34 protein-coding genes are annotated in these 41,903 nt (G+C 31.6%); 12 read left to right on the forward strand and 22 right to left on the reverse strand.

Annotated elements, in window-relative coordinates; all coding sequences use genetic code 11:
* Nucleotides 1-51 precede the first annotated feature (51 nt).
* Together EG240_RS11025 and EG240_RS11030 are read right to left on the reverse strand one after the other, a co-directional pair.
* Nucleotides 52-648, reverse strand: a complete 597-nt coding sequence (locus EG240_RS11025) for a hypothetical protein (RefSeq protein ID WP_125019446.1) — start codon at nucleotides 646-648, stop codon at nucleotides 52-54.
* 13 nt (nucleotides 649-661) lie between these two features.
* Nucleotides 662-2,206, reverse strand: coding sequence for a C10 family peptidase (locus EG240_RS11030; protein WP_125019447.1), 1,545 nt, complete (start codon nucleotides 2,204-2,206; stop codon nucleotides 662-664).
* Between the two features lie 171 nt (nucleotides 2,207-2,377).
* Here EG240_RS11030 and EG240_RS11035 point away from each other — a divergent pair, with 171 nt between their 5' ends.
* The gene (locus EG240_RS11035) at nucleotides 2,378-2,935 is read left to right on the forward strand and encodes an autotransporter outer membrane beta-barrel domain-containing protein (RefSeq protein WP_125019448.1); all 558 of its coding nucleotides are present in this window, start codon (nucleotides 2,378-2,380) and stop codon (nucleotides 2,933-2,935) included.
* A 75-nt stretch (nucleotides 2,936-3,010) separates the two neighbouring features.
* On the opposite strand, the gene EG240_RS11040 is transcribed toward EG240_RS11035, so the two are convergent.
* On the reverse strand, nucleotides 3,011-3,448 hold the full coding sequence (locus tag EG240_RS11040; RefSeq protein WP_125019449.1) for an META domain-containing protein: 438 nt from the start codon (nucleotides 3,446-3,448) through the stop codon (nucleotides 3,011-3,013).
* Between the two features lie 167 nt (nucleotides 3,449-3,615).
* On the opposite strand from EG240_RS11040, the gene EG240_RS11045 reads away from it, so the two are divergent.
* From EG240_RS11045 to EG240_RS11055, 3 genes are read left to right on the forward strand one after another with little or no spacing between them, the layout of a single operon-like run.
* Nucleotides 3,616-4,200: a hypothetical protein gene (locus EG240_RS11045; RefSeq protein ID WP_125019450.1), complete on the forward strand. Its 585-nt coding sequence runs from the start codon at nucleotides 3,616-3,618 to the stop codon at nucleotides 4,198-4,200.
* Between the two features lie 7 nt (nucleotides 4,201-4,207).
* Complete coding sequence (gene mfd / locus EG240_RS11050) at nucleotides 4,208-7,561, forward strand: transcription-repair coupling factor (protein ID WP_125019451.1); 3,354 nt, start codon at nucleotides 4,208-4,210, stop codon at nucleotides 7,559-7,561.
* Nucleotides 7,558-8,004 (forward strand): energy transducer TonB, encoded by a 447-nt coding sequence (locus EG240_RS11055; RefSeq protein WP_125019452.1) that lies wholly within the window; start codon nucleotides 7,558-7,560, stop codon nucleotides 8,002-8,004. The genes mfd and EG240_RS11055 overlap by 4 nt, the downstream gene beginning before the upstream one ends.
* A 46-nt stretch (nucleotides 8,005-8,050) precedes the next feature.
* On the opposite strand, the gene EG240_RS11060 is transcribed toward EG240_RS11055, so the two are convergent.
* The 10 genes from EG240_RS11060 to EG240_RS11105 form a co-directional block, all read right to left on the reverse strand.
* Nucleotides 8,051-8,869, reverse strand: a complete 819-nt coding sequence (locus EG240_RS11060; protein ID WP_125019453.1) for a glycerophosphodiester phosphodiesterase — start codon at nucleotides 8,867-8,869, stop codon at nucleotides 8,051-8,053.
* A gap of 116 nt (nucleotides 8,870-8,985) precedes the next feature.
* Complete coding sequence (yiaA, locus tag EG240_RS11065; RefSeq protein WP_125019454.1) at nucleotides 8,986-9,375, reverse strand: inner membrane protein YiaA; 390 nt, start codon at nucleotides 9,373-9,375, stop codon at nucleotides 8,986-8,988.
* Between the two features lie 125 nt (nucleotides 9,376-9,500).
* The gene (locus EG240_RS11070; RefSeq protein WP_125019455.1) at nucleotides 9,501-10,745 is read right to left on the reverse strand and encodes an AI-2E family transporter; all 1,245 of its coding nucleotides are present in this window, start codon (nucleotides 10,743-10,745) and stop codon (nucleotides 9,501-9,503) included.
* A 29-nt stretch (nucleotides 10,746-10,774) separates the two neighbouring features.
* A complete protein-coding gene (locus EG240_RS11075) occupies nucleotides 10,775-11,431 on the reverse strand; it encodes a CoA transferase subunit B (RefSeq protein ID WP_125019456.1) in 657 nt (218 codons plus the stop codon).
* A gap of 72 nt (nucleotides 11,432-11,503) precedes the next feature.
* Nucleotides 11,504-12,175: a fibronectin type III domain-containing protein gene (locus tag EG240_RS11080; protein WP_125019457.1), complete on the reverse strand. Its 672-nt coding sequence runs from the start codon at nucleotides 12,173-12,175 to the stop codon at nucleotides 11,504-11,506.
* 5 nt (nucleotides 12,176-12,180) lie between these two features.
* A complete protein-coding gene (locus EG240_RS11085) occupies nucleotides 12,181-12,885 on the reverse strand; it encodes a CoA transferase subunit A (RefSeq protein ID WP_125019458.1) in 705 nt (234 codons plus the stop codon).
* Between the two features lie 142 nt (nucleotides 12,886-13,027).
* Nucleotides 13,028-15,379: a penicillin-binding protein 1A gene (locus EG240_RS11090; protein ID WP_125019459.1), complete on the reverse strand. Its 2,352-nt coding sequence runs from the start codon at nucleotides 15,377-15,379 to the stop codon at nucleotides 13,028-13,030.
* Between the two features lie 5 nt (nucleotides 15,380-15,384).
* Entirely contained in the window at nucleotides 15,385-15,885 is a 501-nt protein-coding gene (locus EG240_RS11095; RefSeq protein WP_125019460.1) for a gliding motility lipoprotein GldH, read from the reverse strand.
* Complete coding sequence (gene ricT, locus EG240_RS11100; protein WP_125019461.1) at nucleotides 15,863-17,386, reverse strand: regulatory iron-sulfur-containing complex subunit RicT; 1,524 nt, start codon at nucleotides 17,384-17,386, stop codon at nucleotides 15,863-15,865. The genes EG240_RS11095 and ricT overlap by 23 nt, the downstream gene beginning before the upstream one ends.
* A gap of 208 nt (nucleotides 17,387-17,594) precedes the next feature.
* Nucleotides 17,595-18,662, reverse strand: a complete 1,068-nt coding sequence (locus EG240_RS11105; RefSeq protein ID WP_203229312.1) for an endonuclease/exonuclease/phosphatase family protein — start codon at nucleotides 18,660-18,662, stop codon at nucleotides 17,595-17,597.
* Nucleotides 18,663-18,796: 134 nt separating this feature from the next.
* Here EG240_RS11105 and EG240_RS11110 point away from each other — a divergent pair, with 134 nt between their 5' ends.
* The 4 genes from EG240_RS11110 to metG all read left to right on the forward strand — a co-directional run bounded on the left by EG240_RS11110 (nucleotide 18,797) and on the right by metG (nucleotide 27,458).
* Nucleotides 18,797-21,592 (forward strand): TonB-dependent receptor, encoded by a 2,796-nt coding sequence (locus tag EG240_RS11110; protein WP_125019463.1) that lies wholly within the window; start codon nucleotides 18,797-18,799, stop codon nucleotides 21,590-21,592.
* A 21-nt stretch (nucleotides 21,593-21,613) separates the two neighbouring features.
* A complete protein-coding gene (locus EG240_RS11115) occupies nucleotides 21,614-23,044 on the forward strand; it encodes a DUF5689 domain-containing protein (protein ID WP_125019464.1) in 1,431 nt (476 codons plus the stop codon).
* A gap of 130 nt (nucleotides 23,045-23,174) precedes the next feature.
* Nucleotides 23,175-25,076: a mucoidy inhibitor MuiA family protein gene (locus EG240_RS11120; protein WP_125019465.1), complete on the forward strand. Its 1,902-nt coding sequence runs from the start codon at nucleotides 23,175-23,177 to the stop codon at nucleotides 25,074-25,076.
* 321 nt (nucleotides 25,077-25,397) lie between these two features.
* Entirely contained in the window at nucleotides 25,398-27,458 is a 2,061-nt protein-coding gene (gene metG / locus EG240_RS11125; RefSeq protein ID WP_125019466.1) for a methionine--tRNA ligase, read from the forward strand.
* A gap of 51 nt (nucleotides 27,459-27,509) precedes the next feature.
* On the opposite strand, the gene EG240_RS11130 is transcribed toward metG, so the two are convergent.
* From EG240_RS11130 to EG240_RS11170, 9 genes are all read right to left on the reverse strand, one after another.
* Nucleotides 27,510-28,352 carry a peptidase associated/transthyretin-like domain-containing protein gene (locus tag EG240_RS11130; RefSeq protein ID WP_125019467.1) on the reverse strand — a complete coding sequence of 281 codons (843 nt, stop codon included), beginning with the start codon at nucleotides 28,350-28,352 and terminating at the stop codon, nucleotides 27,510-27,512.
* Nucleotides 28,353-28,389: 37 nt separating this feature from the next.
* Nucleotides 28,390-29,487 (reverse strand): DUF2891 domain-containing protein, encoded by a 1,098-nt coding sequence (locus EG240_RS11135; protein WP_125019468.1) that lies wholly within the window; start codon nucleotides 29,485-29,487, stop codon nucleotides 28,390-28,392.
* A gap of 113 nt (nucleotides 29,488-29,600) precedes the next feature.
* Nucleotides 29,601-29,882: a F0F1 ATP synthase subunit epsilon gene (locus EG240_RS11140; RefSeq protein ID WP_125019469.1), complete on the reverse strand. Its 282-nt coding sequence runs from the start codon at nucleotides 29,880-29,882 to the stop codon at nucleotides 29,601-29,603.
* Between the two features lie 48 nt (nucleotides 29,883-29,930).
* Entirely contained in the window at nucleotides 29,931-31,442 is a 1,512-nt protein-coding gene (atpD, locus tag EG240_RS11145; protein WP_125019470.1) for a F0F1 ATP synthase subunit beta, read from the reverse strand.
* 308 nt (nucleotides 31,443-31,750) lie between these two features.
* A complete protein-coding gene (locus EG240_RS11150) occupies nucleotides 31,751-32,758 on the reverse strand; it encodes a hypothetical protein (RefSeq protein ID WP_125019471.1) in 1,008 nt (335 codons plus the stop codon).
* 103 nt (nucleotides 32,759-32,861) lie between these two features.
* Entirely contained in the window at nucleotides 32,862-33,065 is a 204-nt protein-coding gene (locus EG240_RS11155) for a hypothetical protein (RefSeq protein WP_125019472.1), read from the reverse strand.
* A gap of 289 nt (nucleotides 33,066-33,354) precedes the next feature.
* Nucleotides 33,355-35,202, reverse strand: coding sequence for a glutamine--fructose-6-phosphate transaminase (isomerizing) (glmS, locus tag EG240_RS11160; protein WP_125019473.1), 1,848 nt, complete (start codon nucleotides 35,200-35,202; stop codon nucleotides 33,355-33,357).
* Nucleotides 35,203-35,205: 3 nt separating this feature from the next.
* Nucleotides 35,206-36,834, reverse strand: a complete 1,629-nt coding sequence (locus EG240_RS11165) for a DUF4270 domain-containing protein (protein ID WP_125019474.1) — start codon at nucleotides 36,832-36,834, stop codon at nucleotides 35,206-35,208.
* Between the two features lie 12 nt (nucleotides 36,835-36,846).
* A complete protein-coding gene (locus EG240_RS11170; protein WP_125019475.1) occupies nucleotides 36,847-37,653 on the reverse strand; it encodes a glycogen/starch synthase in 807 nt (268 codons plus the stop codon).
* A gap of 107 nt (nucleotides 37,654-37,760) precedes the next feature.
* On the opposite strand from EG240_RS11170, the gene panC reads away from it, so the two are divergent.
* The 4 genes from panC to radA all read left to right on the forward strand — a co-directional run bounded on the left by panC (nucleotide 37,761) and on the right by radA (nucleotide 41,759).
* Complete coding sequence (gene panC / locus EG240_RS11175) at nucleotides 37,761-38,609, forward strand: pantoate--beta-alanine ligase (protein ID WP_125019476.1); 849 nt, start codon at nucleotides 37,761-37,763, stop codon at nucleotides 38,607-38,609.
* Between the two features lie 15 nt (nucleotides 38,610-38,624).
* On the forward strand, nucleotides 38,625-38,975 hold the full coding sequence (panD, locus tag EG240_RS11180) for an aspartate 1-decarboxylase (protein ID WP_125019477.1): 351 nt from the start codon (nucleotides 38,625-38,627) through the stop codon (nucleotides 38,973-38,975).
* Between the two features lie 3 nt (nucleotides 38,976-38,978).
* Complete coding sequence (locus EG240_RS11185; RefSeq protein ID WP_125019478.1) at nucleotides 38,979-39,941, forward strand: lysylphosphatidylglycerol synthase transmembrane domain-containing protein; 963 nt, start codon at nucleotides 38,979-38,981, stop codon at nucleotides 39,939-39,941.
* A gap of 456 nt (nucleotides 39,942-40,397) precedes the next feature.
* Nucleotides 40,398-41,759, forward strand: coding sequence for a DNA repair protein RadA (gene radA, locus EG240_RS11190; protein WP_125019479.1), 1,362 nt, complete (start codon nucleotides 40,398-40,400; stop codon nucleotides 41,757-41,759).
* Nucleotides 41,760-41,903: the final 144 nt, after the last annotated feature.

Below are 41,903 nucleotides of genomic sequence, written 5' to 3' on the forward strand. Positions count from 1 at the left end.
ACAACTAAGTACTAACAAAGCTGTAAATAAAAGGTAAATTAGTTTTTTCATTTATTTTACAATTGTCAACGTCATATATTCTGAGCGACTATTCACAGGCTGTTCCCATCTTAACTCATCATTAACATAAATTTTAGTAGGATAATAATCGGTTTCAGAATTATTTATCAATAAACCTTCTACTTTGATAACATATTCAGTGGCATCCGGAAAGATAATACGATACTTAAGCCATTTTCTTTCATGAAATATGTTCTGTAAGGCTACCGATTTAAACAAATAATCATTTAATTTAAAACAATAACCGACTCCATCGTAATTAACAAACGAAATATACTTAGCAAAAGTATAACTGGTAGAGTAAGGAAATTCATTTTGATAACCATCCAAACCGTAAATATCTATATCAATTAAACTAGCATCAAAAAGTGGATTTTCAATATCAAGAATATTCTCACCAAATTCGTTTTCGAATTTTATCTTCAAAGATAAATTCATATTATAACTTCTATCTGGATCATCCGGATCATTAATTGTGTCGTCTGATGGATTTTCAATAGTTTCGTTATTTTTCAATTGATTATCATCTGATGTATTACAACCAAGTACTAACAAAGCTGTAAATAAAAGGTAAATTAGTTTTTTCATTTTATATTTTTTATTAAGGTTTTATATTAATCACCATTGAACGGTTATAGTAGTATCCCTGATGATATGAGCTTTCATTAACACCATCACCATTTACATCGTAACCTCTTAAATCATTGAAATCTATCAAATCAGTTCCATTATCTTGTCCATGTGGTTTAAAAAGCCCATCTCTATACCAACCGTTATTTGAGGCGAATGTTTGCCCTGCTTTATGCCACCCCCAGTTCATGTGCCAAAACTCTTGTTTAAACTCTTCTTGAAAACTTACTTCGTTTGTAGTATTGTTTGTTACTTTAACTTTTTGGTATTGCTCAAGATATCCGTCACAAACCCACGCATGCCCACCTTCAATCTTGGTTCCAAAAACTTGTTCTCTATTGTTGATAAGAACTTTAATATTGATAGTAGTACTATTTTCTGGTTTTACTGAGTATCCACACAAAACAACAGGCAAGCTATTTTCAACTATATTTTCCCACATCAACAAAGTATTCATATTACTGACATAATGAGCTGATGAATATTTATAAGGTAAAGTATTTGATCGTAATACATCAGCTACTTTATAAATGTGGGCACCAGTACCTTTTGAACAATTACGAGTAGTACCTTGTGTTAAATCATATAAACCTTTCATCAATAAAGAAACACCAGCAGTTTGACTAGTAGTATAAACAGAAACATTTTCTACAACGTCATTTCCTTGTAAATTTACATCTCCAAAGTCATTATGGTATTTCATTATTTGACCAAATGCCACAAAAGTACAACCTGCTAAAAATTTATTATTTGAAGGCATACTAGAACACTTACCTTCCGCATATTCTGTATAATTACTATCATTGTAAAAATCTTGACTTTCGTTATAACCAAGTCCTTGTCCCCACATTATATTATCTAACAAAGGTTCAGTTTTAGTTTCTTCTTTAATATACGGACAACCAACGTTTTCACGAGTAAATGTAGGCCAATCAATAAACACGGGAATACCATTTCTGTCACCAATAAAATAATCACTTGCAGGAGAATTTATACCCAAGGCGTTCCATGAATCATAAACACTTAAATCATAATAATAATTCATTTTATTAAACTGAGAAATTTTAGTTATTCCTAAATCTAGCCAGATGGCTAAATCTCTTGGCATATCTTCCATTTCAAAAGATGCCTCAGTTGAAAAAGCTAAAATAGGCTCTTCTAATTTAGATGCAGAAAGCAATAAAAAACGACTCGTATCTGCATTAAAAAGACACATGGTAGGATTGCTATTTTTATCTAAAATAGTAATGACTTTTTCAACCTGTTGTGGAGTAAAAATTGGAAATTGCACACCAGAACAGGGATCTGGTTGTAATGGATCTGACCCAATCGGTCTTTGTCTTAAAGCAATACTTTTTGCTTCCTCTAAAGTAACTAGTGAAGACGTAGTGGTTCTTGCATTATAATTTTCGAAATTAGATGAAGTTTCTGAAATTTCATCTGGTGACTGGCACGAGGTTATTAGACCAAACGCAAGTAAGTAAGTTTTCTCATAATTAAGTAGTTGATTTAACAATTAATAAAAACTAATATACTAAATTACAATTAGTTAAACTAATTACTTATCAATTATTTTAACAAATAAAAAAAACTAAATAAGTATTTATTGCTATAAATAAAGAATAAACGTAATACTCTTTGGCACATTCTTTGGTTTGTGTTAAAAAAAATCTAAAACTATATCATTATGAAAAAAATTATTTTTATTCTTTCATTAATTTCTACTTCGGCGTTTGCTCAAGACATCAAAAAAGACATCGTTACCATTTCTGCAAATTACAATTGGTCTGAGCCAACTCAATATGGTTTGAGTTTTGAGTTTACAAAAGGTTTTAAAGCAGATGATCGTCTAACTTCTTGGATTTTAAATGCAAGTTATGGTCAACTACAGTTAGATGAGAAAAATTTCGACATTACAGGAAATGGTTTTGTTGTAGATTTAGGAGTAAGAACGTACAAAAACAAAGGTGTTCGTGAAGGTTTATATATTGAAAACTTTATTACACACGGACAAATAAACTTTGATAAGACAATAAACCAAGAACAATTTAAAGGAAAATACAGTTATTGGAGTATTTTTAATCCGAATATTGGATATAAAATTCAATTGACAAAAAATTTGAGCATCGATCCTTCACTTGGATTTAATTGGAAATGGGAAGTTCGCGGTCAAGGTGACGTTGATAACAAATATTTCGATAATTTTGTTTTCAAAGCTGGTGTTAAACTAGGTTATACTTTTTAGAATCACATAAAAAAAGGCTTGTAATTCAGTTGAACTACAAGCCTTTTTCAATTATTATTATTATTAGAAAATTTACTAATTATTGTACTTATTAAATTTTGCTAAAACCTTATCGTTACTTCCCATTAAAACCAATTCATTTCCGATGATTTTATAAGTTTTCACTTGTTCTAAAATTTGTTTAAATCCATTTTCAACAGACATATCTTCACAAAACATCATCGTTGACATTCCTAAACCAAATTCGGCTTTTGAGTTTGTTGCTGAGAAATTTCCGTTAACTGTATTACAACCCGTAATTGCAGAAAAACGCTTATCTGTTTTATCAAAAGATAAGTAAGGAACCGTTCCATTTACTTCTTTATTAATTGCAACATTTGCTACTTCAACAAATTGCCATTTGTTTTTAAATAAAGTATCTTCTGAAGAACCAGAATCAGCTTTTTTTGTTGCACAACTAGAAACTAAAATAACACCTAACATTAGGCTAAGAAAACTTAAAATCTTTTTCATAATAAAATTGTTTTTAAATATTAGCTAAGTTACGAATAAACGGATTAAATTCATATCCAAAACCGTTGATAAAACTAAATAATTCACAAAAAACAACATTCTCATTCCTTAAATTATTTATTATCTAAATATCATTTGTAAATTTGCTCTCTCAACGAATTATTCCTATGAAATACATTTATTTAACACTTATCGGTTTGGTTTTATTTTCTTCTTGCGAAGAGAATGAAAAATCAGCGGAAGAACAACAAATGTTAATTGCACAAAAACGCGATTCGATTTTTAAAACCATCGATGACCAATGGGTAATTCAGATTCCAAAAATCAATCAAAATGTACAAAGTAATTTGGTAAATTGGAAAGAATGGAATGATTTCGAAAAAGAATATCGCATAAAACCAGTTACGTCATTAAGTGCATTTCACAAAAAAGCACAAAGACTTTCTAAACTTGCCGCTGAAATGCAAAATAACATTCCTGAAGTTTACAACAAACCAGATGTAAAAAGTAGAATATTCCTTTTGAATACCAACTTAAATTCATTAGAAATGTTATTGGAATTGGATTTGATTCCTGCTAAAGAAGTTAAAGAATTGTTCGGTAAAATCAACAAAAATTATCAATCATTAGCGAATCAATTCGATGAAATTTTGATTCGAAAAGCCATTCCTATGGAAGTTGGTGAACAAGAAATGATTCAAAGTTTAGACACGATTAAGCGCGCAACATTAAACGCTATTCCAAAAGAATAATCAGAAAATGGATATTAAAAAATTATATAACGATTTCGAAAAAACCAAAAAATTACAAACGCTTTTGCAAAACAAAGGCACAAAAATTTACGCAAAAGGTTTTATCGGATCGGCAACTTCATTTCAAATTGCTTCGTTGTTTCAAGAAAGTGAACATCCATTTTTGTTGATTTTTAAAGATAAAGAAGAAGCTGCTTATTATTTAAATGACTTGGAAACCCTGATAAACAAAGACGATGTGCTTTTTTATCCAGGTTCTTATAAACGTCCGTATCAAATTGAAGAAACGGATAACGCAAATATTCTTTTACGTGCCGAAGTTTTAAACCGAATCAATTCACGTAAAAAACCTGCAATTGTGGTTTCGTATCCCGATGCACTTTTTGAGAAAGTTGTCACTCGAAAAGAGTTGGACAAAAACACCTTGAAAATTGCGATTAATGACCAAATTCAGATTGATTTTGTTAACGAAGTTTTATTTGAGTATAATTTTAAACGTGTTGATTTCGTTGCAGAACCAGGAGAATTTTCGGTTCGCGGTGGAATTATTGATGTGTTTTCGTTTTCGAACGACAATCCATATCGAATTGAATTCTTTGGAAACGAAATTGATAGCATTCGAACGTTCGACGTTGAAACGCAACTTTCATTAGAAACAAAAAAGAAAATCACGATTATACCGAATGTAGAGAACAAATTTCATCAAGAAAATCGTGAATCATTCCTAAAATATATCGGAGAAAAAACCGTTCTTTTCATTCAAGATGCAACGGTTTTACACGAAAAATTGAATCTACTGTATTCTAAAGCTGAAGCTGCATTTGAGAAATTAAATAAAGGCGTTACGCATTTAGAACCGAAACAAATGTTTTTGACAGGAAATGATTTTATCAGTCAAGCTGAAATTTTTTCGGTTGTGGAATTTTCAGACTCTCGCTTATTCGAAACCAAGTTTGAAGTTCCGTTTTATTACAAACCACAACCTTCATTCAACAAACAGTTCGATTTATTAATCAACAACTTAAACGAAAACAGTTTCAACGGATTTAAGAATTATATTTTCTGTTCAAACGATTCACAAGCCAAACGTTTAAAAGAAATTTTTAAATCGTTCCGAAACGAAAACGAGCAAAACGTTGCACAATTCGAAATTGTGGTAACACCACTTTACGAAGGATTTATTGATGAAGAAAATCAAATGGTTTGTTATACCGACCATCAGATTTTTGAACGTTATCATAAATTCAACATCAAAAACGGATATACCAAAAAACAAAATATCACTTTAAAAGAATTAACTTCTTTAACCGTTGGTGATTACGTTACACACATTGACCACGGAATTGGAAAATTTGGTGGTTTGCAAAAAATTCAAGTTGAAGGCAAAACGCAAGAAGCCATTAAATTGGTTTATGCTGATAACGATATTGTTTATGTTAGTATTCACTCGCTTCATAAAATCTCTAAATTCAACGGAAAAGAAGGTTCACCTCCAAAAATATATAAGCTTGGTTCAAATGCTTGGAAAGCTTTAAAACAAAAAACCAAAGCTCGAGTTAAACATATTGCGTTTAACTTGATTCAGCTTTACGCCAAACGTCGTTTAGAAAAAGGTTTTGCTTGTGCTCCGGATAGTTATCTTCAGGCCGAATTAGAAAGCTCGTTCATTTATGAAGATACACCAGACCAAATGAAATCTACATTGGATGTAAAAACCGATATGGAAAGCGACCGCCCAATGGACCGATTGGTTTGCGGCGATGTTGGTTTTGGAAAAACGGAAGTTGCGATTCGTGCGGCATTCAAAGCAGTTGATAACGGAAAACAAGTTGCGGTTTTGGTGCCAACAACCATTTTGGCATTTCAACATTTCAAAACGTTTAGCGAGCGTTTAGAAAACATGCCAGTAAAAGTAGCTTATATGAATCGTTTTAAGACAGCGAAACAAAAAGCAGAAACATTAAAAGAACTTGCTGAAGGTAAAGTTGACATTGTTATTGGAACACATCAATTGGTAAATAAAAATGTGGTTTTTAAAGATTTAGGTTTACTGATTATCGATGAAGAGCAAAAGTTTGGAGTTGCGGTAAAAGACAAGTTAAAAACCATTGCTCAAAATATTGATACGTTAACATTGACAGCAACGCCGATTCCGAGAACCTTACAATTCTCATTAATGGCAGCTCGAGATTTATCTGTAATTACAACGCCGCCACCAAATCGTTATCCGATTGAGACAAATGTGGTTGGCTTTAACGAAGAGATTATTCGCGATGCGATTTCGTATGAAATTGAACGTGGTGGTCAAGTTTATTTTATCAATAACCGAATTGAAAACATCAAAGAAGTTGCTGGAATGATTCAACGTTTGGTTCCAAATGCAAAAGTTGGAGTCGGTCACGGACAACTAGAAGGTAAAAAATTAGAAGAATTACTTCTAGCTTTTATGGATGGTGAATTCGATGTTTTGGTTGCAACAACCATTATCGAAAGTGGTTTAGATGTACCAAACGCAAATACCATTTTCGTAAACAACGCAAACAATTTCGGTTTATCAGATTTACATCAAATGCGTGGTCGTGTTGGACGAAGCAATAAAAAAGCTTTCTGTTATTTTATCTGTCCGCCGTATTCGTCAATGACCGAAGATGCACGTAAGCGAATTCAGGCTTTAGAGCAATTTAGTGATTTAGGAAGCGGTTTAAACATCGCAATGAAAGATTTAGAAATTCGTGGAGCAGGAGATTTATTAGGTGGTGAACAAAGTGGATTCATAAATGATATTGGTTTTGATACCTATCAGAAAATTATGAATGAAGCCATTGAAGAATTGAAAGAAAATGAGTTTAAAGATTTATATGAAGAAGATAATAATATCGAAAACAAAGTTTATGTAAAAGATATTGTGATTGAATCTGATTTCGAGATTCTTTTCCCAGATGAATATGTGAATAATGTAACTGAAAGATTAAATTTATATAACGATTTAAATCTGATTAAAACTGAAGATAAATTAATCGAATTCGAAAAACAATTAATCGACCGTTTTGGACCACTTCCGCGTCAAGCAAAAGCTTTGTTGGATAGTGTTCGCATCAAATGGATTGCTACAAATGCTGGAATTGAAAAGCTTTTATTAAAACAAGGAAAAATGGTTGGTTATTTTATTGCCGACCAACAATCAGATTTCTATCAATCAAACCGATTTAGAAAAGTACTTTTATTTGTACAATCTTACGGAAATGTTTGTAAAATGAAAGAAAAACAAACCAAGAATGGTTTACGATTATTATTAACTTTTGACAATTTAAAAAGTATTAGTAAAGCGTTAGAATATATGCAAAAACTAAATGGGTTATGAGAAAGTTAATCGCTTTATTAATAATTGGATTTCAATTTCAATTTGGATTTTCACAAATAACTGAAATAGAAAACTTGATCGTTCAAGATACGATTGTAGCTCCAATTCCTGTAATTGTTGACGCAAGTTATAAAGGTGGAATTAATAATTTTTATAATTATGTTTCAAACAATTTCAATTATAATAATTTAAAAAAATCCGATGTAACCGAAGAATTCAAAAACAGAGACATAATGACCATTTATGTTCAGTTTTCTATTAACGAAGAAGGTAAACCTGTAGATTTTAAACCGATGAATCTAACAGAAGAAAATACGTTTTATACAGAAACAGTTCGGGTTATAAGCTCAAGTAAATGGAAACCTGCCACAAAGGATGGTGTTGTTTTTAATCAAGAATTCCGAATTCCGATTCAAGCTTATATCAGGGATTTTATAGAATAAATAAAAGCCGTTATTAATCGAGATTGATTAATAACGGCTTTTTGATTTAATTCACTTTCATCCAAGTCGCATTATTTTTTAAGAAAGTATAAACTTCCAATGGGACATCAGAACATAAATAATCAGCTCCTAAAGCATAACCTAATACAAAATCGTCAACTGTTTTTCCTGGCCAAAGCGATACAACGAAACCTTGCTCTTGCGCATTTTTAACCATCGCACGATTGGTTCCTCCAATATTACATCCAATTCTATTTATTCCTAATTCTTTAGCCTGATTTAAAACATCTTCAGACAAAGGTTTACTTGTTATAAATAATAAATCTTCGGTTTGATATTTATTTTTTAAATAAGTCAGAGGGCGTTTATCGAAAGAAGTAAGTAGATAAGTTGAGCTTTCTGGTTTGTTTTTATAAACTTGTTCAAATAACTGTTCCGAAAATTTTTGAACTACTTGATCTGTATAATCATCAGTTCGTGTTTTCATTTCAAATTCTACGTATAGTCCTGGATATTGATTAAAGAAATCTAAAGCTTCATCCAGAAATAAAATTTGATTTCCTTTTTTTGTTTTGATTTCCTTTAATTCAGCAGCAGTCATATTTTCAACTGTACCTGAACCTTGCATTGTACGGTCAATTGTATGATCATGAATTACTACAATTTCGTTATCTTTTGTAATATGAACATCAATTTCAAAACCACGTAATCCGTGATTATAACTTGTCTGAAATGCCGACAATGTATTTTCGTCTAATTCATAAGCACCATCACGATGAGCGAATAAAGTTGGTGTACGTTCTTGAGCTAAAAAAGTTTGATACGAAAGTAAAATTGTAAAAAGTAATGATAAATAAAGCTTCATAATTTATATTTTTAAAAAGTCAAAAATACAGTTTGAAGTTATTTAATATATTTCTTTAAAGTTATATGAATATTAAAAAAGCACCTCAAATAATGAGATGCTTTCAATCAAATTATTTACGAAGATAAATTATCGCGTGTATTCTTCTGAACAGAAATAGCTCCAAAAAGGGCTAATAAAAATGCAAATGCATAAAAACCTTTTTCACTTGGCAGAATATCTGCATTTACTAATCCGATAATCAATAAAGTAATTGAAGATAAAGTTCCAAACCAACAAATTCCATAATAAATATCAGTCACAGGAATGTTTTCTAATCTATCTCTAACTGCTTTTTGTAATGAAATAACTGCAAATAAGCCATAAAGTAAAATGGTAAAATAATACCCTTTCTCATTAAGTAACATTTCAGCGCGTACTAATCCGACAATGAAACCGACAACACCTGCTAGAAGTGCAATCCATGAAGCGGCCACAAAAGCCATTGATGTTTTTTGATTTTTCATATTTTTTTTATTCAAATATAAAATTATTATTAACATTTTCAACAAATCAAAAGATAAAAAGACACTTCAGATTTTGAAAAGAATAAAAAAAGCACCTCAAATAATGAGATGCTTTAGATGTTTTATTACTTATTTTCTTCTGAATCTTTCTCGTTTAAATTATCCGATTCAATATTTAAGTCTTCTGAAGTTGAATTATCAATATTCTTAGAAGTTGTATATTTCTTATAATATTTATCAAAAATTGGAGTTAATTGATCGTCTTCACCTAATAAGAAACCAAATGGTCTTAAATCAAGAACAGCATCAAAAACAACTTTCAATATGGCTAATGTTGGAATTGCTATAAACATACCTGCAACTCCCCATAAACTTTCTGCAACGATAATTCCAAAGAAAACAACAAACGCATTTAAAGAAACTTTCGAGCCAATAACTTTTGGAGTTACCACATTGTTATCAATTGAGTTTACTACAATAACTGATAAAAATAACCATAAAATATCACTTGGTTCCCCCGTTGCTAATGTTACCATTGCAGCGATAACCGTTGCAGAGAAAATTCCAACGTAAGGAATTAAATTCATCACAGCGCAAAGGACGGCAAACAAAATGGCGTATTTAATTCCAATAATTGAAAAGGCAATTATCAATGCTGTTGCAATAAAAGTCATCTGAATTAATAATCCAAAGATATATTGTTTAATAATACTTTGAACTGAACAAACGGTTTCACGAACTTGATCTTGATGTTCGGGTCTAAAACACCAAACTAGGAATTTTACAAAATGCCTTCTATATAATAAAAAGAAAAACACGTATAAAAACACAAATGCCGCTGAGGCAATCACACCTGTAAACGAAATAATTATATCTCCTAAAATTTTGGAATTCTTTTGTAAAGTTGCAATTGCTTGCTTATTAATATATTCGAGTTGATCTTGTTTAGTTACTCCAAATTTTTCACTGATAAAATCAGCACCTTGATCAAACAAAATCTGCGTTTTATGTTCGAATTCAGGAACATCGCTTGCAAAACCAACTACTTGTTTACCTATAAAAAAAACGATTCCTAAAACAAATAAAGAAAATAATATTGGAGAAATAAATGAAGTTATCAATCTGGAAAACTTTAATTTTTTCTCCATGTAATCTGAAAGTGGAACCAATAACATTGCTACAAGAAATCCGATAAATAAAGGAACTAAGGTGCTTTCTCCAATTACTGCAACATAGACAATTGCAATTATACTAACTAAAACGCAAGCTAGTTTAATAACAAAAGGAACTGTTTCATTTTTAATTGGTACTTTAAGTTCTTCTGCTTCTTGTTGTAATAATCTATCTCTGATTTCTTCTTCGTTATTCATATTCTTTTCTTTCAGATTAATAATTTTATTTAGAATGTCATTTCAGGAATGTCTCCTTCAATGATTAACTCAGCTTCTGTAGCAGCAATAACATCAGCTACAGTAACCCCTGGAGCTGTTTCAAGAAGCTTAAATCCGTTTGGAGTGATTTCTAAAACAGCTAATTCTGTTACAACTTTTTTAACGCATCCAACACCTGTTAATGGTAATGTGCATTTTTTTAAGATTTTAGATTCACCAGCTTTATTAACGTGCATCATTGCTACGATAATATTCTCTGCTGATGCAACTAAATCCATTGCGCCTCCCATTCCTTTAACCATTTTCCCAGGAATTTTCCAATTGGCAATATCTCCATTTTCATTAACTTCCATTGCGCCAAGAATCGTTAAATCTACGTGTTGTGAACGAATCATACCGAAACTCATAGCTGAATCAAAAAATGAAGCACCTGGTAAAGTGGTAATTGTTTGTTTTCCTGCGTTGATTAAATCCGGATCTTCTTCTCCTTCGTAAGGAAAAGGTCCCATTCCAAGAACTCCATTTTCACTTTGAAATTCAACATTCATTCCTTCAGGAACATAATTTGCAACTAAAGTTGGAATACCAATTCCTAAATTTACATAAAAACCATCTTGCAATTCTTTTGCAATACGTTTTGCAATTCCTATTTTATCTAAAGCCATATTGAAATATGATTTGATTTATGATAATTTAATTTAAAAAATTAAATTAATTATTTTATACATTTCTTTTAACTACTCATTGTAAAATGAATACGGACCACTCCAAGAACTCCATCCTCTTCCTTCGGTACAGTACGATCTTACATAAAAATCATAAGTTCTACTAGATTGCAAATTAAGATTTGCAAAGTTTAAACTCATATCACCACTAGGGATATTTACAATAGTTCCATTTCCTAAATTAAATCCTTTCAAACTATATTGAACTTGATATTGAGAAGAAGTATCTCCATTTGGATCAGACCAATAAATTAAATCGACTCCCAAATGAACTTGATCAGGTCGTGCACAAAATGATTTAATTAATATCGTTTGAGGCGAAAACCAATCGCTCAAATTTCCATTATTACAAACAGCCCTTACGTGAACTTTATAAGTTTTATCAAATTCTACAAAGTTTTCTTGTAAATCTATTGTTCCTGTATTCTGATCAACATCAATTAAAACACTATTATATTCAGGTGAAGATGTTTGCGAGAGAAGCTGAAATGATATTTGATAACCTTGTATATTTCCAGTTGCTTGAATTTTGTAAGTTAACTTATCAATATTTTGTGAAATTGAGAAGCTTGATACTGTTGCGCATTTTTCAACTAAATTAGCATTATCGTCACTTTTACTACAACTACCTGTGGCTAAAATTAGAGCAAGTGCAATCGGGACAGAATATAATTTTAATTTCATTTCTTTTATTGATCTTTTTTTCTTACAGTTCGTTGTTCAATTCTCTTCTCGTACTTTTCGCCTTGGAAAATACGTTTAACAAAAATCCCTGGAATGTGAATTTCGTTTGGGTCTAAAGTTCCAGCAGGTACCAATTCTTCAACTTCAGCGATGGTAATTTTACCCGCGCCAGCCATACATGAATTGAAATTACGAGCAGTTCCTTTAAAAATTAAATTACCAGCTTCGTCACCTTTCCAAGCTTTAACGATTGCAAAATCTGCTTTATATGCTTCTTCCAAAACATACATTTTGTTGTTGTATTCTCGAGTTTCTTTTCCTTCAGCTACTTCAGTTCCGTAACCAGCAGGTGTAAAAAAAGCAGGAATTCCAGCTTGAGCCGCACGACATTTTTCTGCTAATGTTCCTTGAGGAGTTAATTCTACATCTAATTCACCGCTTAACATCTGACGTTCGAACTCTGCATTTTCACCAACGTAAGAAGAAATCATCTTTTTGATTTGACGTTTTTGAAGTAATAATCCCAATCCAAAATCATCAACTCCTGCGTTGTTTGAAATACATGTCAATCCTGTAATATTTTTTCTAACTAATTCATCAATAGAATTTTCAGGAATTCCACATAAACCAAATCCACCCAACATAATTGTTTGATTATCTTTCACATCAAACAATGCTTCTTGTGCATTAGTTACCTTTTTATTAATCATAATAGTAGTTTAAGTTAATGGCAATAAAAATATAAAAAAAAAACGACCTTTTTTAATAAAAGGTCGTTTTAAAATATTAGCGAAAAAATATGTTGAAATACTTTAAAAGTTTAATAATATAAAATTCTCAAAGTATTATTCTTTAAAAATCAAACTCTTCTACCACACTTTGTTTTGGAGCAGCAAGCGAATCCTTTTTGGCTGAACCAGGAGCAACACCGCCTAAAGAATCAACAACAGTAGCTGTTCGTTTCCAGCAATCTACGTTGACGCTTAGGTTTGCAGGTCTTTCAAAATCTTCTTTAGATACGTGTAATGTTTTATCGTTATAACATTTTCTCATATAGATTGCCCAAATTGGTAATGCCATTGTTGCACCTTGTCCATAAGCAGTAGATTTGAAATGCGCTGCACGATCTTCATTTCCTACCCAAACACCAGTCGCTAAATTTGGAACCATTCCAATAAACCAACCATCACTATTGTTTTGAGTAGTTCCTGTTTTACCAGCAATCGGATTCGTAAATCCATATGGATAACCAGTCATTACGTGGTAACCTGCTCCACCTGAACCTGTATAACGTAATCTTCCACCTGAACCACCTTCGGTAACACCTGTAAGAAGCTTAACAATTGCATAAGCAATATCTTTACTCATTACGTCTTTTGTTTCTGGTTGAGATTCAAAAAGTACAACTCCGTTTTTATCAGTAATCTTATTTACGAATCTAGGTTTTACATAAACTCCGTGATTTGCAAACGTACTATAAGCAGCAACCATGTCACTAACTGTGATTTCAACAGCTCCTAAAGAAATGGCTGGTGAAGCTGGAATATCTGCTTTTACGCCTAATTCTCTCGTTAAATCAATAACAGCTTTTGGACCAACTCGATCCATCAGTTTAGCAGTAACGGTATTCAAAGATTGAGCTAATGCATATTTTAAGTTTACCAATCCATAATATTTGCCACCTGAGTTTTTAGGTGACCAATCTTTTGAAATTCCATAACGTCCTTTAGGCATCGTAAATTGAGAATCGTAAATAGAATCACATGGTGACATACCTAATTGTTCAATTGCAGTTGCATAAACAAATGGTTTGAAAGTTGAACCAACTTGTCTAGCACCTTGAGCAACGTGATCGTATTGGAAATACTTATAATCAATTCCGCCAACCCATGCTTTAATATCTCCGTTTAATGGATCCATTGACATCATTCCTGTTTGAAGGAAATGTTTATAATAAATAATTGAATCTCTCGGAGTCATTAAAGTATCTTTTGCGCCTTTCCATGTAAACACTTCCATTTTGGTTTTTACACCAAAAGATTTAATGATATCTTCTTCAGATTTTCCTTCATTGGTCATTTGTTTCCAACGTTCAGAATTACGCATTGCACGTTCAATAATCTTTTCTGATTCAGATTTAGATAATTGAATAAATGGTGCGTTGTTATTGCCTTTTTGTTGTTTGAAAAATTCTTTCTGAAGATTGCTCAAATGTTCTTGAACAGCTTCTTCAGCGTAGTTTTGCATACGCGAATCTAACGTTGTATAAATACGTAATCCATCTCTGTAAATATCATACGTTGAACCATCTTTCTTTGGGTTTTCTTTTACCCATTTACGCATATAATCACGAAGATATTCTCTAAAATAAGTTCCAACACCTTCTGTGTGTGTGTCTGGAGAATAATCAATAACAATTGGCATTGCTTGATATTTCAGCTTTTCTGCCTCAGTTAAATAACCATTTCTTTCCATTTGATGTAACACAATGTTACGTCTTGCTTGCGAACGTTCTGGATTGAAACGTGGATTAAACTTAGATGGAGCTTGAAGCATTCCTACCAAAACCGCACTTTCTTCAACTGTCAAATCTTTAGGTTCTTTATTGAAATAAATATTTGATGCTGAACGAATTCCATACGCATTACTTACGAAATCAACTGTGTTTAAGTAATATGCTAAAATCTCATCTTTGGTATATTGACGTTCTAATTTAACAGCGATAATCCATTCTTTGAATTTTTGAATTCCACGTAGTACGATGTTTTTTGAACCCGAACTTCCGTGAAATAAATTTTTTGCCAACTGTTGCGTAATTGTACTTGCACCACCGCTGGTTCCTAATCCACTAATTGCGCGTAAAGTTCCACGCCCATCGATTCCTGAATGCGAACGAAAACGCTCATCTTCAGTTGCGATTAACGCATCTACAAGATGTTGTGGTAAATCTGAATATTTAACAGGAACACGATTTTCTAAATAAAATTTTCCGATTGTTTTTCCGTCTGCAGAAATAATTTCTGTTGCAACACTTGACAACGGATTTTCTAATTCATCGAAAGTTGGCATCGAGCCAAAAACTCCCCAATTGATTAGCAAAAAGAATAAAACTACAGAAGAAATACCTCCTGCAAATAATTTCCAAAAGAGTTTTAAATACTTTTTGTTATCTGTTTTATTCTCGTTTGTATTAACTTTTTTCATAAAAATTAATTGATATTTTCTATTCTAAATCCAACATCTGAAACTCCTAATAATAAAGAATCTCCTTTTACTTTTCCGTTAGCACGCACTGCATGTTCTATCTCGACAGTATATGTTCCTGTCGAAGGAAATTTATAATCTTCTCTATAAAACAATTTACTTTCTTTATAATCAGTAAATCCATTTCCTAATAGTGTTCCATCCGGATTTGCCATTTGATATTGTAATGTATCAACAAATCTGTCTCCGTTAGGATTTGACATTTTAACAATTAGAAACAAATTGTTATACGGATAATCCGAGTTGTTTCTAATATTAACAAATAAATTAAATGGATTCAAAGTATCTTTTTGTTCAAATGTAAATTTCTTTACATCTGATTTGTTCCATTCACCATTTGTTGATTGATATTCATCAAAAAACTGCTTTTCATCACAACTTACAAAAGTAAAAGCAAGTGATAAAACAGAAACGGCTACTAATTTATTTAGTATCTTGATTGTCATTTTTTTTAGGTCTGAACGGTTTATGTTTTGACTTAGGTTTTTGATTCGGATTCGGATTTACATTAACTGTTTCACTTGATTGCTCAGGTTTAACTGAAGGTTCTTTAACTTCAGGTTTACGATTCGGATTTGGATTCACGGAATCGTTTGTTCTTTCAGGTTTTACTGATCGCTCTTTAGCTACAGGCTTTTGTTTTCCTTTTTGATTCAGATTTACATTTGGCGTTGCATTTGTATTTTCCGTATTGTTTTTTTGAACTCTTGGTTCTTGTTTTGGTTTATTCTCAACTTTTGGACGATTAACCTGCTTAGGACGATTGTCTAATTTCGGTTTAGGTTCGTTAGTTGTAGTTGCTTCTGCCTCGGTAGAAACAGGTTTTCTTTTTCTATTTGGTTTTTTCTTTTTCTTTGGTTGATCAAATCTTGAAAGATTATCTTCACCAACAGCATTTTCGAAAATCTTTTCAGTAGAAATGGTTTCTTCAACATAATCTTCTAAAGAAGAAACTTTTTTGCCTTCTTTATTGATTTCAATCATTTCTTTAACATCTTCGACTTTTAATACAATCCAATTTGCATAATTTGATGTATAAGCAAACCACATATTACCTTTGAAAATATCTATTTTCTGACAAACAGCATCTCCATTTTCGGTAGAAAGTCGTGTTTCGATATCTGGTATTCCTTTTAAAGCATCTAAATAAGTATCTAGCTCAAAGTTCAAACAACATTTTAATTTACCACATTGTCCAGCTAATTTTTGAGGATTTAAAGACAATTGCTGATAACGAGCTGCAGAAGTATTTACACTTCTGAAATCAGTTAACCAAGTTGAACAACAAAGTTCACGTCCACAAGAACCGATCCCGCCTAAACGTGAAGCTTCTTGACGGAAACCAACTTGTTTCATTTCAATTCGAATACTAAATTCTTTAGCGAAATCCTTAATCAATTGACGAAAATCGACACGGTCATTTGCTGTGTAATAAAACGTAGCTTTTGATGCATCTCCTTGAAATTCGATGTCAGAAATTTTCATTTCCAACTGCAATTTAATCGCCAATTCACGAGCACGAACCTTCATTGGTTCTTCTTTTTCGCGAGCTTCTGTCCAAATATCAATATCCTTTTGAGAAGCTTTTCTGTAAATTTTCAAGATTTCACCATCAGGATTCACCTTTTTCTTTTTCATTTGAACGCGAACCAATTCACCCGTCAAGGTAACAATTCCGATATCATGTCCCGGAGCTGCCTCAGTTGCGACAATATCACCAATGCTTAGTGATAATTTATCTATATTTTGATAGAAATCTTTTCTTCCATTTTTGAAGCGAACTTCAACTACATCAAAAGGTTCAAATCCAGATGGATATTGCATGTTTGATAACCAATCGAAAACCGTTAGTTTATTACAACTATCCGTTCCGCAAGTTCCGTTACTTTGACAACCTCTTGGTGTACCTGAATTGCTATTTTTTGTTGAACAATTTGTACAAGCCATATTATATATTTACCAACCTTAGTTGTTATAAATCGATTAAAAAATTATGTAAAGATAGTATTTTTTCGTGTTTGGATATTTATTTTAATTTTTCTTTATGCCATCCCGAATTTATAAAGATAAGTTTTTTTAATAAAACGAAAATAATTGTTTTTTCAATTTTGTGTTAAAATAAAAATCCACCTTAAAAAAGTGGATTTTTGAATATTTAAATTTCTTTAATCAAATAGATATAAACCGGAAAGTGATCGCTATAACCTGGTTCACCACTGGTTTGATTTCTAAGTGGATAACCTTTGTATTGTCCAGATTGTTGAATCAAGAAAGGTTTGTTGAAGATTCTTGCTTTCCATAATCTTAAAGAAGAATAATCTTTTTGAATCAATGGTTCTGTAACAATGATTTGATCAAAAACATCCCACGCATCGCGATAAGCAATCGTACCTAAACCATCTTGTGACATTTTGTACATAGGGTTAAAAATACCTTGAGGCTTAACTTCTTCTTTTGTTCCTTTAGCGTTCAAAACTGTTTTAATAGATTTATTATATGGTCCGTCATTCATGTCACCCATTGTCATTACTTTAGCATTTGGATTAATTTGATATAACGAATCGATAATTTTTTTGTTCAAAGCTGCTGCAGCTTCTCTATTTGGACTACTTTTCTTTTCACCACCAGAACGAGATGGCCAGTGATTTACTATAAAACTAACTTCTTCACCTTCTAAAATTCCAGTTACTAATAATTGATCACGTGTGTAAACTCGTTTTCCTTTTCCATTATTAGCATCTTTATATTTCGAGTCAGATTTGTCATATATATATAAAGGAATACTTGCTTGACTTGTTGGCTTGAATTTATCTTTTTGATAAAGCAATCCTACATCAATTCCACGTCTGTCCGGAGAATCAAAATGTACAATTCCATAGTTACCTTTTGCTAAAGCTGGAGTTTTGATCAAATCTTCTAAAACACCTCTGTTTTCAATTTCACTTACACCAAGAATAGTTGGCATATTTGGATTTTCGTCCGTTCCGATTTGAGAAATAGCAGAACTTAGGTATTCTAATTTCTTTTCATATTTCTGTTTTCCCCAACCTCTAGGTCCGTTTGGTGTAAATTCCGTATCGTAAATTTCTGGATTAGGAATTGTATCGAATAAATTTTCAAGATTGTAAAATGCAACAGTGTGTACTTTGTATTTTTTGTCTTGAGCTGTAATTACGCTGCTTATCAAAAAGGCAAACGCTATAAATAGACATTTTGATTTCATATCCAATATTAAATAATTATAAATTTTTTAGAATCAAGAGGACAAAGTTAATTAATATTATGAAAATATGTACCTTTGCAATGTGTTAAGTTTACTTAAAACTTAAATAATCAGATTATTAATTAATTTATTTTATGAAAAAACTATTCTTTGGTATTTTTCTAATGCTTTTCACCCTAAGTAGCTGGGCGCAAAGCATGTATGAAATCAATGGTAAAGTTGTAGATGAAACAACACAAAAGCCATTACAGAATGTAACCGCTTCATTAGCAAACACAAATCAGAGTGTTACGACTAATGCAAACGGAGAATTCACATTTACTATTCCATCAAATGGAAGTCAACGTTTGGTCTTAACTTTTACCGGTTATCTTACAAAAACGTTACCATTTGAGATTGATGTAGAAAACAGTATTGATTTAGGTACAATCACTTTAGGTGAAGATATCACATCTGAATTACAATTAAGTTTAGTAACCTTAACAGAAAATGATTTAGGAGATGATAATTCAGGTTCTGAAAATACTTCAGGATTATTACAAGCTTCTAGAGATGCATTTCAACAAGTTGCTGCATTCAATTGGGGTCAAGCTCGTTTTAGAATTAGAGGTTTAGATAACGAATATGGAGATACTTTTATCAATGGTATTTCTATGAGTAAAATCTATGATGGTCGTCCTCAATATTCAAACTGGGGTGGATTAAATGATGCAACTCGTAACCAAGAATTTACTACTGGTTCAAATCCATCAGATTATACTTTTGGAGGAATTTTAGGAACTCAAGCAATCAATATGAAAGCTTCTTCTGTTCGTGCTGGAAATCGTTTTTCAGTTTCTGGAACCAATACAAACTACAACTGGAGAACAATGTTTACTCACGGTTCTGGAATGAATAAAAAAGGTTGGGCTTATGCAGTTTCTGCTTCATATAGAGGAGCAAAAGAAGGTTATTTCGAAGGAACTGATTATGATGCAAAATCTATCTATGCTGCAGTTGAGAAAAAAATCAACGATAATCATAGCTTAAACTTTTCTGCAATTTATGCTCAAAATAAAAGAGGAAAAAACTCTCCAAATACACAAGAAGTTATCGATTTAAAAGGGTATGAATACAACTCTTATTGGGGATATCAAGATGGTGAAAAAAGAAATTCTAGATACAAAGAAGTTGAACAACCGCTTTTTATCTTAAGTCATGATTGGAAAATTTCTGAAAAATCTAAATTAAATACAAACGTTGGATACCAGTTTGGGAAAATTGCTAACAGCCGTTTAGATTTCAATGAAGGAAGAAATCCAGACCCAACGTATTACAGAAACTTACCTAGTTTTTATTTAACTAGTTTCAACAACGGTAATTTCGTAGGAAATTCTCCAGATAATTTATTAAGAGCGCAAGAAGCAAAAGACTTATTCCTTGCTGGCGGTCAAATCAACTGGGATGAACTTTATAGACAAAATAGAGAAAATAATGGGCAATCTGCTACAATCTTATATGAAGATGTAACTTATGATAACCAAATTTCAGTTAATTCTAACTTTAATACACAGTTAAGTAAAAATATAATTTTAGAAGCAGGAATCAACTACAGACATTTAAAATCTCAAAACTACCAAGAAGTTGTTGATTTATTAGGTGGTGATTATTATTCAGACAGAGATGTGTTTTTACAAGGTGATGCACAGCAAACAGATTTAGACAATCCAAATAGATTAGTTACAGTTGGAGATAAATTCGGTTATAACTATGATTTAAGAGCTGACGTTGTTGAAGCTTTTGCACAAGCAAAATTCAACTATAGCGAATTAGATTATTATTTAGGAGTTGGTGGTTCTTATTCTTCTTACCAAAGAGATGGAAAATACAGAACTGGAAATTACGCTGATAATTCTAAAGGAAAATCAGAAAATGTAAACTTTGAAAACTACGGTGTAAAAGGAGGTATTACTTACAGAATTACAGGAAGACATATCTTAAATGCTAATGCAGCTTACTTAACTAAAGCTCCAACTTTAAGAAATACGTTCCCTAATGCTCGTATGAATAATTCAGTTGTTAGCAACTTAAAAAGCGAAGCTATTTCTAGTTTTGATGCAAGTTATATCGTAAGAACTCCAAAATTAAAAGGACGTATTACTGGTTTCTATTCACAAATTGCTGACGCAACAGATATCGGATTTTATTTTGCTGAAGGTTTAGGTACTTTAGGTACTGGAGAAGATAAAGTTTCTGGAAACGGTAACGCTTTCGTTTCTGAAGTTGTTTCAGGAATTAACAAAAGAAACATGGGTGTTGAATTAGGATTAGAATATCAATTGACTCCAACAATCAAAGCAACAGCTGCTGCAACTTACGGTCAATATACATATTCAAGCAATCAAAATGTAACTTTGAATATTGATAACACAAGATCAACAGTTGATTTTGGTGAAGCTACAATGAAAAATTACAAACAAGCAGGAATGCCAAACCAAGCTTACTCTTTAGGCATCGAATATAGAGATCCTAAATATTGGTGGATTGGTGCTAATGTGAACTACATAGGTGGAAGTTATGTAGATATTTCTCCATTATTAAGAACTCAAAACTTCTTAATTAACCCAGATGATTCTGACGGATTCCCTTATGCAGATGCTACAGAGGCAAACTTGAAGAAAGTTTTAAAACAAGAGAAATTAAAAGATTTCACATTAGTTAATATTTCAGGAGGTAAATCTTGGAGAGTAAACGGTAACACAATCGGATTCTTTGCAAGTGTAAACAACATTTTTGATGTAGAATATAAAACAGGTGGTTTTGAACAAGGTCGTAATGCAAACTACGGACAAGTAGTTGAAGATATGACAGGAAGCGTTAGAGCATTTGGTCCAAAATATTTCTACGGATACGGAAGAACTTACTTCTTAAACTTATACATCAATTTTTAATACAATAACAATTCATAAATTATGAAATCAAATATTTTAAAAACAGCATTATTCCTAGCATTATCGACAGCTTTATTTTCAAGTTGTGCAAGCGACGATTATGGAGTACCATCAATCGACTGTGTTGATCCAAACATTACAGCAACAAAAACAGTTGCAGATATTAAAAGCATTGCAACCCCTACAGCTACTCAATACACATCAGACGATATCATCGAAGCTGTTGTTGTTTCGAGTGATAAAGGTGGGAATTTTTATAAGAAAATCTATTTAACTTCATTAGACGGTCAAATTGGTTTTAGTTTAGCTATCAACCAAACAGATTTATACTTAGATTACCAACCAGGTAGAAAAGTATTTATCAAATTAAAAGATTTGTATGTACAGATGAGTCACAGTACTTTAGCTATTGGAGCATTATTCAACGGAAATGTTGGACAACTTCCTTTAACTACATACAGAAACAATATCGAGCGTTCATGTAAGACTTTACCAGAAGTAGATTTAGTAAACGAAATGACTTTACAAGATGCATTAAATGATGCAAACTTAGGTAAGTTAATCAAATTAAAAGACGTACAATTTGCTGCTGCTGCAATCGGACAAAACTATTACAATCCAGCAAACGTTTTAGGTGGAGAAACAAATCACATCATCACTAATAATGCTGCTGAAACTACAAAATTAATTTTCAGAACAGGTTCTTTTGCTGAATATGGTTCATTACCAGTTTCTGATAAAAGAGGTACAATTACAGGTATCTTGACTAAATTCAATAACGATTATCAATTTGTTTCTCGTTTCACAACTGACATTAATTTAACAGAACAAAGAGACGGAGAAGTTAATCCAAATCCAGATCCTGTTGATCCAACTGATCCAACTGATCCAACAGCTCCTTCTGAGCCTGGAGCAAATGCAGTAGCTTTATTCGCTGGAAATACTTTTGAAGATTTTCCTGCTTTTGTAGCAAGTTTAAATAGTTTTGGTTTACAAGCTTATGCAACTCAAGGTGCTGCTGGTACTGGTTTCAATGGAGGACGTTCATTACATATCAATACTACTGGTTTAACTTTAACAGGAAATCCTTACGTATTTACAACACTTTACACAGCTACAATACCAGCTAATGCAACAAAAATTTCTTTTTATGTAAAAGGAACTTCAGCAGGAAAATCTTTATCATTAAATCTTTACAATCAAGCAGGACAACACCAGCCTTTTAATGTCGGAGATTTAACTGTAAATAAGTTAATTACACCTTCTGATAGAGATGTTGTAAACAATCAATATGCTGGTACAATTAACACAAACAACCAATGGGTTTTAGTTACTTTAGATATTAGTTCTTTGACTAATTTATCAAATAACGCTAGTCAAAACTATTTCGCTTTAAAAATTGGTGGTGGAACACTTTATGATTTACATTTAGATAATTTTGTTATCGAATAAGCATAAAATTAATATTACAGTTTTTTAAAACTGATTACAAATCCAGAGAGTTTAATGCTTTCTGGATTTTTTGTTTTCTTCATTATTTCAAAATGATTATATTTGATTGATATCCAACTAAATTTTATTTATGAAAAAACTATACTTCAGTTTCATCTTATTAGCTTCCTTAACATTTTACGCTCAAAAGCCAGTTTTCACTCAAGCTAAAATTGAATCCGCTAGAGTTTATACCAATGCAGCTGAGTTAAAACACAAAGCTTCAGTTCAAATTCCGTCTGGAAATTCTGAAATTGTAATCACAAATGTTGCGGATTATTTAATTGAAAATACCGTTCAAATTAAAGTTCCAAAAAACGTAACTGTAATGTCTGTTCAGTTTTCTAATGCCTATTTAGAAGAATACGACAATAAAGCAAATTCTCCTTTATTAAAAACAGTACAAGACAGTTTAACTTTACTAAAATCACAATTAGCAAAAATCGAAAACTTGAGTTCGTCGGATCAAAAAGCAATTGAACTTTTGGATAAGAACCAACAAATATCGAATTCGCAAAATTTTTCTGTAATCGAATTATCGAAATTGGTAGATTATTACAAAACCAAAAGAACCGAATTAAATAATTCACTAGACGCTTTCATTAAGCAAGAAGATGAATTAAATAAAAAAATATCGAATCTTGAAAGTAGATTGTCATTTAATCAAACTACAGTAGAAAATCAGAGCGATGGAAAGTTAATAGTTAACATAACAAGTAGTCAAGCAGGAAATATTCCATTAGAGATTATTTATTTAACAAGCACAGCAAATTGGAAACCAAGTTATGATTTACGAATTGATAAAATCAACGACCCGATTCAAATGCTATATAAAGCACAAGTTATTCAACGAACTGGTGTGGATTGGAAAAACATCAAACTTTCGTTAACAAGCGGTTTAGCAAATGCAAATACACAAGCTCCTGAATTAAATAGTTGGTTTTTAGATTATTATAGAACAGATGTATATGGTGATGTAATAATTGATGCATATAGAACAACAAGTAAATCTAAAAGTATCGCAGGAAAAGATGTTGAAGGAAGACCGAATGCAACTTATGTTCAAACTTTACAGAATCAGGTTCCAGGTGTAGAAATTTCTACTGGAGCCGGACAACCTGGTGCTTCAAACGCTCCTGTTGTTTTACGCGGAGCGGGATCAATTCCTAAAGATGTCGAACCTTTGTATGTTGTTGATGGTGTTCCGATGAATGGAGATAGTTTCAAAAAAATTAATCCAGAAGAAATTATAAATATTGACGTTTTAAGGGATGCTGGCTCAACTTCAATATATGGTAATCGAGGAGTAAACGGAGTTATTGTTGTGACAACTTTGGCAGGAATTAATGAATCAAATATGAATGAATTTACTGAGATGAATGAATCGCAATTGAATTTATCTTTTGATATCGACATTCCTTATACTATCATATCAAACGGAAAAACACATTCAGTTACATTAAAAGAAATAAAAATTCCAGCAACTTATAGTTACATTGCTATTCCAAAATTAGATTTGAATGCCTACTTAGTTGCTAAAATTAATGATTACGGAAATTACAATATTCTTCCAGGCGAAGCTAATGTAATATTTGAAGATTTATTTGTTGGAAAAACGTTCATTAATCCAAATGCAAAAAACAATGAATTACAGTTGAGCTTAGGAAAAGATGCTAATATTGCCATTTCACGAAAATTAGTTTCAGATAAATCAGGAACTAAAATGTTATCGTCTAGAAAAGTACAAGATTTTGTTTATGAGATTTCTGTTCGAAACAATAAAAAAGTACCAATAGAAATAATGCTTGAAGATCAAATTCCAATTAGTAGTAACAACGACATCGAAATAACAGTTACAGAGAAAGATGGGGCAAACATCAATACAGAAACTGGTAAAATGATTTGGAATTTGAATATCAAATCTAATGAAACAAAAAAAGTTAGATTCGGTTATCAAATCAAATCTGCAAAAGAAAAAAATTTAGAAATCTAATTAATTAAAAAAGTTTATGGGAAAAAAAATCTTGGGCATTTTGTTTATAGTTATAGTCAGTTTATCAACTGTAATTACAGTACTTTTTATACCGTCCTCGATTCTTAGTTTCATAAAACACGCTATAGAAAGTGAATCCGCTTATGATCATGGATATCTTTTCGGGAATTTTTTGGGTTTCCTTTTTCTAATTACAATTATAACGCTACTATGGATTTTCGGTTTACGATGGATCAAGAATCCGAAACCATAATTCATACAGATAATAACAAATTTTCTGCTCGATTTTCATTATTTTTGTAGTTTGAAAATAACCGAATTATGATTCAAGATCCTAAAAGATATACCATTACTGCGGCACTTCCGTACACAAATGGACCTATACATATTGGGCATTTAGCAGGAGTTTACGTTCCAGCAGATATTTATGCTCGTTTTTTACGTCAACAAAATAAAGATGTAGCTTTCATTTGTGGTTCTGACGAGCACGGTGTTGCTATTTCTATGAAAGCAAAAAAAGAAGGAATTACGCCACAACAAGTTATTGATAAATACAACAAAATCATCAGCGATTCATTTGCTGAATTTGGAATTTCGTTCGATAACTATTCACGTACTTCAGCTAAAATTCACCACGATACAGCTTCTGAATTTTTCAAGAAATTGTATGACGAAGGTAAATTTATTGAAGAAGTTACAGAGCAATTATACGATGCAGAAGCAGATCAGTTTTTAGCTGATCGTTTTGTTACTGGAACTTGTCCTAAATGTAACAGCGAAGGTGCTTACGGAGATCAGTGCGAAAAATGTGGAACTTCATTAAACGCAACAGATTTAATCAATCCTAAATCTACGATTACAGGTTCAATTCCAGTTTTAAAAGCTACAAAGCATTGGTTTTTACCTTTAGATCAATACGATACTTTTTTACGTGAATGGATTGTTGAAGGTCATAAAAACGATTGGAAACCGAATGTTTACGGACAAGTTAAATCTTGGTTAGATGATGGTTTAAGACCTCGTGCGGTAACTCGCGATTTAGATTGGGGAATTGATGTACCGGTTGAAGGAGCTGAAGGAAAAAAATTATATGTTTGGTTTGATGCGCCTATTGGTTACATCTCATCAACTAAAGAATGGGCAGCTCGCGAAGGTAAAGATTGGGAACCTTATTGGAAAGATCAAGATACCAAATTGGTTCACTTTATCGGAAAAGATAATATCGTTTTCCACTGTATTATTTTCCCAGCGATGTTGAAAGCAGAAGGAAGTTATATTTTACCAGATAATGTTCCAGCAAACGAATTCTTGAATTTAGAAGGAAATAAATTATCGACTTCTAAAAACTGGGCAGTTTGGTTGAATGAATATTTGGTAGATTTCCCAGAAAAACAAGATGTTTTACGTTACGCATTAACTTCAAACGCACCTGAAACTAAAGATAACGACTTTACATGGAAAGATTTCCAAGCAAGAAACAACAACGAGTTGGTTGCTATTTTCGGAAACTTTATCAACCGTGTGGTAGTTTTATCTAACAAATATTATAACGGAGTAATTCCTGAACCAAATGCTTTAACAGAAGTTGATAAACAAACCTTAGCGGAATTAAAAGCATATCCAGCGGTTATTTCAAGTTCTATTGAGCGTTACCGATTCCGTGAAGCGTTAAGCGAACTGATGAATGTAGCACGTTTAGGAAATAAATATTTAGCTGATGAAGAACCTTGGAAGTTAATTAAAACTGATGAAGAACGCGTAAAAACGCAAATGTATGTAGCTTTACAAATTGCTGCAGCTTTATCTACATTAGCAGAGCCTTTTTTACCATTCTCTGCAGCTAAACTTAAAAACATGTTGAATATTTCTGAGCCTATTGCTTGGAGTAAAGTTTCTGAAACTTCGAATCTAATTCCAGCAGGTCACCAAATCGGTCAAGCCGAATTATTATTCGCAAAAATTGAAGATGAAGAAATTCAAAAACAAATAGATAAATTGGAAGCAACGAAAGCAGCAAACGCGGCAGAAGCAAAGCAAGCTGAACCGCAAAAGGAAACAGCTCAGTTTGAAGATTTCGCTAAAATTGATTTACGCGTAGGAACAATCATTGAAGCTGAAAAAATGCCAAAAGCAAACAAGTTATTGGTGTTAAAAGTAGATACAGGAATTGACGTTCGTACGATTGTTTCAGGAATTGCTGAACATTTTACACCAGAAGAAGTTATTGGAAAACAAGTTACTGTTTTAGTAAACTTAGCACCAAGAGCTTTACGTGGCGTAAACAGCGAAGGAATGCTTTTACTTACTGAAACTAAAGAAGGAAAATTGGTATTTGTAAATCCAGATACAGATGGTGTTTACAATGGAGCAACGATTGGATAGTTTTAAAAAATTATATAAAAATCCCAACTGAAATAATCAGTTGGGATTTTTTTAATTGGTAAGTATTACTTCAAATAACAAATCTTTATTAATAGAATTATCTAATATTTCCCATTGACTTCTTTTATAATTAAATTCAAAAATTCCATTATTGTTTTTTGATTCTTCTCTCCAAATTAGCGGAAAGCATCCATTTTCTTTTAAATTATGATCATTTATAATCCATTCTACAGCAATAAAAAATCCTTCTGAAGGAACTTTTATATTGTATTCCTCGAGTTGAATTGATGAAATAGAATATGACTTTCTACCTTTGCCAATTTTATTTGCTTTTCCTGTTTCTACAATTATATCTTCATCATTAATTAATTGATTTGGCTTACCATCTTTACTGTCAAATATTTTTATTTTAAAATTCACATTATCTTTATAACTTGTTGTTAGAATACTCAACTTTTTTAAAAAACAAATTTCTGTGTTTTTATCAAGATTAATTTGCTTAGCAATTAAATATGGTTCAGAATATTTCCCTATATAACCAGAAATTACATTTTCATTATTGACATTCCCAATCTTAATTTCTTTAGTTCCTAGTCGTGGAATGATAATTATTTCCTCTAAAGTTTCTGCCTTATCTTCTAAAAAAATAACAGTGTTTTCTAAATTTGTTTCAATCGTTTCATAACCAATAGATTCAATTATAAAAGTTTCTTTTTTGAATTCTTCAGGAATTACAAAACTTCCATCGCTTTCAGAATTGATTTTGAAAGTTCCTTTATCATTATAAATAGAAGCATAAGCAATTGGATTTTCAGTTGCTTTATCTTTGAGATAAAAGGTTTGTTGCGCTAACGCCGATACAGACAGAAATAAGAAAAATAGGATTGGTTTCATGATTTTAATTTTTAAACATTGAACATTAAACTAAAACCTATTGCGCATCCAAAGCTTGTAAAGCAAAACTTCCCAACCAATGACTTCCCATATAATCGTCATTTGAAATATTCGGAAAAGCCACATTAAAATGTTTCTCTGCTATTGGTTTTAAATGATTCAATTCAGGTAGTTTTTTTGCTATTTGAAACAAACAAGTAGCTCTACTGAAATTTAATCCATCTAAATGAACCAAATGCCCATCAGTTCTGTCTGAAACTTTTCCTACTTCTAAATCAAAATTTTTATCGAACAATTGTGGTAAGAATCCGTTTAACCAAGTTTTATATTCGGCTGTTGGTAAAACTTTACTCATTAACCAAGCTTCTTGCAAACAAGGCGATAGAAAATCGTGACCACTTGGCTCAAAAACAATCGGACAGTTTTTATCATTCATAAAAAGTGCTTTTGCTTTAGATTCAATGGCTTCTTTAAGTTTTGTATTTCCAACCGTTTCAGCATATTCTAAACTCAAAGCCATTCCAAAAGCTGTATTATCGTGTGTTCCGGTTCTAATTGGATAATTTAATTTTGGAAGATATTCTAAATAACGTTCTGTAAAAACCGTTTCCAAAGGTTGTAAGTTTTTGTACCATTGTTGTGCTTTTGGATTATCTTTCCAAGTATAAAGTTCTTCTTGAAGCTTAAAATACCAAGCCCAACCATAGGTTCGTTCAAAAGTTTTGTTATGTGGTTCATCGAAGAATGCTTTTTCTATAGCAACATTTTCTGGAGTAAAAACTCGAGTTAACAACGAATCGATTTGTCCGTTTTTATCCAATTCTGGGAATTGTTTCCAAAGCTTTACAACCGACCAATAGCCGTGTGCTGATGAATGCCAATCGAAACATCCGTAAAAAATGGGCCGCAATTGTTTTGGAGATTTTAGTTCTGCATCAGAAGCTAGAACTTGTCCTAACTTATTCGGATATTCAACTTCCAAACAATGCAAAGGCAGTTCAATTATTTTTTTAGCTTCAGCTAATTCCAACTTTAAATTAGAAGTCGATGAAACTTCAACTCCTTCAATAACTTCCTTATTTTGACAGGCAATAAAAAAACCTGAAATCAATAACACAGAAATAATATTTTTCATAATAGAAAAGTTTTTCTAAAGATAAACAAAATCATAAATATTAAAATAATTGAGATTAAAAAAGCCCCGAATAGAAAATACTATTCGGGGCTTATATTAAGAATTGCTTCTTATTAGTTTGCTAAGATATTAATCTTATTATCTTTTAATTCTAGAGTTCCAAAGTCGATTGGTAAATAGTATGTGTTAGCATCTATTTTCTCGAATTTACTTTCGAATTGTGGAGCAAATGATAAGTTGTTTCCAACGATTTTGATATTTCCTTTAGCTAATAAAGAAACGATCGGCGCGTGGTTTGACAACATTTGAAACTCACCATCTATACCAGGAACAGAAACCGAAGTAACTTCTCCTGTAAATAATGTTGCTTCTGGCGATACTATTTCTAAAATCATAGTTTACAAATTTTACTATTAATCTTGCAAAAGCAAGTTTAAAAGTGATTATACTTCAGCTAACATTTTTTCTCCAGCTTTAATAGTATCTTCGATACTACCTTTTAAGTTGAAGGCTGCTTCTGGTAAGTGATCTAATTCACCATCCATAATCATATTGAAACCTTTGATTGTATCTTTAATATCAACTAATACACCTGGAATACCAGTAAATTGCTCAGCAACGTGGAATGGTTGAGATAAGAAACGTTGTACACGACGAGCTCTTGATACAGATAATTTATCAGCTTCTGATAACTCTTCCATACCTAAAATCGCGATGATATCTTGTAACTCTTTGTATTTTTGTAAAATCATTTTTACTCTTTGAGCACAATCGTAATGTTCAGCACCTAAAACTTCTTTAGATAAGATACGAGAAGTAGAATCTAATGGATCTACCGCTGGATAAATACCTAACTCAGCAATTTTACGAGACAATACTGTTGTTGCATCTAAGTGAGCAAAAGTTGTAGCAGGAGCAGGATCCGTTAAATCATCCGCAGGAACGTAAACCGCCTGAACTGAAGTAATAGAACCAGTTTTTGTAGATGTAATACGCTCTTGCATTGCACCCATCTCAGTTGCTAAAGTTGGTTGGTAACCTACTGCAGAAGGCATACGGCCTAATAATGCAGATACCTCAGAACCAGCTTGAGTAAAACGGAAGATATTATCAACGAAGAATAATACATCTTTACCTTGACCGTCACCAGCACCATCACGGAAATATTCAGCGATAGTTAATCCAGATAAAGCAACACGTGCACGAGCTCCTGGTGGCTCATTCATCTGACCGAATACGAAAGTAGCTTTTGAATCTCTCATACCTGGTTTGTCAACTTTAGTTAAATCCCATCCTCCATTTTCCATAGAGTGCATGAAATCTTCACCATATTTGATAATTCCTGACTCTAACATCTCACGTAATAAATCGTTTCCTTCACGAGTTCTTTCACCAACTCCTGCGAATACAGATAAACCACCGTGACCTTTAGCGATGTTATTCATCAATTCTTGAATCAATACTGTTTTTCCAACACCAGCACCACCGAATAATCCAATTTTACCTCCTTTAGAATAAGGAGCAATTAAATCTACTACTTTGATACCTGTGTATAAAATTTCTGAAGATGTAGATAAATCTTCGAATTTTGGAGCTGGTCTGTGAATTGGCAAACCATTTTCTCCTGTTTTTGGAAGATTCCCTAATCCGTCGATAGCGTCTCCAATTACATTAAATAAACGTCCGAATACGTCTTTACCAATTGGCATTTGTATTGGAGTTCCTAATGCAACAACCTCGTGACCACGGTTTAATCCATCTGTTGAGTCCATAGAAATGGTACGAACAGTGTCTTCTCCAACGTGAGATTGTACTTCTAATACTAATTTAGAACCATCTACTTTAGTGATTTCTAATGAATCGTAAATTTTCGGAAGTTCAGCATTCGTAGTATCAAAAACTACGTCAACAACTGGCCCGATAACTTGTGCAACTTTTCCTGTAACTTTAGACATTGCTTATGTTTTTATTTAACAGCTATTTATCGTTTATGAAAAAACCTCTTTTTTCAGAGTGCAAAGATAATTTTTTTTATCTGAAAAGGAAAGTTTTTTATTGTATAATTTCTGTTTTTTTGATTAATGCGTTCGTTTTATTAATTATATGTTAATAAAAATTACACTTTCTAATCAAACATGAAACTAAATAAACTTTTTTGAATATACAATCGTTAATATTTTGGAGTAATACTTACAATTAAAATAAAGAAGATTTACAAAAAACGATATTAAGAATCTAATTATCAAGAGTAAAAAGCCAACCTTTACCTACACCACCAAAATCCGGAAAACAATTTAAAATCATGATCAAATTCATAATCTCTTTTCTTATCATCCACATAAGTTGAAACAATAAAAAGTTCTTCTCTCATTTTATTTGTTTGATTGATGTCTTTAAAATTTGAATAATCCGTAAATAAATTCAACCGATATACCCCTTTAAAATTTACCGCACCACAATAACTGGGGTAATCATTTCGTTGAGTTCGGAACATATTATCATAAATCAATCCTACATCTCGTGGATAAATATTCCCTTTTTTAACTTCATCTAATAGAATCTTATGATATAACTTATATGAACAATCATTATGCACAAACATTACTAACGACCATTCTTGAGCTAAACCTTTTTCATTTGAATTCATATAAAAAAGATTTTTAGCATCTTTTCTTTGTTCATAAAGATCCAGATGAGGTTTGTTGATTTCTTTAAAAATAGTGCTATCAGAAATACCTAACAAACGTTCCCCTGGGAATCCTTTTGCTAAAGTAAGATATATTAGTTTATCGGTTGTTTTTAAAATATTGATTTGATAATTGTTTTGACTTTTCGTTTTTTGATCTTGAATAGCCATTTTATAAATTTGATCTAAATAATTAAAATTAATTTTAGAGAGATAATTTTTTCGCTTTTCATTATATAAGATTTTCAATTTTTTATCATTTGATAACTGAGGTAAAACTTTTGCAAACAAAGGATAGTTTTTAAGATGTTCTAACTTCAAACCGTATTCAAAAGCCTGTTCGATATATTTTTGATAGGGTTTATCAGAGAAAATCGAGATTTGAGCTGCATTCACTAAATCTTTAACGAAAATATAATCATAAGCCCCAAAAACCTTATCATAATAATAAAGTGCACTATCTGTCTGACTTTGCAAAAAAAATAATTCTTCCGCTTTATTGATATCCTTATGATACTGAATGTAATCTTTTTCTTGAGCAATTGCGGTTAAACTAAAAAAGAAAAAAAATATGATATTTCGCATAGTTGAAATTTAATTTAAAAACTCCACAAAACAGGTTAAAAAAATCACCTCAATTTTATTAAATAAAACTAGCTCATAGTTATTAACAATCTAATTTAAATTTTTACAAAGAAAAGAGAACTACTCCTTTTGGACACATAAAACTATATTTGTGAGTATCAACATCAAAAATCACATAATACATACCATCATATATTTTTCCATCAACAAAACACATGGTTCCATATTCATTTCTTGCAATTTTTTTTAAACCCAAGAAATTTCTAAAACTAGGGTTATCAACTCTAAATAAATTAAATTTTTTCATAAATAAACCATATTTAATTAAAAAAATATTCAATAATTAACTTTTAGCATTATAATTAGAAAATACAAATTTAAGTAAATTAAATTAACAATTTTAATAAATAATAACAATAAATTAAGTTAAAAAAATATATTTAAAAACAAAACAAGATTTCATAAGATAAAACAGATATAAAAAGTAAAAAAGAGATAACCATAAAAAAGAATACAAAGAATTATAGAATTTGAAAAATAAAAAATAGGATTACCTTTTTAAGATAATCCTATTTTTATATATAATTTATTACAATCTATTCAACCGTAACAGATTTAGCTAAATTTCTTGGCTGATCCACATTACATTCTCTCATTACCGCAATATGGTAAGACAATAACTGTAAAGGAATTGTAGCAATAATTGAAGTTAAGGCCTCTGTAGATTCAGGCATTTCGATGATATGGTCAGCTAATGCTTTTACTTGCGTATCACCTTTAGAAACCACAGCAATGATTTTTCCACTACGAGCTTTAATCTCTTGAATATTACTTACTACTTTATCGTAATGATTTTGATTTGGAGCAATTACAATAACTGGCATTTGTTCATCAATCAATGCGATTGGACCGTGTTTCATTTCTGCAGCCGGATATCCTTCTGCGTGGATGTAAGAAATCTCTTTTAATTTTAAAGCACCTTCTAATGCAACTGGATAATTAAATCCTCTTCCTAAATATAAACAGTTTGTTGAATCTTTATAGATCTCAGCAATTTTGATAATGTTTGCATCCTCTTTTAAAGCTTCTTCAACTTTTTCTGGAATCAATTCTAATTCTAATAAATTACGTAAATATTCAGATTTAGACATAGTCCCTTTAGCTTCAGCTAATCTTAACGCGATCAAAGCTAAAACAGTAATTTGTGTTGTAAATGCTTTTGTTGAAGCAACTCCGATTTCCGGTCCAGCATGTGTATATGCACCAGCATGAGTTTCTCTAGAAATAGAAGAACCAACAACATTACAAACACCAAATACGAATGCCCCTTTTTCTTTAGCTAATTTAATAGCTGCTAAAGTGTCTGCAGTTTCTCCAGATTGCGAAATTGCAATAACAACATCGTCTTCATTGATGATTGGGTTTCTATAACGGAATTCAGATGCGTATTCAACTTCAACAGGAATACGAGCAAACTCTTCAATCATATATTCACCAACTAAACCTGCATGCCAAGAAGTTCCACAAGCAACAACAATAATACGTTTTGCATTTGTGAATTTTTGAAGATTATCTTCAATTCCAGCCATTTTGATTAAACCTTTATCAGATAATAATCTACCACGGAATGTATCTTTAATTACAGCCGGTTGTTCGTGAATTTCTTTTAACATGAAATGCTCGTAACCACCTTTTTCGATCTGCTCTAAATTTAACTGTAATTCTTGAACATATGGACTAACCAATTCGTCATCTTTAATTTTACGAATTTTGATTGGTTTATGTAAACGAATAATTGCCATTTCTTCATCTTCCAAATAGATGGCGTTATTTGTATATTCAATAAAAGGAGAAGCATCTGAAGCTACGAAATATTCACCATCACCAACTCCAATTGCTAATGGACTTCCTAAACGAGCCGCAACAATTTCGTTTGGCTTTTTAATATCCATTACACAAATTGCATAAGCACCAATAACTTGGTTTAACGCAACCTGAACAGCTTTTCCTAATTTTAAATTATTTGTCTTTTGAACATCTTCAATTAAATTAACCAATACTTCAGTATCTGTATCCGACTTAAAAGTATAACCTCTTTTGATTAACTCTTGTTTTAATGGTTCGTAGTTTTCGATGATTCCGTTGTGAATAATAACCAATTCACCAGAATTTGAAAAATGGGGATGTGAATTTACGTCATTCGGAACACCGTGAGTTGCCCAACGTGTATGTCCAATTCCCATAGAACCCTTTAAAGTACCTTCAGCTTCAGCTCTTAATTCTAAGTCAGAAACCTTACCTTTTGTTTTACTTGAAATAAATTTTTCACCGTTAAATAATGCTAACCCTGCACTATCATAACCACGGTATTCTAATCTTTTTAATCCTTTAATGATTATTGGATACGCCTCTTTCGCTCCAATGTATCCTACAATTCCACACATGTTTTAATTGGTTTTTTTGGTATAAAATAAATCTAATTTCATTCTAGTGTTTACATCAGAGTGGTTGGGTCCGTGCAAAATAGTTCCAAAAGGCGATGTAACTGAACCTGTTGGTATTTTTGAAATTTTTGTATTGAATGATGTTTTAGGATTCTTCAAAACATTAAATGTACTCAATGAAATGTCATTTGTAACTGCTAAACCAAGCACAACATTTGTTGAATCTTTCTTGATTAAGTTATTAATGTGATTTGTAACTCTAAAACGGTATTTTATTGTATTATTTTCAGATGAAACATCTATAATTCCATTGTATAAATTCTTCACTGGATTCGTTGTTGCATCTGTATTGTAATCAACTATTGTTGTATTGTTTTTGGCATCATAAACAAATAAACGATTAGGTTGCAAATCTGAATTATTAGTTTGTAATGTTCTATCAACATAAACTGTTAAAACAGCTTGATTGATTAACCAATCATTTTCTTTGATTACATCCAATTCATCTGCAACTCCATTCCCATCAGCATCGTTTCCGAAAAGAGAAATTGTAGCAATCGAACCATTATTTCCTTTAATCCACAATGGATTTGAAGCATTTGAAACTAAAGCGTCTTTATAATTTTGTGAATTTACATCTTCAATTAAATTAACTGTAGTTGCATAAGCTTTTGCTTCAGGTGAATATCCGATTTTCAACTTTAAAGTTTTACGCTCACGTGTTGTGTCAGTACTACTTTTGTCTGCTTTATAAACAATAACAAATTCTCCACCAGAAATATTCAATTGTGCCAAAGCATTTTGACTTCCATTTGCTTCAACATTGAAATAAAGTCCTTTAAAATATTCTTTAAGAACATTATTGTTTAATATTGTTTTGTATTTACCATTAGCAAAAAATGCGTTTTGGAAATAATCATTATCCAAATCTAACCAAATACCTGGTTTTTTACGCTCTTTTACTGTTGGATTATTATTAGAATCATTAATGATTTGTCCCTCTTTATCATATTTATAAAGAAGAATTTCTTGATCACTTATTTTGAAATTCGTATTCTGAGAAGTTGAAGTCGAATTATTTAAACGTCCACCAGCAATTCCTTTTTTATTATTATCAAATAAAGATTTATCTGAAGAATAATATTCTTGAGTATCTAAATTATTATTCGGATCAAAATTTCTTAAAAGATATCCGTTCTCAAAAAGATTTAAAGTAAACGTACCGTTACCATAAACATTATTTAACTTGTAAGATGTGTTTCCGTCAGAATCAGTATCTTCAATTGAACTATTATATGGAATATATACATAAACAGAATCGATTACAGGATTGTTACTCACATTTGTAAATTCATTTCCGTTAGTCATTTCTAATTGTGTAACAAAATGTGCCGTTGTTTTTCCGAAAACAGCATCTTCGTAAACACCTAAATTATTCACAATTAAATTTTTTGTACTAACTTCACCTGTATTCACCATTGAAGCGTTAATATTCTGAACCTGATAAGATTCAAAACCAAAACCATCATCTCCAAAAATATCAGATCCAATTTCATTAAAATCGCTATCACATGATTGTGAAAATATAGCGATACTAGCGATTAAAACTCCAATTAACGATTTTCTTTTCATAATTATAATTTCTTATAAAAGTTGGTTTCTATAAAAGTCTGTATATATTTCAGACATTTTCTCTTTCGAAGTGAAAGGTAAGAAAGGTTTCCCTGAAGTTTCTATATAATTTGTTAAATCTGATGTTATGTTTTCTGATGAAATGATAACACCGTCTGAAAAATCAATCGCATTTTTCATGATGTTTTCGAAAGTAGCTTCTTTTAAAATTTCGATATCAATTGCATCAAAACCATCAAAAGCAACTTTTTCGTGCATATTTTCAGACAATTTCTGGTCAAAAGTCTTAGTAAATACAGATGTAACTATTTTTGTATCAGCAAAAATAGTTTCGTTTTTATAATATTTTTTCATGTAAAGCGGCAACAAAGAAGCCAACCAACCTTGCACATGAATAACATCTGGTACCCAATTTAATTTTTTAACCGTTTCAACAACTCCTTTTGTAAAGAAAATAGCACGTTCATCATTATCTTCATACATTACATTTTCTTCGTCAACAAAAGTATGTTTACGTTTAAAATACTCATCATTATCAATGAAATATACTTGGATTCTTTCTTTAGGAATAGAAGCTACCTTGATAATTAGAGGCATATCCATGTCGTTAATTACCAAGTTCATTCCAGATAATCGAATTACTTCGTGTAATTGATGTCTTCTCTCATTAATACTTCCATATCTAGGCATAAAAATTCGAATCTGTCCGCCTAAATCATTAATCATTTTTGGAGTGTCAAACGACATTTGAGAAACCTCGTTTTCTGGTAAATATGGCACTACTTCAGATGATACGTATAATATCCTCTTATCTTTCATTGCGTTTGTATTTAATTATATTCTGTGTAAAAACATACAAAATTACAAAAAATTGTCGATATATTTATCTAAAATACTAATTTTGCATTTCTTATAAAACACATGTGATGTTAGTTTACACTACTCAAATTACACTAAAAGAATACTTAAGCCCTTTAAAAACAGAGGGTAAAACAATTGGATTGGTTCCTACAATGGGTGCAATTCACGAAGGTCATTTATCATTAATGAAGCTTGCATTAGACCAAAATGATGTTGTTGTAGTAAGCATTTTTGTAAATCCTACCCAATTTAACAACGCAAATGACCTTGAAAAATATCCAAGAACTTTAGAAAAAGACGTAAAATTGATTGAAAGTTTATCTGACAAAATCATCATTTTTGCACCTTCTGTTCACGATATTTATGAAGACAATGCTGTTGCAGATGTTTTTAAATACGACGGATTAGAAAATCAAATGGAAGGCGCAAATCGACCAGGTCACTTTAACGGAGTTGGTACGATTGTAAAAAAACTTTTTGAAATTTCTGAAGCAGACAAAGCTTATTTTGGTGAAAAAGATTTTCAGCAATTACAAATTGTTCGAAATATGACTTCTCAATTCAATTTACCAGTTGAAATTATTGGAGTTCCTATCTTTCGTCAAGAAGATGGATTAGCAATGAGTTCTCGTAACGAATTACTTTCTACCGAAGCTAAAAAAGAAGCTACATTGATTTATCAAATTATGCTTCAAGCAAAAGAATTATTCGAAACTAAATCTATCGAAGAAGTCATAGAATTTGTTGAAAATGAATTCAAAAAACACCCTAATTTTGAATTAGAATATTTCGAAATCGCTGATGAACATTCTTTAAATTCTGCTAAAGAAAAATTAAACAATGTTAAATATAGAGGTTTCGTTGTTGCTCTAATTGATAATGTTCGATTAATAGATAATATTTCATTAAATTAATTATAACTTTGCCTTATGCAAGTAGAAGTAGTAAAATCTAAAATCCACCGTGTAAAAGTTACAGGTGCTGATTTAAATTATATTGGAAGCATTACCATTGATATCGCTTTAATGGAGGCTTCAAATATTATCGAGGGTGAAAAAGTTTCTATTGTTAATGTAAACAATGGAGAACGTTTTGAAACGTATGCAATTCCTGGAACTCGTAACAGCGGAGAAATTTGCTTAAACGGACCAGCTGCTCGTAAGGTTCATCAAGGCGATATCGTAATTATCATTTCTTATGGAATTATGGATTTTGAGGTAGCGAAATCTTTCAAACCTTCAATCGTTTTTCCTAATGAAACAGATAACTCATTAACCTAACTTTTGAATCCGAAGGTAAAAAAAATATTAAATATCTTACTCCCACTTTTGTTGGGAGTTTTTTTGGTTTATTACGCTTACAATAAATTCACACCCGAACAATTAGCCGAAATGACTAGTTATTTCAAGGGCGCGAATTACAATTATATACTTTTATCTTCTTTATTTTCTTTAGTTGGATTATTCTCAAGAGCTTACCGCTGGAAATACGGATTAAATTATTTAGGATATAAATCCAATTTTCTAAATAATTTGATGGCAATTTCCATTGGCTATTTAATGAATTTAACCGTTCCGCGTTCTGGCGAAGTTTCACGAGCAGTTGTACTACAGAAATACCAAAAAATTCCTTTTGATAAAGGATTTGGAACCATCATTTCAGAACGATTAATCGATTTGGTTTGTTTGTTGATTTTTGTTTCAATTGCATTTATCCTTCAGTACAACCAACTAAAAGATTTCTTATTAGAAAAAATTCCTTTCGAAAGTTTATTGATTTTATTGACCGTTTTAGTGATTTGTGGAATAGTTGGAATTTACCTTTTATTCTATTCTAAACTTAAGTTTTTCATTTTCATTCGAACTAAAATAAAAGGTTTAGTTGAAGGTGTTTTGAGTATTTACCGAATGCCGAATCGGATTGGATTTTTATTCCACACCGCAATTATTTGGATTTCGTATGTAATAACCTTTTACTTTGGAACTTTAGCTTTACAAGAAACTTCAGATATTTCACTTGGCGTAGTAATGGTTGCTTTCGTTGTTGGAAGTTTAGCTGTTACCTTTACAAACGGAGGTTTTGGAGCTTTTCCGTTGATGATTTCCGAAATTCTTTTAATTTATGGAATTTCCGCAACTGTAGGAACTGCTTTTGGATGGATTCTTTGGACCTCACAAACTGCAATAATTGTTTTAATGGGCGGATTGTCGTTCTTGTTGCTTCCGCTTTTTAATAAAAATAAATAATTTCGTATATTTAGAATCTACTAACCTCTTTTAAATTAAATTAATATGGTAAAGTTTCTAAGAATATTAAATGCTATTTTGTTACTTTCAGGTGGAGCCTTGTTTTTCTATGGTTACAATTTAATTGGGGCTTTTTGTATGATATTAAGTTCCGGTTGTCTTTTAATTAATGAACGGTTAAATCGTAAGAATTCGCAACGCAATGAAAGCTTATAAAACGTTTTTACTTTTATTGTTGTTTATTGCTTCTGTTGGAATGATTTGCTCGATGTTTGTTAGTGAAGAATATTCAAAATGGATAAATAGAGCAGTTTGTTTAATCATTGTTTTTGTAATGTTTATAATTATACAAATGAAGAAAAATAAATAATTTCGTAACTTCACGCTTTAATAATTCTTTAGTCATTAGCAATAAGTTTAACTTACTGCATAATGCCTATTTCTTATAGCGTCAAAATGGCAAAAGTAAAAACTGCATTCTTTTGTTCCTCTTGTGGAACGCAATTTTCAAAATGGTTAGGGCAATGTACGGCTTGTAAACAATGGAACACAATTGTTGAAGAGGTCATTCAAAAAGAAGAAAAAGTAGCTTGGCAAACCAAATCTTCTGTTGGTGTAAAACGCGTTTCAAAACCATTATTGATTAACGAAATTGACAGTTCGCAAGAAGTTCGTTTAAATACGTTAGACGGCGAATTAAATCGAGTTCTTGGTGGTGGATTGGTTCCTGGTTCAATGGTGCTTCTTGGTGGTGAACCTGGAATCGGAAAAAGTACGCTTTTGTTACAATTATCTTTAAAACTACCTTACAAAGTTTTATATGTTTCGGGTGAGGAAAGTCAGAAACAAATTAAAATGCGTGCCGAACGTGTAAATCCAAATAACACCACTTGTTACATTCTTACCGAAACCAATACGCAAAATATTTTTAAACAAATAGAAGATATTCAACCCGATGTTTTGATTATCGATTCGATTCAAACCTTACATACCGATTATATTGAGGCTTCAGCAGGTACGATTTCGCAGATTAAAGAAACTACAGCCGAGTTGATTAAATTCGCAAAAGAAACATCAACTCCGGTTATTTTAATCGGACATATTACCAAAGATGGAAACATTGCTGGACCAAAGATTTTGGAACACATGGTGGATACGGTTCTTCAGTTTGAAGGAGATCGAAATCACGTATACCGAATTCTTCGTGCTTTAAAAAACCGTTTTGGTTCAACGGCCGAATTGGGAATTTACGAAATGCAAGGTTCTGGTTTACGAGAAGTTTCAAATCCTTCAGAGATTTTACTTTCGCATCGTCAAGAAGAACTTTCAGGAACCGCGATTGCTTCAACATTAGAAGGAATGCGTCCGTTGATGATTGAAGTTCAAGCTTTGGTAAGTACTGCAGTTTACGGAACGCCTCAACGTAGTTCAACGGGTTACAATCTAAAACGTTTAAATATGATTTTAGCGGTTTTGGAAAAACGTGCTGGTTTCCGTTTGGGAATGAAAGATGTTTTCTTAAACATTACGGGCGGGATTTCAGTTGACGACCCGGCTATCGATTTGGCTGTTGTCGTTTCGATTCTTTCATCAAACGAAGATGATGCCGTTTCTAAAGATTTCTGTTTTGCAGGTGAAGTCGGACTTTCAGGTGAAATTCGTCCTGTAAATCGTGTGGACCAACGTATTCAAGAAGCTGAGAAATTAGGCTTTTCTAAAATATTTATTTCCAAATACAATAAAATCACGTATCAATCCAAACAAATTGAAGTTGTCTTAATTTCAAAAATTGAAGATTTGGTTAGTGCTTTGTTTTAATATCATTATAATTTTCATCTAATGAAATTCGAAACAGATAGACTTATAATCATTCCGTTTGAAAAGGAACACATTCATGGGGTGGATATACTAACTTAGCGTTCAGTTGAAGTTAAGACTAAAATCTTAAATTTGACTCATGAA

The organism is Paenimyroides tangerinum (genome assembly GCF_003865405.1).
In the GTDB taxonomy this organism is placed as follows: domain Bacteria; phylum Bacteroidota; class Bacteroidia; order Flavobacteriales; family Flavobacteriaceae; genus Flavobacterium; species Flavobacterium tangerinum.

Coding starts and splice junctions, on each gene's coding strand:
- EG240_RS11025 (WP_125019446.1), bottom strand. CDS start 648: ATGAAAAAACTAATTTACCTTTTATTTACAGCTTTGTTAGTACTTGGT.
- EG240_RS11035 (WP_125019448.1), top strand. CDS start 2,378: ATGAAAAAAATTATTTTTATTCTTTCATTAATTTCTACTTCGGCGTTT.
- EG240_RS11040 (WP_125019449.1), bottom strand. CDS start 3,448: ATGAAAAAGATTTTAAGTTTTCTTAGCCTAATGTTAGGTGTTATTTTA.
- EG240_RS11045 (WP_125019450.1), top strand. CDS start 3,616: ATGAAATACATTTATTTAACACTTATCGGTTTGGTTTTATTTTCTTCT.
- mfd (WP_125019451.1), top strand. CDS start 4,208: ATGGATATTAAAAAATTATATAACGATTTCGAAAAAACCAAAAAATTA.
- EG240_RS11055 (WP_125019452.1), top strand. CDS start 7,558: ATGAGAAAGTTAATCGCTTTATTAATAATTGGATTTCAATTTCAATTT.
- EG240_RS11060 (WP_125019453.1), bottom strand. CDS start 8,869: ATGAAGCTTTATTTATCATTACTTTTTACAATTTTACTTTCGTATCAA.
- yiaA (WP_125019454.1), bottom strand. CDS start 9,375: ATGAAAAATCAAAAAACATCAATGGCTTTTGTGGCCGCTTCATGGATT.
- EG240_RS11070 (WP_125019455.1), bottom strand. CDS start 10,745: ATGAATAACGAAGAAGAAATCAGAGATAGATTATTACAACAAGAAGCA.
- EG240_RS11075 (WP_125019456.1), bottom strand. CDS start 11,431: ATGGCTTTAGATAAAATAGGAATTGCAAAACGTATTGCAAAAGAATTG.
- EG240_RS11080 (WP_125019457.1), bottom strand. CDS start 12,175: ATGAAATTAAAATTATATTCTGTCCCGATTGCACTTGCTCTAATTTTA.
- EG240_RS11085 (WP_125019458.1), bottom strand. CDS start 12,885: ATGATTAATAAAAAGGTAACTAATGCACAAGAAGCATTGTTTGATGTG.
- EG240_RS11090 (WP_125019459.1), bottom strand. CDS start 15,379: ATGAAAAAAGTTAATACAAACGAGAATAAAACAGATAACAAAAAGTAT.
- EG240_RS11095 (WP_125019460.1), bottom strand. CDS start 15,885: ATGACAATCAAGATACTAAATAAATTAGTAGCCGTTTCTGTTTTATCA.
- ricT (WP_125019461.1), bottom strand. CDS start 17,386: ATGGCTTGTACAAATTGTTCAACAAAAAATAGCAATTCAGGTACACCA.
- EG240_RS11105 (WP_203229312.1), bottom strand. CDS start 18,662: ATGAAATCAAAATGTCTATTTATAGCGTTTGCCTTTTTGATAAGCAGC.
- EG240_RS11110 (WP_125019463.1), top strand. CDS start 18,797: ATGAAAAAACTATTCTTTGGTATTTTTCTAATGCTTTTCACCCTAAGT.
- EG240_RS11115 (WP_125019464.1), top strand. CDS start 21,614: ATGAAATCAAATATTTTAAAAACAGCATTATTCCTAGCATTATCGACA.
- EG240_RS11120 (WP_125019465.1), top strand. CDS start 23,175: ATGAAAAAACTATACTTCAGTTTCATCTTATTAGCTTCCTTAACATTT.
- metG (WP_125019466.1), top strand. CDS start 25,398: ATGATTCAAGATCCTAAAAGATATACCATTACTGCGGCACTTCCGTAC.
- EG240_RS11130 (WP_125019467.1), bottom strand. CDS start 28,352: ATGAAACCAATCCTATTTTTCTTATTTCTGTCTGTATCGGCGTTAGCG.
- EG240_RS11135 (WP_125019468.1), bottom strand. CDS start 29,487: ATGAAAAATATTATTTCTGTGTTATTGATTTCAGGTTTTTTTATTGCC.
- EG240_RS11140 (WP_125019469.1), bottom strand. CDS start 29,882: ATGATTTTAGAAATAGTATCGCCAGAAGCAACATTATTTACAGGAGAA.
- atpD (WP_125019470.1), bottom strand. CDS start 31,442: ATGTCTAAAGTTACAGGAAAAGTTGCACAAGTTATCGGGCCAGTTGTT.
- EG240_RS11150 (WP_125019471.1), bottom strand. CDS start 32,758: ATGCGAAATATCATATTTTTTTTCTTTTTTAGTTTAACCGCAATTGCT.
- EG240_RS11155 (WP_125019472.1), bottom strand. CDS start 33,065: ATGAAAAAATTTAATTTATTTAGAGTTGATAACCCTAGTTTTAGAAAT.
- glmS (WP_125019473.1), bottom strand. CDS start 35,202: ATGTGTGGAATTGTAGGATACATTGGAGCGAAAGAGGCGTATCCAATA.
- EG240_RS11165 (WP_125019474.1), bottom strand. CDS start 36,834: ATGAAAAGAAAATCGTTAATTGGAGTTTTAATCGCTAGTATCGCTATA.
- EG240_RS11170 (WP_125019475.1), bottom strand. CDS start 37,653: ATGAAAGATAAGAGGATATTATACGTATCATCTGAAGTAGTGCCATAT.
- panC (WP_125019476.1), top strand. CDS start 37,761: ATGTTAGTTTACACTACTCAAATTACACTAAAAGAATACTTAAGCCCT.
- panD (WP_125019477.1), top strand. CDS start 38,625: ATGCAAGTAGAAGTAGTAAAATCTAAAATCCACCGTGTAAAAGTTACA.
- radA (WP_125019479.1), top strand. CDS start 40,398: ATGGCAAAAGTAAAAACTGCATTCTTTTGTTCCTCTTGTGGAACGCAA.